General features: G+C 55.5%; 59 protein-coding genes (2 of these 59 cut by a window edge). 18 read left to right on the top strand and 41 right to left on the bottom strand.

Annotation, left to right across the window (positions count from 1 at the left end; genetic code table 11):
• Positions 1-2396: the 3' portion of an excinuclease ABC subunit UvrA gene (gene uvrA, locus EV681_RS12585; RefSeq protein WP_128393152.1), read on the top strand. It extends 460 nt beyond the left edge of the window; the window shows 2396 of its 2856 coding nt (coding positions 461-2856); its start codon lies off the left edge, out of view; it ends in the stop codon at positions 2394-2396.
• Between the two features lie 87 nt (positions 2397-2483).
• On the opposite strand, the gene EV681_RS12580 is transcribed toward uvrA, so the two are convergent.
• The 5 genes from EV681_RS12580 to EV681_RS12560 all read right to left on the bottom strand — a co-directional run bounded on the left by EV681_RS12580 (position 2484) and on the right by EV681_RS12560 (position 8015).
• Positions 2484-4115: an acyl-CoA synthetase gene (locus EV681_RS12580; RefSeq protein WP_130304178.1), complete on the bottom strand. Its 1632-nt coding sequence runs from the start codon at positions 4113-4115 to the stop codon at positions 2484-2486.
• A gap of 47 nt (positions 4116-4162) precedes the next feature.
• Positions 4163-5005: a response regulator transcription factor gene (locus EV681_RS12575; RefSeq protein WP_130304177.1), complete on the bottom strand. Its 843-nt coding sequence runs from the start codon at positions 5003-5005 to the stop codon at positions 4163-4165.
• 167 nt (positions 5006-5172) lie between these two features.
• Positions 5173-6303 carry a deoxyguanosinetriphosphate triphosphohydrolase gene (locus tag EV681_RS12570; protein ID WP_130304176.1) on the bottom strand — a complete coding sequence of 377 codons (1131 nt, stop codon included), beginning with the start codon at positions 6301-6303 and terminating at the stop codon, positions 5173-5175.
• Between the two features lie 3 nt (positions 6304-6306).
• Positions 6307-7440: a 3-dehydroquinate synthase gene (aroB, locus tag EV681_RS12565; RefSeq protein ID WP_128393156.1), complete on the bottom strand. Its 1134-nt coding sequence runs from the start codon at positions 7438-7440 to the stop codon at positions 6307-6309.
• A complete protein-coding gene (locus EV681_RS12560; RefSeq protein ID WP_128393157.1) occupies positions 7440-8015 on the bottom strand; it encodes a shikimate kinase in 576 nt (191 codons plus the stop codon). Before EV681_RS12560 ends, aroB begins: the two co-directional genes overlap by 1 nt.
• Before the next feature lie 208 nt (positions 8016-8223).
• Here EV681_RS12560 and EV681_RS12555 point away from each other — a divergent pair, with 208 nt between their 5' ends.
• Complete coding sequence (locus EV681_RS12555) at positions 8224-10677, top strand: penicillin-binding protein 1A (protein WP_128393158.1); 2454 nt, start codon at positions 8224-8226, stop codon at positions 10675-10677.
• Between the two features lie 394 nt (positions 10678-11071).
• Here the strand turns inward: EV681_RS12555 and cyaY are convergent, their stop codons facing one another.
• Entirely contained in the window at positions 11072-11401 is a 330-nt protein-coding gene (gene cyaY, locus EV681_RS12550) for an iron donor protein CyaY (protein ID WP_128393159.1), read from the bottom strand.
• 34 nt (positions 11402-11435) lie between these two features.
• On the opposite strand from cyaY, the gene lptM reads away from it, so the two are divergent.
• From lptM to EV681_RS12520, 6 genes are all read left to right on the top strand, one after another.
• Positions 11436-11696 (top strand): LPS translocon maturation chaperone LptM, encoded by a 261-nt coding sequence (gene lptM, locus EV681_RS22645; RefSeq protein WP_207227065.1) that lies wholly within the window; start codon positions 11436-11438, stop codon positions 11694-11696.
• Positions 11697-11956: 260 nt separating this feature from the next.
• Entirely contained in the window at positions 11957-13264 is a 1308-nt protein-coding gene (lysA, locus tag EV681_RS12540; RefSeq protein ID WP_130304175.1) for a diaminopimelate decarboxylase, read from the top strand.
• Positions 13265-13640: 376 nt separating this feature from the next.
• A complete protein-coding gene (locus EV681_RS12535; protein ID WP_207227064.1) occupies positions 13641-14558 on the top strand; it encodes a TauD/TfdA dioxygenase family protein in 918 nt (305 codons plus the stop codon).
• Positions 14559-14760: 202 nt separating this feature from the next.
• A complete protein-coding gene (locus EV681_RS12530; protein WP_130304174.1) occupies positions 14761-15795 on the top strand; it encodes an ABC transporter substrate-binding protein in 1035 nt (344 codons plus the stop codon).
• Positions 15796-15798: 3 nt separating this feature from the next.
• On the top strand, positions 15799-16761 hold the full coding sequence (locus tag EV681_RS12525; protein WP_130304173.1) for an ABC transporter ATP-binding protein: 963 nt from the start codon (positions 15799-15801) through the stop codon (positions 16759-16761).
• Positions 16748-17641 (top strand): ABC transporter permease, encoded by an 894-nt coding sequence (locus EV681_RS12520; RefSeq protein ID WP_207227063.1) that lies wholly within the window; start codon positions 16748-16750, stop codon positions 17639-17641. Before EV681_RS12525 ends, EV681_RS12520 begins: the two co-directional genes overlap by 14 nt.
• A 128-nt stretch (positions 17642-17769) precedes the next feature.
• Here EV681_RS12520 and ccsB read toward each other — a convergent pair whose 3' ends face one another.
• The 3 genes from ccsB to EV681_RS12505 form a co-directional block, all read right to left on the bottom strand.
• Positions 17770-19122 (bottom strand): c-type cytochrome biogenesis protein CcsB, encoded by a 1353-nt coding sequence (ccsB, locus tag EV681_RS12515; RefSeq protein ID WP_130304172.1) that lies wholly within the window; start codon positions 19120-19122, stop codon positions 17770-17772.
• Positions 19123-19130: 8 nt separating this feature from the next.
• Positions 19131-21239: a cytochrome c biogenesis protein ResB gene (locus tag EV681_RS12510; RefSeq protein WP_423191206.1), complete on the bottom strand. Its 2109-nt coding sequence runs from the start codon at positions 21237-21239 to the stop codon at positions 19131-19133.
• 129 nt (positions 21240-21368) lie between these two features.
• Positions 21369-22082, bottom strand: coding sequence for a c-type cytochrome (locus EV681_RS12505; RefSeq protein WP_128393164.1), 714 nt, complete (start codon positions 22080-22082; stop codon positions 21369-21371).
• A 172-nt stretch (positions 22083-22254) separates the two neighbouring features.
• On the opposite strand from EV681_RS12505, the gene yihA reads away from it, so the two are divergent.
• Both yihA and hemB read left to right on the top strand, forming a co-directional pair.
• A complete protein-coding gene (yihA, locus tag EV681_RS12500) occupies positions 22255-22878 on the top strand; it encodes a ribosome biogenesis GTP-binding protein YihA/YsxC (RefSeq protein WP_128393165.1) in 624 nt (207 codons plus the stop codon).
• A gap of 312 nt (positions 22879-23190) precedes the next feature.
• Positions 23191-24204 carry a porphobilinogen synthase gene (gene hemB, locus EV681_RS12495; protein WP_130304171.1) on the top strand — a complete coding sequence of 338 codons (1014 nt, stop codon included), beginning with the start codon at positions 23191-23193 and terminating at the stop codon, positions 24202-24204.
• A 134-nt stretch (positions 24205-24338) separates the two neighbouring features.
• Here hemB and galU read toward each other — a convergent pair whose 3' ends face one another.
• Complete coding sequence (gene galU / locus EV681_RS12490) at positions 24339-25187, bottom strand: UTP--glucose-1-phosphate uridylyltransferase GalU (protein WP_130304170.1); 849 nt, start codon at positions 25185-25187, stop codon at positions 24339-24341.
• Between the two features lie 54 nt (positions 25188-25241).
• A complete protein-coding gene (gene rfbC / locus EV681_RS12485) occupies positions 25242-25796 on the bottom strand; it encodes a dTDP-4-dehydrorhamnose 3,5-epimerase (RefSeq protein ID WP_130304169.1) in 555 nt (184 codons plus the stop codon).
• A gap of 144 nt (positions 25797-25940) precedes the next feature.
• Here rfbC and rfbB point away from each other — a divergent pair, with 144 nt between their 5' ends.
• The gene (gene rfbB, locus EV681_RS12480) at positions 25941-27026 is read left to right on the top strand and encodes a dTDP-glucose 4,6-dehydratase (protein WP_207227062.1); all 1086 of its coding nucleotides are present in this window, start codon (positions 25941-25943) and stop codon (positions 27024-27026) included.
• 142 nt (positions 27027-27168) lie between these two features.
• Here the strand turns inward: rfbB and EV681_RS12475 are convergent, their stop codons facing one another.
• Entirely contained in the window at positions 27169-27876 is a 708-nt protein-coding gene (locus tag EV681_RS12475; RefSeq protein WP_130304167.1) for a Crp/Fnr family transcriptional regulator, read from the bottom strand.
• A gap of 186 nt (positions 27877-28062) precedes the next feature.
• Here EV681_RS12475 and EV681_RS12470 point away from each other — a divergent pair, with 186 nt between their 5' ends.
• On the top strand, positions 28063-29688 hold the full coding sequence (locus EV681_RS12470; protein ID WP_130304166.1) for an acyl-CoA synthetase: 1626 nt from the start codon (positions 28063-28065) through the stop codon (positions 29686-29688).
• A gap of 209 nt (positions 29689-29897) precedes the next feature.
• On the top strand, positions 29898-30212 hold the full coding sequence (locus EV681_RS12465; RefSeq protein ID WP_128393172.1) for an antibiotic biosynthesis monooxygenase family protein: 315 nt from the start codon (positions 29898-29900) through the stop codon (positions 30210-30212).
• Positions 30213-30283: 71 nt separating this feature from the next.
• Here the strand turns inward: EV681_RS12465 and EV681_RS12460 are convergent, their stop codons facing one another.
• Positions 30284-30832 (bottom strand): MOSC domain-containing protein, encoded by a 549-nt coding sequence (locus EV681_RS12460; protein ID WP_130304607.1) that lies wholly within the window; start codon positions 30830-30832, stop codon positions 30284-30286.
• Between EV681_RS12460 and EV681_RS12455 the strand changes: the two genes are divergently transcribed.
• Complete coding sequence (locus tag EV681_RS12455) at positions 30831-31292, top strand: hypothetical protein (RefSeq protein ID WP_130304165.1); 462 nt, start codon at positions 30831-30833, stop codon at positions 31290-31292. The two genes, EV681_RS12460 and EV681_RS12455, sit on opposite strands and share 2 nt — an antisense overlap.
• Positions 31293-31665: 373 nt before the next feature.
• On the opposite strand, the gene dsbD is transcribed toward EV681_RS12455, so the two are convergent.
• The 4 genes from dsbD to EV681_RS12435 all read right to left on the bottom strand — a co-directional run bounded on the left by dsbD (position 31666) and on the right by EV681_RS12435 (position 35896).
• Positions 31666-33651: a protein-disulfide reductase DsbD gene (gene dsbD, locus EV681_RS12450; protein WP_242612239.1), complete on the bottom strand. Its 1986-nt coding sequence runs from the start codon at positions 33649-33651 to the stop codon at positions 31666-31668.
• A gap of 9 nt (positions 33652-33660) precedes the next feature.
• Positions 33661-33984, bottom strand: a complete 324-nt coding sequence (cutA, locus tag EV681_RS12445; protein ID WP_128393175.1) for a divalent-cation tolerance protein CutA — start codon at positions 33982-33984, stop codon at positions 33661-33663.
• Between the two features lie 25 nt (positions 33985-34009).
• On the bottom strand, positions 34010-35254 hold the full coding sequence (locus tag EV681_RS12440) for an MFS transporter (RefSeq protein ID WP_128393176.1): 1245 nt from the start codon (positions 35252-35254) through the stop codon (positions 34010-34012).
• A 231-nt stretch (positions 35255-35485) separates the two neighbouring features.
• On the bottom strand, positions 35486-35896 hold the full coding sequence (locus EV681_RS12435; protein WP_130304164.1) for a winged helix-turn-helix transcriptional regulator: 411 nt from the start codon (positions 35894-35896) through the stop codon (positions 35486-35488).
• A gap of 126 nt (positions 35897-36022) precedes the next feature.
• Between EV681_RS12435 and EV681_RS12430 the strand changes: the two genes are divergently transcribed.
• The gene (locus EV681_RS12430; protein WP_130304163.1) at positions 36023-36763 is read left to right on the top strand and encodes an SDR family oxidoreductase; all 741 of its coding nucleotides are present in this window, start codon (positions 36023-36025) and stop codon (positions 36761-36763) included.
• Positions 36764-36983: 220 nt separating this feature from the next.
• Here the strand turns inward: EV681_RS12430 and rplQ are convergent, their stop codons facing one another.
• The 18 genes from rplQ to rplN form a co-directional block, all read right to left on the bottom strand.
• Positions 36984-37373 carry a 50S ribosomal protein L17 gene (gene rplQ / locus EV681_RS12425; RefSeq protein ID WP_014752483.1) on the bottom strand — a complete coding sequence of 130 codons (390 nt, stop codon included), beginning with the start codon at positions 37371-37373 and terminating at the stop codon, positions 36984-36986.
• A gap of 252 nt (positions 37374-37625) precedes the next feature.
• Positions 37626-38609 (bottom strand): DNA-directed RNA polymerase subunit alpha, encoded by a 984-nt coding sequence (locus EV681_RS12420; protein WP_128393179.1) that lies wholly within the window; start codon positions 38607-38609, stop codon positions 37626-37628.
• 133 nt (positions 38610-38742) lie between these two features.
• Entirely contained in the window at positions 38743-39366 is a 624-nt protein-coding gene (rpsD, locus tag EV681_RS12415) for a 30S ribosomal protein S4 (RefSeq protein WP_014752485.1), read from the bottom strand.
• Positions 39367-39383: 17 nt separating this feature from the next.
• Entirely contained in the window at positions 39384-39782 is a 399-nt protein-coding gene (rpsK, locus tag EV681_RS12410) for a 30S ribosomal protein S11 (protein ID WP_014752486.1), read from the bottom strand.
• 12 nt (positions 39783-39794) lie between these two features.
• Positions 39795-40160 (bottom strand): 30S ribosomal protein S13, encoded by a 366-nt coding sequence (gene rpsM, locus EV681_RS12405; protein WP_128393180.1) that lies wholly within the window; start codon positions 40158-40160, stop codon positions 39795-39797.
• A gap of 31 nt (positions 40161-40191) precedes the next feature.
• Entirely contained in the window at positions 40192-40305 is a 114-nt protein-coding gene (gene rpmJ, locus EV681_RS12400) for a 50S ribosomal protein L36 (RefSeq protein WP_024004065.1), read from the bottom strand.
• Positions 40306-40330: 25 nt separating this feature from the next.
• The gene (infA, locus tag EV681_RS12395) at positions 40331-40549 is read right to left on the bottom strand and encodes a translation initiation factor IF-1 (protein ID WP_014752489.1); all 219 of its coding nucleotides are present in this window, start codon (positions 40547-40549) and stop codon (positions 40331-40333) included.
• 3 nt (positions 40550-40552) lie between these two features.
• Entirely contained in the window at positions 40553-41887 is a 1335-nt protein-coding gene (gene secY / locus EV681_RS12390) for a preprotein translocase subunit SecY (RefSeq protein WP_128393181.1), read from the bottom strand.
• A gap of 11 nt (positions 41888-41898) precedes the next feature.
• Positions 41899-42342 (bottom strand): 50S ribosomal protein L15, encoded by a 444-nt coding sequence (gene rplO / locus EV681_RS12385; RefSeq protein WP_128393182.1) that lies wholly within the window; start codon positions 42340-42342, stop codon positions 41899-41901.
• A gap of 23 nt (positions 42343-42365) precedes the next feature.
• A complete protein-coding gene (gene rpmD / locus EV681_RS12380; RefSeq protein WP_014752492.1) occupies positions 42366-42554 on the bottom strand; it encodes a 50S ribosomal protein L30 in 189 nt (62 codons plus the stop codon).
• 3 nt (positions 42555-42557) lie between these two features.
• The gene (rpsE, locus tag EV681_RS12375) at positions 42558-43079 is read right to left on the bottom strand and encodes a 30S ribosomal protein S5 (protein ID WP_014752493.1); all 522 of its coding nucleotides are present in this window, start codon (positions 43077-43079) and stop codon (positions 42558-42560) included.
• 15 nt (positions 43080-43094) lie between these two features.
• Positions 43095-43460: a 50S ribosomal protein L18 gene (gene rplR / locus EV681_RS12370; RefSeq protein WP_014752494.1), complete on the bottom strand. Its 366-nt coding sequence runs from the start codon at positions 43458-43460 to the stop codon at positions 43095-43097.
• Positions 43461-43481: 21 nt separating this feature from the next.
• Positions 43482-44015, bottom strand: a complete 534-nt coding sequence (rplF, locus tag EV681_RS12365; protein ID WP_128393183.1) for a 50S ribosomal protein L6 — start codon at positions 44013-44015, stop codon at positions 43482-43484.
• Between the two features lie 10 nt (positions 44016-44025).
• Positions 44026-44421: a 30S ribosomal protein S8 gene (gene rpsH / locus EV681_RS12360; RefSeq protein WP_128393184.1), complete on the bottom strand. Its 396-nt coding sequence runs from the start codon at positions 44419-44421 to the stop codon at positions 44026-44028.
• An 11-nt stretch (positions 44422-44432) separates the two neighbouring features.
• Complete coding sequence (gene rpsN, locus EV681_RS12355) at positions 44433-44738, bottom strand: 30S ribosomal protein S14 (RefSeq protein WP_014752496.1); 306 nt, start codon at positions 44736-44738, stop codon at positions 44433-44435.
• 11 nt (positions 44739-44749) lie between these two features.
• Positions 44750-45289: a 50S ribosomal protein L5 gene (gene rplE, locus EV681_RS12350; protein WP_128393185.1), complete on the bottom strand. Its 540-nt coding sequence runs from the start codon at positions 45287-45289 to the stop codon at positions 44750-44752.
• Positions 45290-45291: 2 nt separating this feature from the next.
• Positions 45292-45621 carry a 50S ribosomal protein L24 gene (rplX, locus tag EV681_RS12345; protein ID WP_128393186.1) on the bottom strand — a complete coding sequence of 110 codons (330 nt, stop codon included), beginning with the start codon at positions 45619-45621 and terminating at the stop codon, positions 45292-45294.
• Between the two features lie 11 nt (positions 45622-45632).
• The gene (gene rplN / locus EV681_RS12340; protein WP_014752499.1) at positions 45633-46001 is read right to left on the bottom strand and encodes a 50S ribosomal protein L14; all 369 of its coding nucleotides are present in this window, start codon (positions 45999-46001) and stop codon (positions 45633-45635) included.
• 794 nt (positions 46002-46795) lie between these two features.
• Here rplN and EV681_RS12335 point away from each other — a divergent pair.
• Positions 46796-47587, top strand: a complete 792-nt coding sequence (locus tag EV681_RS12335) for a MipA/OmpV family protein (protein WP_130304162.1) — start codon at positions 46796-46798, stop codon at positions 47585-47587.
• A gap of 38 nt (positions 47588-47625) precedes the next feature.
• On the opposite strand, the gene EV681_RS12330 is transcribed toward EV681_RS12335, so the two are convergent.
• Complete coding sequence (locus EV681_RS12330; RefSeq protein ID WP_128393188.1) at positions 47626-48219, bottom strand: TetR/AcrR family transcriptional regulator; 594 nt, start codon at positions 48217-48219, stop codon at positions 47626-47628.
• 386 nt (positions 48220-48605) lie between these two features.
• On the opposite strand from EV681_RS12330, the gene fhuE reads away from it, so the two are divergent.
• Positions 48606-50837, top strand: coding sequence for a ferric-rhodotorulic acid/ferric-coprogen receptor FhuE (fhuE, locus tag EV681_RS12325; RefSeq protein WP_242612238.1), 2232 nt, complete (start codon positions 48606-48608; stop codon positions 50835-50837).
• A gap of 30 nt (positions 50838-50867) precedes the next feature.
• Here the strand turns inward: fhuE and EV681_RS12320 are convergent, their stop codons facing one another.
• The 5 genes from EV681_RS12320 to EV681_RS12300 all read right to left on the bottom strand — a co-directional run bounded on the left by EV681_RS12320 (position 50868) and on the right by EV681_RS12300 (position 56634).
• A complete protein-coding gene (locus tag EV681_RS12320; protein ID WP_130304161.1) occupies positions 50868-51704 on the bottom strand; it encodes an ABC transporter permease in 837 nt (278 codons plus the stop codon).
• Positions 51705-52883, bottom strand: coding sequence for an ABC transporter permease (locus EV681_RS12315; RefSeq protein ID WP_242612237.1), 1179 nt, complete (start codon positions 52881-52883; stop codon positions 51705-51707).
• Positions 52883-53944: an ABC transporter substrate-binding protein gene (locus EV681_RS12310; protein ID WP_128393190.1), complete on the bottom strand. Its 1062-nt coding sequence runs from the start codon at positions 53942-53944 to the stop codon at positions 52883-52885. Before EV681_RS12310 ends, EV681_RS12315 begins: the two co-directional genes overlap by 1 nt.
• Positions 53945-53969: 25 nt before the next feature.
• On the bottom strand, positions 53970-55094 hold the full coding sequence (locus EV681_RS12305) for an ABC transporter ATP-binding protein (RefSeq protein WP_128393191.1): 1125 nt from the start codon (positions 55092-55094) through the stop codon (positions 53970-53972).
• 169 nt (positions 55095-55263) lie between these two features.
• The gene (locus EV681_RS12300) at positions 55264-56634 is read right to left on the bottom strand and encodes an aspartate aminotransferase family protein (RefSeq protein WP_130304160.1); all 1371 of its coding nucleotides are present in this window, start codon (positions 56632-56634) and stop codon (positions 55264-55266) included.
• Positions 56635-56946: 312 nt separating this feature from the next.
• Here EV681_RS12300 and EV681_RS12295 point away from each other — a divergent pair, with 312 nt between their 5' ends.
• Positions 56947-57267 carry the 5' portion of a gamma-glutamyltransferase family protein gene (locus tag EV681_RS12295; protein ID WP_128393193.1) on the top strand. It continues 1269 nt past the right edge of the window, so only the first 321 of its 1590 coding nucleotides appear in the window; it begins with the start codon at positions 56947-56949; the stop codon falls past the right edge of the window.

Below are 57267 nucleotides of genomic sequence, written 5' to 3'. Positions count from 1 at the left end.
TCGCGCGGGAACGCAAGGGCAGCTATGAAGACGATTTTGCCCAGTTGCAGGCCCAGGGCTTTGTACGGGTGCGCATCAATGGCCAGATGACCGAGCTGGAGCCGCGTCCGGTTCTGAACAAAAATGAAAAGCACTCGATCGATGTGGTCATTGACCGCCTGCGAGTGCGTGAAGAAAGCAAGCAGCGCCTGGCCGAAAGCATAGAAACCGCGCTCAAGCTGGCAGATGGTCGCGTGCTGGTGCTGGATATGGACAATGAACGCGAACAGCCGTTTTCCATTCGCTATGCCTGTCCGATCTGCAACCATGCCCTGGCAGAGCTGGAACCACGTCTGTTCAGCTTTAACAACCCGGTGGGCGCCTGTCCGACATGCGACGGCCTGGGGCATACCTGGTTCTTTGATCCGAAACGGGTCGTGGCCTTCCCTACTCTGAGTTTGTCCAGCGGCGCCATCAAGGGATGGGACAAGCGCAACGCGTTTACCCACTCGCTGCTGACCAGTCTGGCGGCGCATTACGAATTCGATATGGATGTGCCTTTTGAAGAGCTGCCGCCCGCGATCCAGAAGACGGTGCTGTATGGCTCGGGCAGCGAAGAAATTTCATTTGTGTACCTGAACGACAAGGGCCGCGGCTCGGTCAAAAAGCATGCGTTCGAAGGCATTATTCCCAATCTGGAGCGTCGCTGGAAGGAAACCGATTCCAATACCGTGCGCGAAGAACTGGGCAAGTACCGCAGCCTGCAAGTCTGCCCCGATTGCGGCGGCTCGCGCTTGCGCGAAGACGCCCGGCATGTGCTGATCGGCAATGAACCTCGTGGCGGTTCGCGAGTGGGCATGGCGATCTATGAAGTGGAAGCAATGGCGCTGTCCGAATGCCTGCACTGGTTTGAAAACCTGAACCTGACTGGATCCAAGCAGGAAATTGCCGACAGAATTGTGCGGGAAATCCGTGCCAGACTTGAGTTTCTGAATAATGTCGGGCTCAATTACCTGTCGCTGGACCGCAGCGCGGACACCATTTCCGGCGGCGAGGCGCAGCGTATCCGGCTGGCCAGCCAGATCGGATCAGGACTGACGGGCGTCATGTATGTACTGGACGAACCCTCTATCGGGCTGCACCAGCGCGATAATGACCGGCTGATCAAGACTCTTGCGCATTTGCGCGATTTGGGCAACAGCGTCATTGTGGTCGAACATGATGAAGACATGATCCGCTCTGCAGACTGGGTGGTGGACATGGGCCCGGGCGCGGGAGAGCACGGCGGCCAGATTATTGCCGAGGGCACCCCGGACCAGATTGCCAATGATCAAGCGTCGCTGACCGGGGCTTACTTGAGCGGGCGCATGCGCATCAAGGCGCATAACCCGCGCAAGCTGGATAAGGAGCAGGCATGGCTGAAAATACGTGGCTGCTCGGGCAACAATCTGAAAAACGTCGAACTGCAGGTGCCTGCAGGCAAACTGGTGTGCGTCACGGGTGTATCCGGTTCAGGTAAATCCACCCTGATCAACGACACGCTGGCAACGCTGATGGCGCACGAATTACATCGTGCCCAGACCGAGCCCGCCCCCTTTACGTCGGTAGAGGGGCTGGATCACTTTGACAAGATCATCAATGTGGATCAAAGTCCTATCGGTCGCACGCCGCGCAGCAATCCAGCCACGTATACCGGGCTGTTCACGCCAATCCGCGAGCTGTTTGCCGGTACGCCAGAATCGCGCACCCGCGGCTACGATCCCGGGCGATTTTCCTTTAACGTCAAGGGCGGCCGCTGCGAGAGTTGCCAGGGCGATGGCGTTATCAAGGTTGAAATGCATTTTCTGCCCGATATGTATGTCCCTTGCGATACCTGTCATGGCAAACGCTATAACCGCGAAACGCTGGAAATCCGCTATCGGGGCCGCACCATTAGCGATGTGCTGGATCTGACGGTGGAACAGGCGCTGGAATATTTCAGCGCGGTGCCGGTGATCAATCGCAAACTGCAGACCCTGATGGATGTGGGCTTAAGCTATATCCGGCTGGGCCAGTCTGCCACCACGCTCTCGGGCGGTGAAGCGCAGCGCATCAAGCTCTCGCTGGAACTATCCAAGCGCAGCACAGGCAAGACCATGTACATTCTGGATGAGCCCACGACCGGTCTGCACTTTGCCGATATCGCACTATTGCTCACCGTGATCAACCAACTGGTAGATTCGGGCAATACCGTTGTGGTCATTGAGCATAATCTGGATGTGATCAAGACCGCCGACTGGGTGATTGATATGGGTCCCGAAGGTGGCCAGGGTGGCGGACAGATCGTGGCAACAGGAACACCGGCCGATATTGCCGCCAGCCCGAAGAGCCATACGGGACGTTACCTGAAGCCGCTACTGGAAAGAGAAAAGGCCTGATCGATCGCTCCTGATCAATAGCTGGTCATGCCTGAGCAGCGCTATTGGCCACAGACCCGCTACGGCCCTGCGCAGCCATGCCTGTCGCTACCGGGCTGCCTCGGTGTAGTTGCGCAGCTCCTTGCGGATGATTTTTCCGGTTGTGGTCATGGGCAGCGCGTCGACAAAATAAACGCGGCGCGGGTACTCGTGCGCAGCCACGCGCGTTTTGACATGATCCTGGATTTCTTTCTTGATGGCCTCCGATGGCGCCACGCCTTCGTTCAGCACGACAAAAGCGGTGACCGCTTCGGTGCGCTCGTCATCGGGCAGCCCCACCACGGCAACCATGCTCACCAGCGGATGTCCAAGAATGCAATCTTCGATGGGGCCAGGGCCAATGCGATATCCCGCACTGGTGATCACGTCGTCATTGCGCCCGACAAAGCGGAAAAAACCCTCTTCATCCCGAACGCCCATATCTCCCGTTACCAGGAAGTCGCCGGCAAATTTTTCCCGGGTGGCTTCCGGGTTGTTCCAGTAGCCCAGAAACATAACCGGATCGGGACGTCTGACGCCGATATTACCCTCGGCACCGTCGGGCAGCACCTGTCCCTGGTCGTTGACAATCTGCACATCATGGCCTGGCGCGGCCTTGCCCATGCTGCCTATTTTAGGCTCGAACAGATCGGCGCAGGACGACACCAGCATGTTGCATTCGGTCTGCCCATAAAATTCGTTGATGGTAATGTCCAGATTGCGCTGCCCCCAATCGATCAGCTCCAGCCCCAGACTTTCACCCCCGCTTGCGATGGAGCGAAGCGCCAGCGGCCAGCGGTCACGCGGATTCTCCAGCCGGCGCAGCATTTTGAGTGCCGTTGGCGGCAAAAAGGTGTGGGTGACCTGGTGCCGCGACATGATATCGAACGCGGCTTCGGCAGTAAATTTGGAAAAACGGCAGGCCAGTACGGGAATGCCGTGATGCAATGACGGCATAAGGACATCAAACAGACCACCGATCCACGCCCAGTCGGCAGGCGTCCACATGACCTTGGCGTTTTCGGGAAAGAAATTGTGGGAAATTTCAACGCCGGGCAAATGCCCCGGTAGAATCCGGTGCGCATGCAGGGCCCCTTTGGGCTTGCCGGTTGTGCCCGAGGTATAAATGATGACCGCAGGGTCATCGGCCAGGGTGCGAACCGGCTCAAAGCTATCGGGCTGCTGTTGCAGCGATGGCCAGAACGCCAGCGTTGCCGGTGTATTTTGCGTGGCGTCGATATCCACGATGGTTTTCAGTTCAAGCAAGGGCGTTGCAATAGACCCCAGCTTGGCTACCCCTTCTGTATTGGTTACCAGGACCCGTGCGCCTGAATTGGACAGACGGTAGGCCAGCGCATCGGAACCGAACAGTGAAAAAAGGGGAATGGCAATGAGCCCCAACTTGTAGCAGGCAATATGCGCAATGGCTGTTTCAATGCCCTGGGCCAGCAAAATACCCACCCGATCGCCTCGCGCCACCCCAGCCTGTTGCAATACATGCGCGAACTGGTTGGAATAGGCTTTCAACTGGTCAAAGGTGTAGTACTGGATATCTGCAGGCGACTTCTCGTGAATGATGGCAAGACGACCGGTCCCGTCGGCCCATTTATCACAAACGTCAACGCCGATATTGTAGTGTTGCGGCACATTCCAGTGGGTAGCCGATACTGTTGCGGCATAGGTTGCATGGCGTGTAAGCAAGACAGGTCTCCTTTTCTTTTAATTGTATATCGGTTCACTGTCATCGCTTATACGTCATTGGTGTTTTTCATACTCTCGGAAACCCGTAATTGCTTTGTGGTCCGCCGGTACTCCGACGGCGTCATGCCCTGCATATTCAAAAATGCCGTGGCGAAATTGGCGGCGTTGGAAAACCCCACCTCTTCGGCAATGGTCAGTGTGCGCAACGACGTGGTAGCCAGCAGGTGCTTAGCAGTGCGCATACGTAAATCACGAATGTACTCAAAGGCGCTGCAACCGCAAACATTGCAGAAAGCGCGATTCAAGCGCTTTTTATTCATGGATACCAGCGCTGACAATTTGGGCAGACTCAGATCTTCCGACAGATTGTCCTGCGCATATTGCATGACGATGCGCACGGCGACTTCATCATCGCTGTCAATGGTGCCGGTATGCTGGTCCTGACCTGGGGACAAGAGCATAGACGCCCGCTGTTGCCGTACGCTGTGCAATCGTTGCGAGATATTGGCATGAATGCGGATTCGCGCCACCACTTCGTCATACGGATGGGCTTTGGATATGAAATCGGAAGCGCCATATTCCAGGGCCTGGATGCGTGATTGCGGATCATCCAGATCGCTGTAAAAGAGCACGGGAATATCTGTAGTGAGTGTGTTCGCCTTGAGCCGACGACATAGCGGAATACCTTCAAGCCGGGGCAGATGCAACTCCGAAACAATGACATCGGGCTGCAGCGTAATGGCTTTTTCGTATCCCTGCAGCCCGTCAAATGCAACTGTGATACGGAAGGCAGCACTTCGCATGGCGGCAAGCACGCCATGCAAACTCTGCATATTGCCATCGACAAACAGAGCATGGGGGCTGCGCAATGGTGGGGCCGGACTGTCCATAGGATTTCGCTTGACTATCTAAATTGAAAATGCGAAATCATTTTCCAACAAGATGCGAAGTTCCTATTTTGAAAAGACTCTTGATGCTTTTTGAAAAAAGAATGAATTGTGCTTTTATGAATAATTCTTAACGTCAGTCAATCCAGTTTGCCATGCAATACCTCGGCTTATACGACAAACAGACGCTTGTATTCTTTGATCGCGTAACGATCGGTCATCCCGGCAATATAGTCGGCAATGGCGCGCGCCTGCCTGCGCTCATCCTCGTGCCGGTAGTCTGCCGGCATCAGCCGCGGATCGTCCACAAAGGCCTTGAACAGCGATTGGACAATGGTGCTGGCCTTGTTGGCCATGCGCATCACCTTGTAGTGGCGATACAGATTATGCATCAGAAAGGATTTGAGCTCGTCGGCCTGCCTGCGCATGGTGTCGGAAAACTGCAGCAACGCCGGGGCTTCCGTCACATCTTCACGTGTCTGAATTTTATGAATGCGCAGATTGTCCCGGGTCGTGTGGGTCAGGTCGACGATCAGGGCGTTGATCATGCGCCGGATAATCTCGGCAATGAGCCGGCGCCCAGTGACATCAGGAAACAGACGGCTCACTTCATCATGGTAGGTGGCAAACAATTGCACCTGGCGCATTTGTTCAATTGTGATAAGACCCGAACGCAGGCCGTCATCAATATCATGATTGTTATAAGCGATTTCATCGGCAAGATTGGCCAGTTGCGCTTCCAGGCCCGGGCGCTTTCTGTCGATAAAGCGCTGCCCCACGTCGCCCAGCTGGCGCGCGTGTGACAGTGAACAATGCTTGAGAATTCCCTCGCGGGTTTCAAAGGTAAGGTTCAGGCCGTTGAACGAGGCATAGCGCTCCTCCAGCTCATCGACCACCCGCAGGCTTTGCAGATTGTGCTCGAAGCCACCAGCCCCCGGACGCAGGGTCTGCATGGATTCGTGAAGTGCATCCTGTCCGGCGTGGCCAAATGGCGTGTGACCCAGGTCATGGGCAAGCGAGATCGCTTCGGTCAGGTCTTCGTGCAGTTCCAGATTGCGGGCCACAGCCCGCGCAATTTGCGCCACTTCCAGGCTGTGAGTCAGCCGGGTGCGGAATAAATCACCTTCGTGATTAACAAAAACCTGTGTTTTATATTCGAGCCGGCGAAAGGCCCCGCTATGGATGATGCGGTCACGGTCGCGCTGGAAAGGGTCGCGCGCCGGGTCGGCATCTTCCTGATGCTGGCGCCCTCTGGAGAGGGCCGGATGGGTCGCGTAAGGCGCTAGCATGGTGACTGTCATGTTTTACGCCCGGGCGCCGGACAGATCAGCAAGCTGGGCCGCGCGGCGATCGATGGCAACATCGCCGACCGTGGCGCTGAGCGTTTCCTGCACCTGCTGCAATGGGGCGGCCTGCACCACTGCCTGACCAATGGCCGGCATGAGTACATAACGTATTTCGCCGCCTTCGGTTTTTTTATCGCCCTGCATCAGGTCAAGCCAGGTGCTCTCACCCAGATCCGGCGCAATATCCGGACAGCCGATGGCGCGCACCAGCGCACGCACCCTTGCGATGTCCGTTTCAGGCATACCCAGCACCTTACCCGAGAGCACGGCGGCCTGAACCAGCCCGCAAGCAACCGCCTCGCCATGCAGCCAGGTGCCAAAACCCAGGCCCGCCTCGATCGCATGACCGAAGGTGTGGCCCAGGTTAAGGATGGCGCGCAGACCGGTTTCCTTTTCATCTTCCGAGACGACCTGCGCCTTCAGTTCACAGCAGCGTGCAATGGCGTAGGCCAGCGCGTCTGCGTCAAGGGCCACCAGTTGCGCAACATTGCTTTCGCACCATTCAAAAAACGCACGATCCAGAATCAGGCCGTATTTAATGACTTCGGCCAGCCCGGCCGACACTTCACGGGCAGGCAGGGTGCGCAGGACATTGATGTCGATATCGACACTGACCGGCTGATAGAACGCGCCGATCATGTTTTTGCCCAGCGGGTGATTGACTGCCGTTTTGCCGCCTACCGAGGAATCGACCTGGGCCAGCAACGTGGTAGGAATCTGCATATAGCGGATGCCACGCATGTAGGTCGCTGCCGCAAACCCGGCCATGTCGCCGATGACGCCGCCGCCAAGCGCCAGAACGACGGCACGGCGATCCAGTTTTTCGGTCAGCATGCGATCGTAAATGGTATTGAGGGTATCGAGCGACTTGAAGGCTTCGCCATCGGGCACGATGATGGTGAGCACCGGTTTGTTCAGGCCGGCCAGTGCCTGGCGCAGCACCTCTCCGTACAGCCCGTCCACGACAGGGTTGCTGATGACGACCAGCCGCGTTGCATTGGCGGGGACCGATTCGGCAATGTGCTGCAGGCGCCCCGGCGCAATGTGAATGGGGTATTGTCCGGCAGATGTAGCGACGTTGACTGGGGCCATCAGATTCTTTCACCTCGTTGTTGGTAATCTTTCAATAGACGGTCAATAGCGTCGAGCACCGTATTGATGGAGCCATGGCTGGTTTCGACCGTGAAATCGGCCAGACTCTCGTAAATGGGTTCGCGCTGTTTTAACAGTTCCACGATACGCGCTTTGGGGTTGGCCGTCAGCAGCATGGGGCGGTTTTTATCCTTTGCGACTCTCCGAAAGAGTTCATCGCTGCCCGCCTTCAGATACAGCACGATACCGCGTGTGCGCAGCAGTTCCTGATTCTCGGGCGCCACGACGGCGCCGCCGCCGGTGGCCAGGACCACATCGCGACGCAAGGTGATATCCTGCAGCACCTGGGTTTCACGACGCCGAAAGCCGGCTTCGCCCTCAATATCGAAGATGGTTGGAATACTGACCCCGCAACGAGCTTCTAGCTCGTGATCAAGATCGAGAAACTCCCGACCCAGCGAGCGGGCCAGGCCTCGGCCGATGGTCGTTTTGCCGGCGCCCATCATGCCGATGAGGAAAATGGGCGCCTGACCGGTGTGGCGGACATGGGAATTGTCCTGTTCTGTATGCTGCATGTACGTAAAAAGGTTTTTCTCCCGGTTACGCCGGGGCGTGAAAATACAGACGTTCTGTGACCGTTGTCAAAGAAATGACACCATGTTTTCAAGGATTTGTCGTTTATTTGTTGCAACATAGCACATGTACACCACACAGCACAATTCAGTTACAGAAAGAGCCGAAAATTTCAGCTTTTCCCGCTAGAAGGTATTAAAATTGCCTGCGATGAGTACACGTAAACCCAACTCCCCTCGTAAAACTGTGCAGCGCCCGAGCGCAGGCTCGCGCATAGGCCGGTTCCTTTTTCAATCCGTCATCTTCTGCATTGGCCTTGGGCTTTGCGGTTTGTTGCTGGGTACCCTTGCCGTCGCGCTGACCTGGCCGAACCTGCCGGATCTGAAGGCGATGACCGATTATCGCCCTCGGGTACCGTTGCGCGTGTACACAGCAGACAAAGTCCTGCTGGCCGAATACGGCGAAGAACGGCGTAACGTCTTGCGCTTCAACGAAATTCCGGATGTCATGAAACAGGCCCTGCTGGCCGCAGAAGATGATAACTTCTACAGCCATGGCGGTGTCGACTGGTCGGGCGTAGGCCGTGCGGTGATTGCTAACGTGGTTTCCGGCGCAAAGGCGCAGGGCGCCAGCACCATTACCATGCAGGTTGCACGAAACTTCTACCTGTCCTCGGAAAAGTCCTTTATTCGCAAGTTCTATGAACTGATGCTCACCTACAAGATCGAGCAGAACCTGAGCAAGGACCAGATTCTTGAGCTGTATCTGAACCAGATCTACCTGGGGCATCGTTCTTACGGTTTTGCCGCCGCTTCCCGCACATATTACGGCAAGCCGCTGTCGGAAGTAACTGTTGCCGAAGCCGCCTTGCTGGCCGGCATTCCCAAGGCGCCTTCCCGCTTCAATCCACGCGCCAACATGAAACGTGCTGTCGCGCGTCAGCATTACGTGCTCGATCGCATGGAAAAGCTAGGATACATTACGCCCGAACAGCACCAGCAGGCCATGGCCCAGAAAATCGTCCTGCGTGACAATACGCAGGAAACACCGGAAACTAACGTTGCCCGTCATGGTCAGTACGTCGCCGAACTGGCCAGGCAGCTCATGTACAACGTGTACAAAGACAATGTGTACGGACGTGGCCTGAGCGTTTACACGACCATCCGCTCGGAAGACCAGGAAGTGGCCTATCATGCGGTGCGCGAAGGCATTATGTCGTATACGCGAAGAAAGCCCTATCCGGGACCCGCAGCCCAGGTTGACCTGCCCGACGGGATCGAGAACGATACGGAACGGTTTGATCTTGCCCTTGAAGAGATTCGCAATAAGCACCGCGACAGCGATGACCTGGTCACGGCCGTGGTGCTCTCGGCCAGCGCCAACAAAGTGGTTGCAGCGCGCACGCCCGAGCAGATCTACGAATTGAGCGGCAAGTCGTTGGGCTATGTAAAACGGGCCCTGGTCAAGAGCGGGCCGGTGTCCCGCCGGATCCAGCGTGGTTCAGTCATTTATCTGCAAAAAGTGGACAACGCCTGGACGATTATCAATATGCCAACGGTCGAAGGCGCGTTCATTTCCCTGAATCCGCAAAACGGCGCGATCGAATCGATGATCGGCGGGTTCGACTTCAACCGCGGCGATTTCAATCGTGTTACCCAGGCCTGGCGCCAGCCCGGTTCTACCTTCAAGCCCTTCGTGTATGCAGCAGGCCTTGAACGCGGTATTACGCCGGGCACCAATATTTCGGATCAGCCCTTTCATCTGAGTGCAGCCCAGACGCGCAGCAAGCCCTGGAGCCCGAAGAACTACGGTAATTCGTACACCTACAGCCAGACAATGCGCCAGGGTTTGTACAAATCCAAAAACATGGTCTCCATCCGCATTCTGCAAACGGTGGGCCCGGAGTTTGCCAGCGAGTTCATCTCCCGCTTTGGCTTTGATCCCGCACGTCAGCCGCCCAAAAGCGCATACCTGACCATGGCGTTGGGCGCCGGCAGCGTGACGCCGCTGCAAATGGCCAGCGCCTACTCGGTTTTTGCCAACGGCGGTTATCGCGTCAATCCTTACATTATTGATTCTGTGGTGGATATTGCCACAGGACGCGTCATCATGAAGGCCCAGCCAGCCGTGGCTGGCGATGAAACCAAGCGCGTACTGGATCCCCGTACGGCCTATGTAATGAATGAACTGCTGCGTGGCGTGGCTAAATCGGGCACCGCTGCCAGAACTCAGGCCACGCTCAAACGCAATGACATTGCGGGTAAGACCGGCACCACCAACCAGTCATTCGATGCCTGGTTTGCCGGATTCACCCCCAAGCTGGTAGGCATTTCCTGGCTGGGCTTCGATCAGCCCAAATCACTGGGTGACAAGGAAACCGGGGGCGGTGCGGCTATGCCGATCTGGCTCACATACATGCAAACAGCCCTCAAAAAAGTACCTGTGACCGCGCCAGGCCCGATGCCTGAAGGGCTGGCCAAGGTGGGTGACAACTATTATTTCTCTGAATTCCCACTGGGCAAGGCATTGGCCAACATCGGTGTGTCGGGCAGCGGCGCTCGGGACCCGAATGCTGCCAAACCGGCCGGCTCTCAATCGGGTGACGCCATCGGCAAAGCCCTAGAGTCGTTCAATCCCATGGGCGGCCCGCCTATACGGTTTTAAACGGCCTTAAGACGGTCTCCGGCTGCACTGGACGGATCTGAGGATCTGAAGGAGCGAGCCCACGGTTTGACCAGAAATATGAAAAGGACTCATGCACATCCCATGCATGAGTCCTTTTTATTTCCATTTTTACTTCGGCATGGCCGGACACGATTCAAAGCGCTGCAAACCCGGCGCAATAGCTCGGATCCAGGGCAACACGGCTCAAAATACGATTCAGGGGACGCGTGCCCCACGCCTGGCCCACGCATCTGACTGGAAATGGCAAGAGCTTCGTATGGCGCCTGGTGCGGTGCGCCACTGGGTGCGGCACATGGCACACAGGCCGGATACCACCACGATTGTTATCGCGGCGACATCCGGCCTGCATTATAGCGGTTTTGCCGCGCAGCCCTCAGAGGGTAATGGTGAGCGCGCGACTGGTAATGTCGGAAAAAATGCTGCTCAGGTTATCCTGCAGCGTCGTTCCTGACCGGGTGTCTACCCAGTTGGTGTTATCGAACTTGTAATGAAATCCACCGGAAGGCGCAGCTACCCACATTTCCTGGAGCGGCGCCTGACTGTTGACCACCACGTGGGTTTTCTGATTGAATACGATAGTGAGTACCTGACCGCTGCGGCTGGCATCCAGATCAATATCCAGCGTTTCAAACCAGTCGTCGACCTGTTCATGGATCTTGTCAAGGAGGGCATCTGCGCGTGCAAGAAATTCTGATTCAGTCATAATATGGTTCTGTAAAAAATTTAAAGGGTGTGCCGTGTCTGCGCCAAGTATAAAACGCCTTGTAGCCATTATTGTAACCCTCCTTGTCGGGAGTGTGGGTTTAACGGCTTGCGGCTATAAAGCGCCACTGTATCTTCCCACAGCCGAGCAAAAGCAGAAGTTGCAAGAGCGCGAAGAACGCATCAAGGCGCGCAAGGCGAAGGCCGAAGCAGAGAAAAAGGCCAAGCAACAAGCCGCCAGTGATGCCGCCGCCAGGCAGCCCGCTAGCGGCACCAGCACAACTGCCGCACCGTGATGGCCCATTGCTGGCGCGCCGCAAAGCGCTTGCGTTGTGATCCTTGGCGGCGTGACCTGCCTCAGCCTGATCCTTATTGCAGCATGGGACAGGTCACAACAGCCAGCTCAATGAAAGCGGGCAAGCGCCCGGCCAGCAGCGCCTGACACCGTGATGTCATTTCTACTTTCATAACTATGGCATTATCTGTGCTTACCCCATTTTTCTGTCATCTTCGTATGGCATCACCCTTTTAATTGTTTCATTAACTACTGTTTATCATGTCTGAACTGAATGCCCCGGCGGGTGCACCCTTTTTTCATTACGACGGCTCGCAACTCATGGCAGAGTCTGTCTCTGTGTCCGAGCTGGCAGCACGCTACGGCACACCACTGTACGTTTATTCCCGCGCGGCGCTCAAAGCGGCCTGGGAGTCTTACGCACAGCCGCTGGTCAATCGCAACGCACTGGTCTGTTTCGGCATGAAAGCCAACTCCAACCTGGCCGTATTGCAGCAATTTGCGCAATGGGGCAGCGGTTTCGATATCGTTTCCGGCGGCGAACTGGCCCGCGCCCTCAAAGCAGGCGCCCGGCCCGACACCATTGTTTTTTCAGGTGTAGGCAAGCAGGATTGGGAAATAAAAGCCGCGCTGCAAGCGGGTGTCAAATGCTTCAATGTGGAGTCTACCGACGAGCTGGAACGCATTTCCCTGATTGCAAGCCAGCTTGAATGCACCGCGCCGGTCTCCCTGCGCGTGAACCCGGACGTGGACGCCAAGACCCACCCTTATATCTCCACCGGCCTGAAAGACAACAAGTTTGGAATTGCAATTGAAATAGCAGCGCAGGTATACCAGCGCGCAGCCGTACTGCCTGGCATCCGGATCGTCGGCGTCGATTGTCATATCGGCTCGCAGATCACACAGATCGAGCCCTATCTGGATGCGCTGGAGCGCCTGCTGAATCTGCTCGATACCCTGGCTGGTCTGGACATCAGACTGGAACACCTGGATATTGGCGGCGGCCTTGGCATCCGCTATCAGGACGAAACCCCCATTGCCCCGGCCTTGCTGCTGGACAAGGTGTTCGCGAGGCTTGAAGACCGAGGTTATGGGTATCTACAATTGATCATGGAGCCCGGACGTTCGCTGGTTGGTAATGCCGGCATCCTGGTGACCCGGGTACAGTACCTGAAACATCACGAAAGCAAGAATTTTGCCATCGTGGATGCTGCCATGAACGATCTGCTGCGTCCCACCCTGTACGATGCCTGGCATGGCGTGTTGCCTGTTGCCCGCCCGTCGGACACGAGCGAGGCGAACGACACGACACAAGCCCGCGTATACGACATTGTTGGTCCAATCTGTGAAAGCGGCGACTGGCTGGCGCGCGACCGCCAGTTGCTGTTGCAGCAAAATGACTTGCTGGCGATCGAATCGGCCGGCGCTTATGGCTTTGTCATGTCAGGCCAGTACAACACGCGGCCACGCTGCGCAGAAGTGATGGTCGACGCTGATCAGAGCTATCTGATCCGCCCCCGCGAAACCGTCGAAGAGCTGTTCGCTTCGGAGCAGATGCTGCCTGATTGATACCGCCAGATACGGGCTATTGCCCGGTGAATAATGCAAAGCGAGTGCCACAGTTCGGCATTCGCTTTTTTCATTATGGCAGGTGAAAGAAGGCCCTCGGTAAAGGACCATGGCGCGCCTGGCGCGAACGCAGCCCAACTGCTGGACTGTCTGTGGCCCAGCCCCCACTCATGCAGCGCGATCACGCCTGTCAAACAGGATAAGAGTGCCATCGGCAAGGACAGGGGGCGAGGCGCCAGGCGTCTGCGCCGCGCTATATTGATTCGGGTTACGTTCTTATATCCGAATATATAAATAAGTATTATCTATTTTACGTATAAGCATTCCTTATATAGAGTGGTCATATCTGATCCCCTATTTCCGACTTTGGTCATCTATGTCTGCCGTCTACGCCTCAATCCCCTCATCCCCAACGCCCGTTGGCCAGTCCGCGTCGTCTGAATCGTCTTTCGTGATCCGCCCTCTGGCCGCGCCACTTGGCGCAGAGGTGCTGAATCTGAACCTTGATCAACCGCTGCCCGACGAGGCATTCGCACGCATCAGACAAGCCTTTTCCGATCACCATGTGCTGGTGTTTCGCAAACAGGACATTACGCCGACGCAGCATGTGCAATTTAGTCGTCGCTTTGGACCGCTGCAGATCCATGTATTGAGGCAGTTCCAACTGCCTGGCCATGAGGAAATCCTGCAAATATCCAATATCCGGGAAAACGGCAAGCCGATCGGCCTGGGCGATGCCGGTGCTTTCTGGCATTCCGATCTGTCTTACAAGGCGGTGCCCAGCCTGGGTTCGCTGCTGCATGCCCGCGAGCTGCCCGACACCGGCGGCGATACCCATTTTGCAAATATGCATCTGGCCTGGGAAACCCTGCCTGCATCGCTGCAGAAGGTATTGCTGCCTCTTAAGGCAGAGCATAGCTACGTCAAGCGCTACGCAGAACAGCGCGCCAAGGCGCCATGGCGCCCGGCACTGACGCAGGCGCAGCTGGATGAAGTGCGGCCGGTGGTGCATCCGGTGGTCACAACCCATCCTGAAAATGGTCGCAAGACCCTGTTCGTAAACGAACACTTTACCTCGCGTATCGTCGGTCTGCCGCAGGACGAGAGCGAGGATATTCTGCAGCAACTGTTTGCGCATAGTGTCCGCCCCGAATTCATTTACACCCATCAATGGCAGAAAGACGATATGGTTTTCTGGGATAACCGGTCGGTCATCCATCTGGCCGGCGGCACCCCCGACGATCAACGGCGCCGTCTGAACCGGACCACAGTGGAAGGGGCCGTGCCAGTTTGATCACAAATGTGTTGATCCCCGGCGCAGCCTGTTTGGCCGGGCCCGGCCCATGCGCCTGAACTGGCCGCGGCATCGCTGCGGGACAGTCTGAATCGCCGGTGCAACACTGCCCGTACCTTGTTCTGATTCTGCCCATCGACATGCCGCATGCCCGGCGGCCAATAACAATATTTCAATCGTCACCTTAGCCAGAGAGCCCATCATGATTACCAATCCTGCCAAACGCCCGCTTCGTTTTCTGTCAATACGTACCGCAGCGCTTCTACTATCGGCCTGCGCGCTTGTCAGCACCACGGCGCATGCTGAAGGCCAGTTGCGCATCGCTGAACAGCATGGCATCGTGTATCTGTTGCTGCAGGTTGTGCAGGATCAGAAACTGATCGAAAAACACGGCAAAACTGCAGGCCTTGAGATCAAGCCTCAATGGGTCAAACTGTCTGGGGGCGCCGCAATTAACGATGCCCTGCTATCTGGCTCGATCGATATCGCAGGCGCCGGTGTCGGCCCACTACTGACGATCTGGGATAAAACGCGCGGCAAATACAATGTCAAAGGCGTCGCCTCTTTGGGCAACTTCCCCTATTATCTGATCAGCAATAATCCAGACGTTAAAACCATTGCCGACTTCGGCGATAAGGATCGCATTGCGTTGCCGGCAACAACCGTATCGGTCCAGGCACGCATCTTGCAACTGGCCGCGTCCAAACAATGGGGCAAGGAAGCGTTCAAACAGCTGGATCGGCTGACGGTAACGTTGCCCCATCCCGAAGCGACCGCCAGCATCATCAAGGGCGGTACGGAAATCAACGCTCATTTTGCCACGCCCCCCTATCAGGAGCAGGAACTCAAAGGCAACAAGAACGCACATATCGTTTTGAAATCCTATGACGTGCTGGGCGGACCGTCGACCTCAACGGTGCTGTATGCCACAGAAAAGTTTCGCCAGGACAACCCCAAGACCTATGGCGCCTTTGTCGAGTCGTTAAAAGAAGCCGCGGCGTTTATCAAGGCCGATCCTGAAGGCGCGGCCGATGCGTATATTCGAACGGCTAAAAGCAATATCGATCGCAACCTGCTGATTGAAATCATCAAAAATCCCGATATCCAGGTCAAGCTGGCGCCGGAAAATACCTTCCCGCTGGCTCAGTTCATGGGCGATGTCGGCGCCATCAAGAATCGCCCGGCGTCCTATCAGGATTACTTTTTTGACGACGAACACAACCACAATGGCAGTTGAAATATGGCCCATGCACTGAAAAACACCGCATTGCGACTGGCTGCCGCGTCTGAGCAAACGCTGTCAAAACCCCAGAGCGCTGGCCACAGCGCGTCCATCCATCCGGCAGACCAGGACGCTTTGCAGCATGATCATGCTTCGCGGCAAGTCAGCCTGCCAGAGGCCCTGTTCCGTGCAGAGCGGGTAAGCCTGCAGTACGAGACAGGCAATGCCATCGTACAGGCCACGCGCGAGGTCAGTTTCTCCATCTACAAAGGCGACCGGTTCATTTTGCTGGGCCCGTCCGGCTGCGGCAAATCCAGTCTGCTCAAAGCGGCGGCCGGATTTATCAAGCCCAAATCGGGCGCCTTTACCCTGAATGGCCAAGCCATTTCCGGGCCAGGGCCCGACCGTGTGGTGGTGTTTCAGGAATTTGATCAGCTCGCCCCGTGGAAGACGGTGCTGCAAAATGTCGTTTTTGCCCTGCGCGCGTCGCGTACGCTGGATAAGGTACAGGCAAGGGAACGCGCCGAGCATTATTTGCACCGGGTCGGGCTGGGTAGCTTCCTGCATGCCTACCCGCATACGCTCTCGGGGGGCATGAAGCAGCGCGTTGCGATTGCGCGTGCATTGGCGATGGAACCGGCCGTGCTGCTGATGGACGAGCCGTTTGCCGCGCTGGATGCGCTCACCCGGCGCAAAATGCAGGAAGAATTATTGCAATTGTGGGACGAAACCCGGGTCACATTGATGTTCGTGACCCATTCCATAGAAGAAGCCCTGGTGGTCGGCAACCGGATTTTGCTGCTGTCGCCGCATCCGGGCCGAGTGCGTGCAGAGATCAACAGCCATCAATTCAGTATGGATAGTGCGGGCAGCGAGCAGTTTCAGGCGGCAACCAGCCGTATTCACCGCCTTCTGTTCGAGCAGCTGCCTGCGGCCGAATCGGATTCCACCCTTGCCGAGCGTTCCCATGAACCAGCCTAGCATGCGCATTGAACCGCCCTACCGACCAGAGTTCGAGTATCCACTGTCGGCACTGGCGCCGACGGCACAGGCCGAGTCGGTTCGCGAACCCCTGAGCCTGGCACATCGCCTGCTCAATCATGACGGCATACGTAAAATCCTGATCCTGGCAGTGCTGGCGGTGATCTGGGAAATAGTCGGTCGCTGGCAGGACAATGAGCTGCTTCTGCCGACATTTACCGCCACCATTGGCGCCATGTGGGCTGATCTGGTCAATGGCGAGTTGCCGGCCCGCATGGCGATCTCGCTGTCGGTGCTGCTGCAAGGCTATGCATTGGGTGTGATACTGGCCTTTTTTCTGACCACGTTTGCCATTTCCACCCGCCTTGGCCGGGATGTCCTGTCCACCCTTACATCCATGTTCAACCCATTACCGGCCATTGCCTTGCTGCCGCTGGCGCTCATGTGGTTCGGGCTGGGCACAACCAGCTTGTTGTTTGTACTGGTCCATTCAGTTATGTGGCCGCTGGCCCTCAACACCTTCGCCGGGTTTCAGAGCGTGCCGCAAACGCTGCGCATGGCAGGACAGAACTACGGGCTGCGCGGACTCAGGTTTGTCTGGCAGATCCTGATTCCGGCCGCGCTGCCGTCCATCGTGTCCGGCCTGAAGGTTGGCTGGGCCTTTGCCTGGCGTACGCTGATCGCGGCAGAAATGGTCTTTGGCGCATCATCCGGCCAGGGCGGCCTGGGCTGGTATGTGTTCCAGCACCGGAATGAACTGGAAACCGCGCAAGTGTTTGCCGGACTGGTCATGGTTGTGATCCTGGGCCTGGTGGTTGAAAACCTGGTCTTTACGACCCTGGAGAAAATGACGGTGCGCCGCTGGGGCACGCAGCAGTAACCTGCGCAAGCGCCCGCCGGCGCGGCGCATAGAAATGAATTGATGATTTTCCCTGTTGGGATACCCGGTTGCCGTATAACTGGGTATCCCTTTTTTTTGGCTGGTCGGCGCTGGCCGCCAGCAGCGGCTTACAGCTCTCCGTAAGAGTGCAGGCCCGACAGGAAGATATTGACGCCCAGGAAGGCAAAGCTGGTAATAACCAGACCAACCAGCGCCCAGTAGGCCGCAAAGGTGCCGCGCATGCCTTTCATCAGGCGCAGGTGCAGCCAGGCCGCATAATTGAGCCAGACGATGAAGGCCCAGGTTTCTTTCGGGTCCCATTGCCAATATGTTCCCCAGGCATCGGCAGCCCAGAATGCACCCAGGATGGTGGCCACAGTGAAAAAAGCAAAGCCGATGGAGATGGACCGGTACATGATATCGTCCAGCACTTCCAGCGGCGGCAATTTAGCGGCAATAACGCGACGCCCAAGCAAAATGGCAGCAACGATGGCCAGACTACCCAGAAAGTAGACAAACCAGAAGCCCATATTGTCTTTGTCACGGAAAATGAACAGCTCCGACACCATGGCGCCACCCACAACCAGCAGCGGAATCATGGGTTTCCAACTGGTGGTGGCACCATGCTGCTTGACCAGATAGGCAAAACCGACCATCGCGGACAGTGCAAAGGAACCATATCCAATGAAATTGGCCGGCACGTGCAGTTTCATCCACCAACTGCGCAAGGCGTTATTCAATGGCGTAATCACTGCCGCGTCACGCTCGAATGTGTACCAGAGCAGGAAAATGACCGCAGACGAGATGACCAGCAACACAAAGCCGCCCAGGGCGCGCGTGTTGTAGCGTCTCTCGTAATACAGGTAGAACAGGGCCGTGATCAGGCAGAACAGCACAAAGACTTCGTACAGGTTGCTGACAGGAATGTGCCCCATGTCGGGCGCGATCAGATGGCCCTCGCGCCAGCGCACCAGCAGGCCGGTAAAGCCGGCAAAAACGCCGGTCCAGGTCAAGGCTGATCCCATCCAGGCGCCGGTCGTACTGACAAATCCGATCCAGTAGCACACGGTGGCCATGAAAAACAGTGCGCACATCCACAAAATGGCCGATTGTGAAGAGAGCAGGTATTTGAGCAGGAAATTGCTTTCCGCATGTGCCAATTGGCCGTCATACAGCCATATGGCCAGACCGGCAGCCAGGGCACAGGCGATCATCAGCTTGCGCGCGGGCCGCCACAACCAGCCAATCCAGGTGGCCGCAAATGTCATGCCGACCAGAATGGCTTTCTCGTAGTAATCCATCGAGTCGGGGTACTGAATGATGGCGTAGATGGCCCCTGCCAGCAACACCAGCAGGAATAATATGTCGGAAAAGTCCGGTTTGCCGCGCAGCACGCGGCTGTCACCGGACTCGGTAATATTCTTTTCCCAATCGACCAGCTGGTCGGCGGCTCCTGATGCGGTCACAACGGTATTTGACATATTTGCCCCTAGGCTTTTTCGTTGCCGGTAAAGTAATGGCGGAAGCGCTCGAATTCACGATTGAAGTCGAGGGTGCGTTTTTGCGAGGTCATGGCTGCCATCATACGGCTATCCTGATCGTCCTGACCGGGCTTGACCCAGATCCAGATTCGGCGATCACGGATGTAGAACATGGAAAACACACCCAGTATCAGCAGGATTGATCCCCCATAGACCATTAGTTTACCCGGGGAACGCGTAGCCTGCAAAACAGTGGCCTGAATGTGCTGAAAGGTTTTCAACTGAAGAAACATGGGCGCCGGGTAGTTTGCCAGGTCAGAGACTGCGCGCAAGGAGAGGTCAAACCAGCGCGCCTGTGCCTGGGCATCTGGCCCCTCGAAAACGATGGGTGCAAGGCCTGCCTGTTCACGTGCCAGGTTGCGCAGCTCAATGGCACTGAATAACAGATACTCGCGCAGAATTTTCTTCATGGGTTCGCGCAACTGGGCAGGGACCCTGTCGCTTTCAGGCACACCCTCGCCTTCAACATATTTGTCGATACCGGTAAAGCCATCAGCCGCAAAGACACTGAGCGCGCGCTCGGCCAGCTGGATGATGACCGCTTTATCGATACGGCCATCCTGATTCTTTTCTGCATATGCCGTCGCCGCTTTCAGGCGCATCGTTTTGTCACTGAATGCTGCGCGCATGGCCAGAAATTCGTTGACAGTACTTTTACCATCGGCAGGAATTCGGACATAACGGAACATCGAGTCGCCGGGCAACTGCATGCCTATGAGGAAAACCGGTGAGTCTTCAAGCATGACCGGCAACATGTAGTTATTGAACTTGATGGACTGGTTGCGATCATCGGTCAGCGTATAGGACACGCTGGGACCAATGTTGCGCAATTTCTTTTCATTCCTGCCGGCAGCGCTGCCGGTCACCGCCAGAATGTCTTCCTGGAACGTTTTGGGCTGGGCCGCGCCCGGATTCGGAGCGGACAGATCTTCGACGTTGATGGGTTTGAAATCATCAAAGATCACACTGTAGTTTTTGCTCTGGCCATTGAGCGTTGTGGTCACGCGCGTCTGCTCGCCGACAACGCCCGACAATTCAAACGGCGCGCTGTGGTTGCCCGCCAGTGGATAGCCGGTCACGGAAACCTTCGAGCCGCCGTCATGAAAGCTTGACTGATACAGCGTAATGCCGTGCATCTGGAACGGATGATTGACTTCGATGGTTTCATTGGAGACCTGGCCGGTTTCCTTGTCTGTAATCGTCACTTCGCTGGCAAAGCGCTTGGGCATGCCATTGGTTTCGTAGTACTCGATGATAAATTTATTGAGCTTGATATCGAAGGGCAGCATTTGCAAATACTGCCCGCCGCTGAGCGCCAGAATCCCGGTGTTGGACGAATTGCCCTCGGCGATGGAGACATTGCCGCGAAAACTGGGGTTGCCCGGCGAAAAACGTGCCGCCTCGGGCACATCGGAAACGAAGCGGGCGGTGTCGGGAATGGGTTGCTTGCTGCCCAGCCAGATTTGCAGACGGTTGGGCAGCTCGCTGTCGAGCAGCCCGCCGATACAGACGATCACAATGGCCGAATGCGCAAAAATATAGCCCAGCCGATTGGCACTGCCCTTTTTGGCCGCCAGCAGCGTGCCGCTGGCGTCGGTTTTTTCCTTGACCGCATACCCTTCTTTTTTCAGCCACTTGCGGACCCGCGCGAGTGAGGCAGCCGAGGTAAGACCGGTTTGAATATCGATGCGGTGCGGAAAGGCACGCAAGCTGCCTTCGCGGATGTACTCGCGAAACGAACGCATGTCCTTGAGCATTTTGGGCGCATTGCGAATCAGACAGATGCTGGTGGAGACCACCAGGAAAGTCATGATGAGCAGAAACCACCACGTGTTGTAGACTTGCGCCACGCCGAATTTGCTGAAAACCGCATACCAGTACATGCCGAACTGGTCGGTGTAAGTCAGGTCAGGCTGATTTTGCTGCAAAACCGTGCCAATAATGCTGGCCACGCAGATAAACATGAGCAGGCTCACAGCAAAACGCATGGAGCCAAGCAATTCAACGAGCTGGGCGCCCCAGGCTCTGGTAGTTGGTCTAGATACTGAGTTTGTCATAAGAAAAAGGGGCACACGATGCGCGTTACCCCTTCTTTGACCCGTTGTTACGGAAAAGTTCCATAACGCGGGTCAGAAATTGTTGGTCGCGGCCAATTGCCAGGCTGCCGCTGACCGTAAGGCTGTTGATCAGCGAATGCCGGCTGCGTAATCAGCAACGGCCTGGATGTCTGCCTTGTTCATGCGGTTGGCAATTTTACCCATCATGTTTTCTGCACCGCCCTGCGTGCGATAGCCGTCAGCAAAGGCATGCAACTGGGCTTCCAGATATTCCGGATGCTGACCGGACAGACGTGGGAAGGCCGATGGGATACCCTGGCCGGTCGCGCCGTGGCACGATGCACAGGCAGGAACGCTACGCTCGGGGATACCGGCACGCCAGATCTGGCGACCACGTTCGACCACTTTCCGGTTCTCGCCCTGCTTGGCCTTGGCAGGCTGGGTCAGTTGCTGTTTGCTCAGGAAGACTGACAGATTCTGCATGTCTTCCTTGGTCATTTGTGCCACGATAGGTGCCATGGCCGTAGGTTTGCCGTCTGGTGTGCCGCGGATAACCTTGTCGGCGGGTGCTTTGAAGTGTTCAAGCTGAAGCGTGAGGTATTCATGAGGCATGCCGGCCAGATTCGGGTACATGGCAACGCCACTGTTGCCGTTGGCGCCATGACAGGCGACACAGGCAAGAATGCCGCGAGCAGTATCACCCTTTGTATAGAGGGCCGCGCCTTTCTCGGCGTCAGGAACAGCGGATGCAGCAGCGGCCTCTGCGCCGAAAGCTGCCGTACCGAAGGCCATACTAGCCAGAACGCTGCCGGCTACAAGAATGTTTGTTAAAACTCGCTTCATGAATATCCTCTGTGATCCCATGGATCTGGGGCGCACTTTAGCAGCCACGGCCCGTATTTTAAAAGACAAATGCGTATAAACACGGAAGTATAAACCTCAAACATGAATTTAGGCATTTTTTGGCCTAGCAATTATACAATAGAGGACGAATCTTTTTTTGCCGGAACCCTTTGTGTCAATATTACATCGCGCCTCGTTTTACACTTCAGCCGCCCGGCTCGACCAGTTGCCGCCGCCAGGGGCGCCTGAAGTCTGTTTTGTGGGCCGCTCCAACGCCGGCAAATCCTCAGCTATCAATGTGCTGGCCAACCAGAGAAAGCTGGCGTTTTCAAGCAAAACACCAGGACGCACCCGGCTGATCAACCTGTTTGGCATTCCCGATCCGCTGGATCCGGAGCAGCCGCTTGGCTTTCTGACCGACTTGCCCGGTTACGGGTATGCTTCTGTCGCCCGCGACGCCCGCGAAGAATGGGCTGAAGTGCTGGGCGCCTATCTGCGCCAGCGCACCTCGCTGGCTGGCGTCGTGCTGCTGATTGACATCCGCCGTGGCGTGACCGATCTGGACAGACGCCTGGCCAACTGGATCGCGCCTACCGGCAAACCCGTGCTGGCGCTGTTGACCAAGGCAGACAAACTGCCCTACGGACAACGCATCAAGGCGGTCTTTGCCGTAAAAAAGGAGCTGGCCGATATCGGCGCCCTGAATGCGGTGCCGTTTTCCGCCACGCAACGCATCGGGCTGGAAGAGGCCGACCACAGCATCGTCAACTGGATTTCTCCGCAGGTCGTCCCCTGATTGCCAGGCTTTCCGTAAACAGGCAGCCAACCGGGCTGAACTTTTCGGACGTCGGACACTCTGATGACACATCTGACGTCAGCGGATTTGTAGCCGGACGTCTGTTTCAGGGCATCCACTTGCCACGCGATGGGCGCAAGCACCGGGCCACCAAGCGGCCTGTGCCGACGACTGGCTTGGCCTGTGTGCCACCACCCCTTGTCTGCCTGCTTACCCTGGACCTGCACAAACCTGTGGATGATTTCTAATCACCTTTTTTGCTTCACCTTTTTATTGCACCCCTGCGGTGCCGACTGCAATACGGATAACACCATGACTTCAATTATCACTGCCGATTTTCCCGCATCCCGCCCCCGTCGCAACCGTCGCGACGACTTTTCGCGCCGGCTGGTTCAGGAAAATGTCCTGACCGTCAATGATCTGATTTACCCGGTATTCATCAAGGAAGGCACCGGCGTGACCGAGGCGGTGGCGTCCATGCCAGGTGTAAACCGATACAGCCCCGATACGCTGCTGGCAGTGGCCGAGACCTGTGTTTCGCTGGGCATTCCGGTAATGGCGTTGTTCCCCTCTATCGACCCGGCACTGAAAACGCCCGACGGCATTGCTGCCACGTATGAAGACGGCCTGATTCCACGCACCATTGCCATGCTCAAGAAAGCATTCCCCGAGCTGGGTATTTTGTGCGATGTGGCGCTGGATCCGTACACCAGCCACGGGCAGGATGGCGTGCTGGATGAAAACGGTTACGTACTGAATGACGAGACCACCGACATCCTGGTGCAGCAGGCATTGACCCAGGCTCGGGCCGGCGCCGACTATGTCGCGCCCAGCGATATGATGGACGGCCGTATCGGTGCCATCCGGCAGGCCCTGGAAAAGGAAAAGCTGATCTACACTCGCATCATGGCCTATTCAGCCAAGTACGCCAGCGCCTTCTACGGGCCGTTTCGCGATGCGGTGGGCTCGGCCACCAATCTGGGCAAATCCAACAAAATGACTTACCAAATGGATCCGGCCAATCGAAACGAAGCGCTGCGGGAAATTGCAGCGGATATCCGCGAGGGCGCCGATATGGTGATGGTCAAGCCTGGCATGCCCTATCTGGACATCGTGCGGGAAATCAAGGATAACTTCCGCGTGCCCACCTACGCCTATCAGGTTAGCGGCGAATACGCCATGATCAAGGCGGCCGCGCAAAACGGCTGGCTGGACCACGACAAAGTCATGATGGAATCGCTGATGTGTTTCAAGCGCGCTGGCGCCGACGGCATCCTGACGTACTTCTCAATTGACGCGGCACGTATTCTGACCGGCCGTCAGTAAACGTCAGTAAACCACTTGCCGCCTGCCATCGGGCGCATACGCGCCCGAGATGTGCGATCCGTGGCCGGTTCATTGACAGACAATCACGGGAAACGGGATTTCCTGCCCGCCGCGATTGCCTTGCCAGCAATGAATTACAGCTTGAAGCCGTGATATTTCTGGCCCAGCGCTACCGTGGCGGCAAAAAACCCAGCCTTGCTGCCGCAATCGTAGCGCGTGCCTTCGTAGGCAAACCCAAATACATTACGGCTTTTGAGCAAGGCAGCAATGCCGTCAGTAAGCTGGATCTCGCCACCGGCGCCTTTGCCGATGTGACGCAGGTATTCAAAAATTTCCGGTTCCAGAATATAGCGACCCACCACGGCCTTGTCTGAAGGAGCATCGGCCGGTGCAGGTTTTTCAACGATCTGGTTCACCTGGATCGTATTGGATGAGACCGATTTGCCCGCGATAATCCCGTATTTATTGGCGTCTTCGCGAGCGATGGTCTGAATGCCAAGCACGCTGCCGTTATTGGCATGTGCGGCCTGAATCAACTGCTGGGTAACCGGCACGTTCGAATCGATCAGGTCATCAGCCAGCAACACTGCGAATGGCTCATTGCCCACCACCGGTTCGGCGCACAGCACGGCGTGCCCCAGGCCCAGCGGAGCCGACTGGCGGATGTAAATACAATTGACATTGGATGGAATGACCTGCCGCACCTGCGCCAGCATTTCCTGCTTGCCCTTCTCTTCCAGCTCGGATTCCAGCTCGGATTCCAGCTCGGGCATGGAGTCAAAATGATCCTCGATCGCGCGCTTATGCCGCCCGGTAATGAAAATCAGATCGGTAATGCCTGCCTTGACGGCCTCTTCCACTGCGTATTGGATAAGTGGCTTATCCACAATGGGCAGCATCTCTTTAGGCATGGCCTTGGTCGCCGGCAAAAAGCGGGTGCCCAGGCCTGCGACGGGAAATACAGCTTTACGGATCGGATTCATTTAAACCTCGTTGATATATCGAATAACATCATTTTATGATAAAACCCTTTGTGCTCAGGGGTATAAGTCCTGCAGACCGGCAAACACAGGAAAACGGCAATCCCTGTCAGACAGTATCATATGTTCGCGCGGCACCTGCCAGTTAATGTTCAGTTGCGGGTCATCAAAGGCCAGGCCACGCTCGTAATCTGGCGCATAGGCCGCATCGGTTTTGTAGGTAAATATCGCCTGTTCGCTGAGCACGGCAAAACCGTGCGCAAACCCTGCCGGGATAAACAGCGATTGCTTGCGCACCGCATCCAGTTCAATTTGCAGGGACTGTCCAAAGGTCGCGCTGCTCTTGCGCAAATCCACAATGACATCGAGTACGCGCCCGGCCACCACACGCACCAGCTTGTTCTGGGCATAGGGCGGCAACTGGTAATGCAGGCCCCGCACCACGCCATAAGACGACTGTGATTCGTTGTCCTGGATAAAGCGCAGCGCGCGGCCCAAGGCTTCATCGAGCACCTGCTGCCGGTAGGCCTCCAGAAAATAGCCGCGTTCGTCGCGATGCACTTTGGGAGTAAACAGCAGGACATCGGGAATAACCAGGCGTTCTGTTTTCATGCGTATCAGGCAAAGCCCCAATGGTTGGCATCAGCGCAGATTATAACGGATCGGTCATCACCATCGCCCTGGACAGACTTCGCTGTTTACACCCGTCCTGTTATCATGAGCCATTGCAACTTTCACATGACGGTCCCGAACGCGATGGCATCTTTGCTTGTTACCGGTGGCGCCGGATTTATCGGCGCCAACTTTGTTCATTACTGGCTCAGACAGCATCCAGACGATACGCTGGTGGTGCTGGATGCGCTGACCTACGCGGGCAACCGCAGCAGCCTTGCCGGGCTTGAATGCCACGCCAACTTCACATTTGTACACGGCAATATCTGCAATACGGACAAAGTAATCGCATTGCTGCAACAACACCGCGTCGATACCATCGTACATTTTGCGGCCGAAAGCCATGTGGATCGATCCATCCAGGGGCCCGACACATTTATCCAGACCAATATCACCGGCACCCACAGCCTGCTCAAAGCGGCACGCCAGGTATGGATAGAGGTGCCAGCGCTGCACAAAAAAGCCGCCCTGCCACACCGCTTTCATCACGTCAGTACCGACGAAGTTTTCGGCAGCCTGGCGGCCGACCAGCCTGCGTTCACCGAAGACACGCCCTATGCACCGAATTCACCGTACTCGGCCAGCAAGGCCGCCGCTGACCATCTGGTGCGGGCCTACCACCAGACTTACGGCCTGGCCACCACCCTCAGCCGATGTTCGAACAATTACGGGCCCTATCACTACCCCGAAAAGCTTATCCCACTGACGCTGACGAACATCCTGCACAATAGGCCCATTCCGGTTTTTGGTGATGGCCTGCAGGTCCGTGACTGGCTTTACGTACTGGATCACGTGCGCGCGATCGAGGCGATCCTGACGCAAGACCAGACGGGCGACACCTGGAATGTCGGCGCTCGTTGCGAGCTGACCAACTTGCAGCTCATCCACAAATTATGTCAGATCATGGACCACGCCTTTGCGACGCGACCGCCGTTGCGGCAGCAGTTTGCACAGGCAACGGCAGCGCGGGCGGGCAATAGCGCATCGCTGATCCGCTACGTGCAGGACCGCCCTGGACATGACCGGCGCTACGCCATGGATCCGACAAAAATTGAACAGCAACTGGGCTTTGTAGCAAGCGAGCCGTTTGACGCCGGCATCGCCAAAACGGTTGACTGGTTCCTGGACAATGAACCGTGGTGGCGCTCGGCCGCATCACAATTGGCATAAATTTGCAGGAGTCGATCTCACCGTTTTGATCTGCACAAATCAGTTACCCGGCGCAAACATGCGCCGTTCTGTACGACACGGTGAGCGCCTTTTGACAATCAATAAAGATTACCCGGCCGTCACGCGCCCGCAGCGATACGAATCACACCGGAGCCAGGCCGTATAAACGCAATTGCTCCAAATCCAGAATCCGAATTTTGCTGTAAGCCTGAATTAATATTTTATGCTGCTGCAAGGTCTGCAAAGCGCGGTTAACGCGCTGGCGTGACAACCCCGTCAAATAGCCCAATTCTTCCTGTGATATATCTAATGCCAAATCGGTTGAAGGATACAGTTTTGGATTGAACAATTGCGCCAGTGATTGCGCCACGCGCGCATCTGCGCGCAGCAGACGCTGGTTCTGGATCGAGGCGATGAACTCGCCCATGCGCTCGTTCAACTGGCCAATCACAAAATGCGAAAATGACAGGCTGCTTGACAACAACGTTTCGAAGGTTTCCGCCGGCACGTACAACACCAGTGACGGCTGGATGGCCACCACATCATATTTACGCCGCTCGCGTTTGATGACACTGCCTTCACCAAACCAGCCTCCCGGCGGGACGCCGGAAAAAGTACAGCTTTTGCCGGACTCGTCGTAGATGGCAAGCTTGAGCAGCCCGTTGTGTACGCCAAACCAGTGATCGGACGGCTCGCCCCGGCGCGCCAGCCATGCGTCATGCGGGACAGATTCGGCTCTGGAGGTGGCAATAACCAGCCGCCGATGATCCTTGTCCAGTGCCTGAAACCAGGAATAAAAACTGAACAATTCGAGCAATTTCTTCTCATTATGGATAGCAGTATCATTCATGATATATCCTGAACATATCTAGCGAAGATATGACGCATATGCTTAACTGTCACCCAGGTGACAGATTCCTTGTTTAATCAGCTTCTACACTAAACCAGATTAATCTGATGCGCGCTATAGGTTATCACCAATGTTCAAACCTCTTATCTGAAAGAACAAGGCGCGCGCTTTTCAGGAGACAGAATAATGAGCAGTATCTTTGACCATGGCCTGGGTCGCAATGATGCCAATTACGAGGCGCTGACGCCCATCGATTTCATCGCGCGCGCAGCCCAGGTGTATCCAGACCGGCTGGCGATCGTACACGGCGACGTGCGCAGGAACTGGGGCCAGACTTATGAGCGCGTACAACGGCTTGCCAGCGCACTCGCACATGCTGGTGTGCAGCGCGGCGACACCGTTGCCGTCATGTTGCCCAATATTCCCGCCATGATCGAAGCGCATTTTGGTGTGCCCATGACAGGGGCGGTACTGAACACATTGAATACACGCCTGGATGAATCAAGCATTCTTTTCATGCTGGAACATGGCGAGGCTAAAATTCTGATCATCGACACCGAATACCGGACCGTCGCAGAAAATGCCCTGGCCAGGTTTCCGAGCCTGCAGGTGATCTTCGTGCACGATCTGGAGAGCACATCAGGAACCATCGCCGGCGCTGTAGACTACGAAGATTTCCTGGCAGCAGCCAGCCCAGTTTACAACTGGCTGCCGCCAGCTGATGAGTGGGATGCCATTGCGTTAAATTATACGTCCGGCACGACAGGCGATCCCAAGGGAGTGGTCTATCACCATCGCGGTGCTTATATGAACGCCATCAGCAATATTCTTGAATGGGACATGCCCAAACACCCGGTCTACCTGTGGACGCTGCCCTTGTTTCACTGCAATGGCTGGTGTTTTGCATGGACAGTGGCGGCGCGCGCCGGGGTCAACGTCTGCCTGCGCAAATTCGACCCCGAAACGGTGTTCGATTTGATCCGCCAGGAGGGAGTCACCCACTATTGCGGCGCACCAATAGTACAAAGTGCGCTGGCCAATGCCCCGGTACAAATGCGCGAAGGCATTGATCACAAGGTCCACACCATGGTGGCCGGCGCATCGCCCGCTCCGGCGGTGATTGCAAAAATGCGAGAGATGGGTTTCGATCTGACCCATGCCTATGGTCTGACCGAGGTCTACGGACCTGCGGCAGTGTGTGCGTACCAGCAGGCGTGGGACGAACTGGACGACGATAGCCGGGCAACGCATATGGCACGACAAGGTGTGCGATATCACTTGCAGGCAGGGCTATCTGTGCGTAATCCGGACACCATGGAGCCGGTAGCGCCTGACGCGGCCCAGATTGGCGAAATCATGTTCCGCGGCAACATCTGTATGAAGGGCTACCTGAAAAATGAAAGCGCTACCCGTGAAGCGTTTCGCGACGGCTGGTTTCACACGGGCGACCTGGGTGTACTCACAGCCGATGGATACGTGCGCATCAAAGATCGCAGCAAGGATATTATTATATCGGGCGGCGAGAATATATCCAGCATTGAAGTTGAAGACGCGCTATACCGTCACCCGGCAGTGGCTGCTGCAGCGGTGGTCGCGATGCCCGACCCCAAGTGGGGAGAAACACCCTGCGCGTACGTAGAACTCAAGCCCGATGTCAATGTCACAGAGCAGGAAATAATCAATCATTGCCGCTTGCTGCTGGCCGGTTTCAAAGTGCCAAAAGTGATCCGTTTTGGACCACTGCCAAAGACGTCTACCGGAAAGATTCAAAAATTTGAACTGCGCAAGAAGGTGGAATCGGTCGGCAATTAAGCGCTATGGGCACCCAGGTAGAAGTCGATGTGCCAGTTAGCCCGCGCAAAAGCGCAGACGCTATCGACCCGGCCTCGCGTGCCTGTGGCAATGGCCCTGTCAGCCATGCTGCTTCAACTGCCATGGCTGGAACACGCAGCCAGCCTCTCGCAGCGGTTCCGGAATGATAGAATTCGTGCACGAACTTCACGGGCATCGCCAATACAACAATGTATTCATCTACCTTTATTTTCGCAAAGAAACAGTTTGACGACGAGTTTTACAGCCTGGACAAAACCATTGCTGAAATAGCACGCAATATAGATGGTTATTTAGGTGAGGAGACTTGGGAGAATCCTGCTACCGGCCTGGTGTCCAACGTGTATTACTGGGCGTCGCTGCAGGCGCTGGAAAAACTCATTCATGATCCCGTACATCGCCAGGCAAAAGCCGCCCAGGCCAAATGGCTAAACGGGTATAAAGTCGTGATTGCCCAGGTAAAAGACATTTACGGTGACGAGCGCCTGGGCATCATTTCCGGCTAAGCAAAACCGACAGTAGGCCTACCGACCAAGCTGCTTTTCAAAGGCAAGCGACACTGGAAAACGCTGTGTTCCTACACCCGCTCCAGCGGCAGGTAGGGAGGCATGGGATACTGAACATGAATCGGGTCTCCTGCGCGAACCGTTCCCCCCGCTATCACAATCGTCATAATACCGGCTTTGCGGATCAAATCCCTATTGGGCTGACGCAGCAACACCGCCTTGAGCAGACCCATCTGGAACCGGTCTATTTGCGCGCAAGGATTACGAAGGCCCGTTACCTGCAAAAGGGCATCGTCTCCAATCCTGAGCAAGGTGTCCCTGGGTAAAGACAGCAGATCAACGCCCTCAGTGGTGATGTTTTCGCCCAGGTCAGCAGGCCCCACATTAAAGCCTTTGCCTTGGAGCTCCTCAAAGAGTTCGGCGTGCATCAGATGAACTTGTCGCAAGTTCGGCTGCGTCGGATCTACAGCGACCCTGGAGCGATGCTTGACGGTTACGCCTGCATGCGCATCGCCCTGGACGCCAAGGCCAGCCACAATGCATATTTCTGATGTGGGGATTTTGGAAAAGCGATGTGTATCGTCTTTGGCCACGGACAGCACGCGTCCGCAAGTTGACATGGTCATTGAAATTTCCGCGATGATTTTTTTATTATATGGCGCTGGTATTTCAACTCTGTGTACAGCAACATATGCGCGGACAACAACCCGGGCAATCCCTGAGCCGTCAGCCCTGCGCCGCAACTATCTGGCCCATTGTCGCGGATTTGTATTACTATATCGGGAATGGTTTTTCATAGTCAGGGGAAATGAGATGAAAGTGCTGATCACGTATGACCGCCGTCTACTGGGTACCCGATTTACCAAGTTAAAACAGCTCATAGATGAACATTTCCCCAGCCGCTGGCATTGCTACGATTCGAGCTATATCGTGGCGACCAATCTGGGGGTCACACAGGTACGCGAGCTTTTGCTGCCTGCCCTTGATACCAACGACAGTCTCCTGGTGATCGAACTGGGAAATAAATGGGCTGGCATCGGTCTTTCGGAAAAGAACCGCAGCTGGCTCGATCTGGACTGAATCCTCTCCTCTTGCTGCATCCACATCCGGCGTGTTGTCACACCCGGATAGCAATATCATTAGCGTCTTCTCCCGCAACCGGTCACTTGCCAGGGCATGACTGTCGCTTACTGAAAGAAACGGCAGGGCCATCGCTGCAACCGGCGATAGCAGACTTCAGGCTTTGACGGCAAGCGCCGCTGCGCGCGGCCCGCCAATCTGTCGGGGAAGATCACTGTCAAAGACTGTGTTCATTATCGGAACAGACCCATGCGGGTCGCATCCCCTTTATTTCCCTCTGACATCCCACGCTCAACCGGCCGGCAGTCCCGTTTGGGCCATGACCTTTTGCCCACACAGCCTGGTCAACAAAAGGATGACCACCGCTGCATCGTTAGCGCTGCGCCAGCTGCAATTTTTCCAGAAATTTGTCCGCCTTCTGGAAACCGACCACACGGTTGTCCTTCATTTCCTGGCCATTGCGGTCAAAGAAGATAATGCCCGGCGGGCCGAACAGGCGAAAGCGCTTGAGCAGTTCGCGATCCTGTTCATTGTTGCCGGTTACATCGGCCTGCAATACAAGTATGGCGCTCATGGCACTGGCCACCCGGCTATCGGAAAAGGTGAATTTTTCCATTTCGTGACAGGAAATGCACCAATCGGCGTAAAAGTCCAACATGACAGGTTTACCGGCCGCCGCAATGCGTGCCTCGAGCTCTGCCAGCGACCGCACCCTTTCGAACTGCACTTTGGCAACGCTCGATTGCGCGGCTCCGTTTACCTGTGCGATCCCTTTGAGGGGCGCGAGCGGATCCCGGCTGCCAGTTGCCAGGCCCACCAGCAACAGCAATGCCCACGCGGCAGCCAGCAGGCCAAGCGCACGCAATATAAGCCGCAACGGGCCGGCGCTGGCGACAGGACCGGTGTCACTGCGGAAGGCGCCCAGCAGCACCGCCAGACACATACTCAGAAACGCCCAGCCCAGCATTTGAGCCCACAGGGGCAAAACGGGCATCAGCATCCACAGCGCCGTTGCCAGAAGCAACAAGCCGCAGAAATACTTGATCGCTTCCATCCAGGGGCCCGCCTTGGGCATGAGCGCACCGGAAGTGGCGCCAAGGATCAGCAGCGAGAAGCCCTGCCCCCAGGCCAGCACAAACAGCGCCAGGCCACCCAGCACCAGGTTGCCGGTCTGGGAGATGAACAGCAGAATACCGGCTAGCGGCGCGGCCACGCAGGGGCCACAAATAAGCGCCGACAGCATGCCCATGCCGAAAGCGCCACCATAGCGCCCGCCGGGCATCCGCGATACTTTGCTGTTCAGTGAGGTTTGCAGCGATACCGGCACCTGTATGGTAAAAGCGCCGAACATGCCAATGGCAAGAATAATGAGCACCACCGCGAACGCCGAGAGCACCCAGGGGTTCTGGATCCAGGCTGCCAGCACGGAACCGACAGAGGCGGCCGCAATGCCCAGCAACGTGTACACAATGGCCGTGCCCAGCACGTACATGAGCGTGAGCGCAAAACCGCGCCCTTTGGATGGGACACCCCCGCGCGCCTTCTGGTCTCCCACAATAACCGACAACAAGATAGGCAGCATGGGCAAGACGCAGGGCGTAAACGAAAGCACCACGCCCAGCGCGAAACAGATCAGCAGTATGCGCGCCAGGCCCGCCTCTGACAGCCATTGGGCAATAGTGGTATCGCCGGCATCAAACAGCGAGGCATTACCGGAATCTGCAGAAACCGCCGTAGAGGCAGGGCCAGAGGCCTGCTGCCCGGCCTGATCTGCGCTTTGCTCCGAGCCAGACGCGTTATTGTCTACCAGTGGCGTGCTGACTGCACCAGCCGGCGCACTCCCTTTTTTGACGCCAGGCGTGCCGCCGGTAATACTCATGCCGCCGCCGGGCGCGGGCTCCAGGACGATATCATAGGTGATCGGGGGATAGCACAGGCCGGCATCGGCGCACCCCTGCCCTACCACCTGCACAGTGCGGGGCGTTGTCTGCTTGAGCAGTGGCAGACGAATACTTACCTGGTTATGATAGACCTCCATGTTTTTGTCGAAGGTCGGGTCGTACTTTACCTCCCCCTTGGGAAGCACCGGTGCGCCCAGCAGGGCCGCGACCTGGGATTTGTCCGCATCATCTTTAATATGAAATTCGAAGCGCTCACGATACATATAGTATTTGGGCGCGATGCGATAATCTATGCGCAACTCGGATGGCGTCTGCATTTGCGCAGAAAAGACAAAGGCCTGCTCCGGATCAAGAAACTCTTCTTCCGCATGAACAGCAGGGGCTGCCAGCAGCAACAGCATGGCCATAAGCCCCAACAGCCACATAATGCGGCCCTTCAAATCCGACGACGTGAACACGCGACCTCTCTATACCGATGTTTGCGCCCGCACCCAGTCCAGATACGGCACATGCCCGCCAATGACGGGCAAAATAATAATTTCAGGAACGTCGTAGGGGTGCAACTGCACAATTCGCTCCTGGCAGCGCAGACTGGCCCGGCTGGAGGTCTTGATGGTAAGGGTGATTTCCTCGGTCCCTTCGACGTTCTCTTCCCATAAATAAATAGACAGACCGGCAGGGCTTAAGTTCACACAGGCAGCCAGATGCTCTTCTACCAGCAGATGCGCGATGCGTTTTGCCAGCAGCGTATCGGGAACGGTGGTGTACATGACCACGCAGTCAGTTGTCATTGGAAACACTCCTGAGTAGGTGAAATTACTCCAGTTCCATCCCCTTGCGTTCAGGAATCAGGAACAGGGTCGCGATAATGTCCAGTATATAAAGGGACGCCAGCAACGCCAGGGCCACTTCAAAGGAATACGCTGCCGCCAGCGCACCGACCACCACCGGTCCGAAACCGCCGATGGCCCGGCCGATATTGAACAGCACATTTTGCGCGGTGGCTCTGGCTGCCCGGGGATATAGCTCCGAAATCAGCGCCCCGTACCCGCCAATCATACCATTGACAAAAACGCCCATCAGCGCCCCACCCCACAATAGCGCGGTGGGGGTCGTGAGCTGGGAATAGACGTAAACCATGACAACGGCGCCGACCTGATAGAGCAGAAAACTGGGGCGACGGCCAATGCGATCTGCCAGTTGCCCGAACAGCCAGATGCCCAGGCTCATGCCCAGCACGGTCATGGCCGTCCAACTGGCTGATTTGGTGAGCGAATAGCCGAACTGGGTGGACAGGTACGAAGGCATCCAGATCATCAGGCCGTAATAACCGAAGTTTTGCACCGAGCACAGGATAATCACCCCGATGCTGCGTCTTACGGTTTCCGCATCGGCTACCAACAATCGTAGTGGCGCAAACGTAAATGACTTCGCTACCGGGGCGGATTTGACAAAGTGTTCGGGCTCACCAATGTAGGAGCGCACAAAAAACGAAACAATGGCCGGCAACACGCCAACGGCGAACATGCCGCGCCAGCCGATAATGGGCAGCAATAGCGGCGTCAGCAGCGCTGCAGCCAGTACACCGGCCTGCCAGCCGAGGCCGACATACGAAGACACCCGGGCACGCTGCGAAGGACGACAGGCTTCAGTGGCCAGCGCCATACCAATGCCAAATTCACCACCCAGCCCCAGCCCGGCGATAGTGCGATACACCAGCAGGTCCCAATAGCCCTGCGCCAGGGCGCACATTCCCGTGAAGATCGCAAACAGGAGGATAGTCCAGGTCAGCACCCGGACCCGGCCGTAGATATCGCTAAGCAGGCCAAAGCCGACGCCACCGATCACCGCGCCCACCAGGGTCCAGGTTACCAGCGAGCCCGCTTCGGTGCTGGTCAGGCCCAGGCCCGCACTGACGGCCGACAAAATAAAGCCCAGGATCAACAGATCAAATCCGTCCAGGGCATAACCGATTGATGAAGCCCAGATGGCTTTTCTTGCATTTTTTTGGTAGTCACGTTCTGCGGGCGCAGCAAGACCTGACACAGACGAAGCACGCATTGTTCGTTCCTGTTGGGGGGAAAAGAAGGGGGGAATTTTTGCAGGCCTTATTGTAGCGCGGGTGCGACTGTCATGAATCTGAAAAAATGCAGCCGTAATAAAAAGTGCCCAATGCGGCATCAGCAAAGGGCTGCCCCCACTGCGGCATATCTATGCGAATTCCGCCCGGAACCATGGCGTGCATGGCCGGTAGCCGATTGCGCTCTGTTGCACGCACGGCAAAGATATCAACTAAGCCCGGTCGCCTTGGGCAGCAGCCACTAGGGCATGCTGTTGGTCCGGCGTGGCTGCATGCACCTGTCCTGACACGGGAAAATATTGTTCGGCCCAGTGCGCGAGCGCCTCTATGGGCTCTCGCAAGGTCCGACCAAAATCGGTCACAAGGTACTCTACACGCGGCGGAACTTCTGCATACACCTGCCGCGTGACCATGCCCAGCGCTTCGAAGTGTCGCAGGTGCCGACTGAGCTCCTTTTGCGAGATGGGTCGCAATGTCCGCTGCAAGGTGTTAAAGCGCACTGGTCCGTCAGCCAATATCAAGCGATAAATCACCGGAGTTGCCCATTTGCCGGCAAGTATTTCGCCAAACCGTGCGACCGGACATAGATTGCTACGAGCGGGAACGGAAACATTTTTTTTCATCTGTGCCAAGCCTGATAGTGACGCAAGCGTATTATTTTTGTCCATTAGTAACCTTTTGGTACCTACTATCTATAGTATACCCAGCCAATTACACTGGCCACTGGCAATTGAAACCGGAACGTGAAAATGAACAGATTAACGAACAAACGGATTTTGATCACAGGCGGCACTTCAGGTATCGGGCTGGCCGCCGCGCGCCACGCCCTGCGGGAAGGCGCCAGTGTGATGGTCACCGGCCGTCGCCAGCATACGCTGGATCAGGTGGCCGAAGAATCGAACGGGGCTATTCTGACTGTGCAGTCGGACATATCAGACATCAATGCCCTATCAGTTGTCAGCGAGCGCATCGCCCACCACTGGGGAAGCCTGGACGCCGCTTTTCTGTGTGCTGCCGATGTCACGCACATGCCGCTATCCCGGTGGCAGCAACAAGACTATGACCGGCTTATGGACACCAACCTCAAAGGACCATTCTTTTTATTGCAGACCCTCGTTCCCTTGTTGGAAAATCCGAGCTCTGTGGTGCTTTGCGGATCGGTGTCCGCCCATATTGGATTTCCGGACAGCTCAGCTTATGCGGCAAGCAAGGCGGCCCTGCTTTCGCTGGCGCGCACCCTGTCTCGTGAATTTATCGAGCAGGGCATACGCGTGAACAGTGTCTCGCCGGGGCCGACCGAGACACCTGCCGTGGAACAGCTCAAAGCCGGCAACCCGAACTTCATGCAGCATTTGACGTCCATCGTGCCTGCAGGGCGCATCGGAACACCTGCGGAAATAGCCAATGCCGTTATTTTTCTGCTATCGGATGAATCGCAATATATGCGAGGCAGTGAAATTATCGTCGATGGAGGTGTCGTCGGCCTTTAAACGGTAAAACGGACAGATACGAAACGTTGCCTCCAAACGGCAAAGCGCGATCAGAGGCCGTTGATATAAATGATGTCTGAGTCACAGGCTGTATAAAAGCAAAAGGCACCTGCCTAAACAGGTGCCTTTTGCCGCCAGAGCAGTATATCCGCACTGGCAAAGAAATACTGCGACGCCCGCCGGTGCATACACACCGGCTGTCGACTATCGGATGTCAGCCTTACTCGGCGTCAACCACTTCGTCGGCAACTTCAGGACGGTCAACCAGTTCCATGAATGCCATTGGTGCGTTATCGCCTTGACGGAAGCCCATTTTCAGAACGCGGGTGTAACCACCGTTACGCTCTTTATAGCGAGGACCGATTTCGGCAAACAGTTTAACCACAGCATCGCGGTCGCGCAGACGGGCGAATGCCAGGCGTTTGTTAGCCAGGGTCGGCTCTTTGGCCAGGGTGATAAGGGGCTCGATGACACGGCGCAGCTCTTTGGCTTTTGGCAATGTTGTTTTGATCGCTTCGTGCTGAATCAGAGATACAGACATGTTGCGAAACATCGCCAGGCGATGGCTGCTGGTACGGTTCAGCTTACGTAGACCACTACGGTGACGCATAATAATTTCCTTTGAATCTAAGTTAAAGACAGCTTATGCCGTCTGTTTGACCGGTTCTTCTATCCTGTTATGACGGCTGTCATAACTGGCGGTCCGGTTGGTATAGGAACAGAATCAGGAGATCATATATGAAATACCCGAAACTATCCGGTTCTTTTGGCCCCTTGCGGGAACCTGCAATTTTACAGCAAATATGAGCCAGGGCTCATGCTGGCGGCAGGCTTTGAGGCCTGCTGCCAACACTATTGAACCTTAAGGACGCTCAAGACCCAGTGGCGGCCAGCTTTCCAGCTTCATGCCCAGGGTCAGGCCACGTGCAGCCAGTACTTCCTTGATTTCATTCAAAGATTTACGGCCCAGGTTCGGTGTTTTGAGCAGCTCGTTTTCAGTACGCTGGATCAGATCACCAATGTAATAGATGTTTTCTGCTTTGAGGCAGTTGGCCGAACGAACGGTCAGTTCGAGATCGTCAACAGGACGCAGCAGGACCGGATCAATTTGCGGTACGCCGCGGACCGGTGTTTCGAATGTATCGCTGGCGCCTTCCAGGGCTGCAAATACGGAAATCTGGTCCATCAGGATACGGGCAGACTGACGCACGGCTTCTTCAGGAGAAATCACGCCGTTTGTTTCAATATCCAGAATCAGCTTGTCCAGGTCGGTACGCTGTTCAACACGGGCGCTTTCGACAGCATAGCTGACGCGGCGCACGGGGCTGAAAGAGGCGTCCATCTGGATACGGCCGATGGTGTGCGAACGCTCGTCGGTCAGTGCGCGCATATTGCCAGCTACATAACCACGACCCTGCTCGATCTTGATTTGCATTTCGAGCTTGCCGTTGTCTGTCAGCGTCGCAATCACGTGATTCGGATTGATAATTTCTACGTCGTGAGGCAGATCGATATCGCTGGCCAATACCGGGCCGGAGCCTGATTTGCGCAGCGTAACGGTCACTTCTTCACGATTGTTCAGTTTGAATACAATGCCCTTCAGGTTCAGAACGATGTCAACGACATCTTCACGCACGCCTGTCAGCGTAGAGTACTCATGAACCACACCTGTAATCTGCACTTCTGTAGGCGCAAAACCTGTCATGGAAGACAGCAAAATGCGACGCAGCGCGTTACCCAGCGTGTGGCCATAACCACGTTCAAACGGTTCCATAACCACTTTAGCGTGGTTCTCGGTAACCGGTGTGACTTCAATGGAACGGGGTTTCAAAAAACCTTGAGACATAACTCTGTGTCCTTTTCAATACCCTCGGCTCGTTACACCGATAAGGCTGATGGATAAGATAAATACTACTTGGATAAAATCTGAAACTGCAAAAAACAGGAAACCGTATTGGTTCCCTGTTTTTCTTGATGCATTAACGTGAGTACAGCTCGACGATCATGGATTCGTTGATATCACGAGCGACATCAGCGCGATCCGGCGCCTGTTTGAAGGTACCAGTCAGTTTGCTGGTGTCTACTTCAACCCACTGTGGCAGACCGTTGCCGGATGCCAGATCCATAGACTCTTTGATACGAGCCTGTGTTTTGGACTTTTCACGAACAGAAACAACATCACCGCTGCTGACCAGCATTGATGGAATGTCTGCTTTGTGACCGTTCAGCTCGATTGCACCATGGGCAACCAGTTGACGGGCTTCTGCACGTGTTGAACCGTAACCCATACGGTATACAACGTTGTCCAGACGTGATTCGAGCAACTGAATCAGGGTCTCGCCAGTGTTGCCACGGCGACGCTCAGCTTCAGCGAAGTATTTACGGAATTGCTTTTCAAGCACACCGTACATACGTTTCAGTTTTTGCTTTTCACGCAGTTGCAGGCCGTAGTCGGACGTACGGGCACCAGAGGTGCGGCCGTGCTGACCGGGTTTGGAGTCAAGCTTGCATTTGGAGTCGAGTGAACGACGTGCGCTCTTCAGGAACAGATCAATGCCTTCGCGACGCGAAAGTTTGCATTTTGGTCCAGTATATCGTGCCATTATTTTCCCTTGCTAAATTAAATACGACGGCGTTTAGGAGGGCGGCAACCGTTATGCGGGACTGGCGTGATGTCTGAGATACTGGAAATTTTGATACCCAGTGCATTCAATGCACGCACTGAAGATTCACGACCAGGACCAGGGCCCTTGATACGTACTTCCAGTGTTTTGATACCATATTCCAATGCTACACGGCCCGCTGACTCGGCTGCAACCTGCGCTGCAAAAGGCGTCGATTTACGTGAGCCTTTAAAGCCCGCGCCACCCGACGTCGCCCATGACAAGGCATTGCCTTGACGGTCAGTAATTGTGATGATTGTGTTGTTGAAAGATGCATGAACGTGTGCAATACCGTCCGATACAACCTTTCTAATTTTTTTGCGTGCGCGTGCAGCGCCGCCAGAAGCTTTCGCCATAATCTACCCCGATTATTTCTTCAGTGATTGTGCTGAACGACGTGGGCCCTTGCGTGTACGTGCGTTTGTACGTGTGCGCTGACCGCGAACGGGCAGACCACGTTTATGACGCAGACCACGGTAGGTACCCAGGTCAATCAGACGTTTAATCGAAAGTTGTACTTCACGACGCAAATCACCCTCGACTGTGAACTGACCAATCTGTTCACGGATTTTCTCGAGTTCTGCATCTGTCAGATCTTTCACTTTCTTGTCAAAGGCCACACCGGCTGTTTCGCAAATTTTGCGAGAGCGAGTGCGTCCGATGCCAAAAATAGCGGTCAGACCGATTTCAGCATGCTGATGCGGCGGAATGTTAATGCCAGCTATACGGGCCATGTCTGTTCCTCGTTAAATCGATGCGCCAGGATTAACCCTGACGCTGCTTGTGACGTGGATCTGTACAAATTACTCGTACAACTCCGTGTCGTTTAATGATCTTGCAATGACGGCAGATCTTTTTTACCGATGCCATTACCTTCATGGTTGACTCCTAGTTTTGTTTCCGCTTATTTAGAGCGGAAGACGATTCTTGCACGTGAAAGGTCATAGGGCGTGAGTTCCACGGTTACCTTGTCACCCGGAAGAATCCGAATATAGTGCATTCGCATCTTGCCGGAAATGTGGCCAAGAACCACATGTCCGTTTTCGAGCTTTACACGAAATGTTGCGTTCGGGAGGTTCTCGACAACCTCACCCTGCATTTGTATGACGTCATCCTTGGCCATGATCTATCTCATAGGTAAGCTCGAACCCTTAAAACTTGTCTTCTTGAGCAGCGAATCATACTGGTGGGACATCATATAGGCCTGTACCTGCGCCATGAAATCCATTGTTACCACCACGATAATCAACAGCGAGGTGCCGCCAAAATAAAACGGTACATTCTGCCACTGCATCCGGAGAAACTCGGGAACCAGGCACACCAGAGTGATGTAAATGGCACCGATCAGTGTCAGGCGCATCAAAATTTTGTCGATATATTTTGATGTCTGCAGCCCCGGACGAATACCCGGAACAAATGCGCCGCTTTTCTTCAGATTGTCTGCAGTTTCCCGGCTGTTAAATACCAGCGCGGTATAGAAAAAGCAGAAGAACACAACCAAAGCGGTGAATACTGTCACATACAGGGGTTGACCAGGCTGCAGCGCCGCTGCAGTGTCGCTTAACCAGCGCATGTTACTTGACTGCGAAAACCAGCTGGCAATGGTCGCCGGAAACAGGATGATGGACGAAGCGAAGATGGGAGGAATCACACCTGCCATATTCAGCTTCAGGGGCAGATGCGAACTCTGACCGCCATAAACCTTGTTGCCGACTTGACGCTTGGCGTAGTTCACCGTAATCCGGCGTTGACCACGCTCAACAAACACCACCAATGCAGTAATCGCAACCACCAGGACCAGAATAAACAGTGCGGACACCGTTCCGATCTGATTCTGACTGACCAGCTCGAACATGCTTGCCAGAGCGGTTGGCAGGCCGGCCACAATACCTGCAAAAATCAGGATTGAAATACCATTGCCAAGACCGCGCTCGGTAATTTGCTCTCCAAGCCACATCACGAACATGGTTCCGGTTACCAGGGTGACCACTGTCGTAAAGACAAACATGGGCCCCGGTGCATTGACCAGATCCGGCTGAGCCTGCAGCGTGGCAGCAATACCAAAGGATTGCACCAGCGCGAGCAACACCGTGCCGTAGCGTGTGTATTGGGTTATCTTGCGACGACCAGCCTCGCCTTCTTTCTTGATTGCCTCAAGAGAAGGCACGACGGAGCTGACCAGCTGCATGATAATCGATGCCGAAATATACGGCATGATACCCAGAGCAAATACCGAGAAGCGCGACAGCGCGCCGCCCGAGAACATGTTAAAGAGGCCCAGAATCCCGCCCGATTGCGAATTGAACAGCTGGCGCATGGCATCGGGATTAATACCCGGCACCGGAATATGCGTACCCAGCCGATACACGATCAGCGCGAGAATCAGGAACACAAGACGCTGCCTGAGGTCGCCGTATTTCTTACCGCTACCTGCTTTTCCTGCTGCCTGTGCTTTAGCCACTTTGACCCCTTTTACTCAGCGAATGAACCACCAGCGGCTTCGATCGCTGCGCGGGCACCGGCTGTTGCTGTCAGCCCTTTGAGGGATACTTTACGGGAAAGATCACCAGACTTGATGACTTTCACATAACGTACTTGCTGACCAATAAAACCTTGCTGCTTGAGCACCTGAACATCGATTTCGTCGCCAGTTACCTTCTGCAGTTCAGACAAACGTACTTCTGCGTACAGGTGCTGACCCAAAGGTGTAAAGCCACGTTTTGGCAAACGACGTTGCAGGGGCATCTGACCACCCTCGAAGCCGACTTTATGAAAGCCGCCTGAGCGTGATTTCTGACCTTTGTGTCCACGACCGGCTGTTTTACCGAAGCCTGAACCAATGCCGCGACCAACACGGCGCCGGGCATGCTTGCTGCCTTCAGCGGGGGACAATGAGTTGAGTTGCATTTCGGACATCTCTATTCCTTTACGATAAGGCTTCAGGCTTCCGAAACGGACACGAGATAATCGACTGTGCGAATCATCCCGCGAACTTCCGGTGTATCCACCAGCACACGGCTGCTGTTTACTTTACCCAAACCCAACCCGCGAACTGTATCGCGGTGACTTTGTTTGGTGCCGATAACGGACCGAACAAGCGTGACTTTAATTTGCTTCTTCTGTGCCATCATTTACCCCAGAATCTCTTCGACCGATTTGCCGCGCTTGGCTGCCACCTCGGAAGGTGTCAGGCAGGCGTTCAGACCGTTCAATGTTGCGCGTACCAGGTTGTACGGATTGCTTGAGCCCAGGCTCTTGGCAACCACGTTGCGTACACCCATCACTTCGAAGATGGCGCGCATTGGACCGCCGGCGATCACTCCGGTACCTTCGGCAGCCGGTGAAATCAAAACGGTAGATGCGCCATGTTTACCCACGACGGTATGATGCAGGGTACCCTCTTTCAGAGCTATACGAACCATGCCACGACGGGCCTGTTCCATTGCTTTCTGAACTGCGACGGGCACCTCACGTGCTTTACCTTTACCCATACCGATGCGGCCATCGCCATCACCGACTACTGTCAGGGCTGCGAAGCTCATTGTGCGACCACCTTTAACTACCTTGGTCACACGGTTGACCGCAATCATCTTCTCGCGAAAACCGTCATCGCGTTCTTGCTCAGGGGCGTTCTTGCCTTGTGCTTTTGCCATTTGACAATTCCTCGATTAGATCTTGAGGCCGGCTTCACGCGCGGCTTCGGCCAGCGCCTTGACGCGGCCATGGTAACGGAAACCGGCACGGTCGAATGCTACAGACTCGATACCCGCTGCCTTGGCTTTCTCGGCAACCCGTTTTCCAACGATGACGGCTGCCTCAACGTTGCCACCATTTTTCTTGCCTTCGGCCAGTTCCTTGCGGACTTCTGGCTCGAGCGTAGAAGCGGTTAACAACACCTTGTCGCCTTCCGGCGAAATAACGTTTGCGTAAATGTGAAGATTCGAACGGTGAACTGCCAGACGGTATGTACCGAGCTCTGCAATTTTCCGGCGAGTCGCCACTGCACGACGCAAACGGGATAATTTTTTGTCCATGATATATCCTTGCCTGCGCTATTATTTCTTCTTGGTTTCTTTGATGATGACGCGTTCGTCAGCATAACGAACACCTTTGCCTTTGTAGGGCTCTGGTGGACGATAGGCGCGGACTTTCGCGGCAACCTGGCCAACAGCCTGTTTGTCGAAGCTCTTCAGAACGATTTCGGTCTGAGTGGGGCATTCGGCTTTCACGCTTTTTGGCAGCGGGTGCACGATGTCATGCGAGAAACCAAGTTGAAGCTTGAGTGAATCTCCCTGAACCTGGGCACGGTAACCCACGCCAACCAGATTCAGACGACGTTCGAAACCCTTGCTGACGCCGGTAACCATATTGTTTACCAGGGCGCGCAGAGTGCCGGACATTTCTTTTGCATGGCGTGAATCATCAGCCACGGTAAAAGAGATTTTGCCGTCGTCCAGCTTGAGAGCGACTTCGCCGCCCAATTGCTGGTTCAGTTCACCCAAAGGGCCTTTAACATGAATGTTGCTGTCCGTGATGCTAACTTCAACACCTTTAGGGACTTCAACAGGATATTTTGCTATACGTGACATATTCTTCTCCTTATGCCACGTAACACAGAACTTCGCCGCCCACGCCTTCATGACGGGCCTTGCGGTCTGTCATGACGCCACGTGAAGTGGAGACGATGGCTACGCCCAGACCGTTCATCACCTGAGGGATGGCAGCACGGCCTTTGTAGATGCGCAGTCCAGGACGTGATACGCGGTCAATGCGTTCGATCACGGGACGTCCCGCGTAGTATTTCAGTGAAATTTCAAGCTCGGGCTTGGCTTTTTCACCTTTGATTTCAAAGCTCTCGATATAACCTTCTTCTTTCAGCACGGTGGCAATAGCCACTTTCAGCTTAGAGGAGGGCATCGATACCGAGACTTTCTCGACTTGCTGCGCGTTACGGATACGCGTCAGCATATCGGCGATTGGATCGCTCATGCTCATAATTTATTCTCCTACCAGCTAGCCTTGGTCATACCGGGCACTTCTCCGCGCATTGCCATCTCGCGCAGTTTGTGACGGGTCAAACCAAATTTGCTGAACACGCCACGTGGGCGTCCGGTGATAACGCAACGGTTACGCATACGAGTTGGGTTTGCATTACGCGGTAATTGCTGTAATTTCAAACGTGCGTCGTAGCGCTCTTCGTCGGATTTCGATGTGTCGTTAATGATCGCTGTCAGTGCTGCACGTTTGGCTGCGAATTTCTCAACCAGTTTGGCGCGTTTGATATCGCGATTGATGAGTGAAAGTTTTGCCACGTCATCGCCCCTTAGTTACGAAACGGGAAGCTGAAGGCTGTTAGCAGCGCTTTGGCTTCTTCGTCTGTCTTAGCTGTCGTTGTGATACTGATATTCAGGCCACGCAGTGCGTCGATTTTGTCGTATTCAATTTCAGGGAAAATGATTTGCTCTTTCACCCCAACGTTGTAGTTACCACGACCATCGAACGCGCGACCGGAGATACCACGGAAGTCGCGCACACGAGGCAATGCGATCGTAACCAGACGATCCAGAAACTCGTACATACGCTGACCGCGCAATGTCACCATGCAGCCGATAGGATAGTTTTCACGGATTTTAAAACCGGCAATCGCCTTTTTGGTTTTAGTCACCACGGGTTTCTGACCGGCAATTTTTGTCAGGTCTGAAACAGCGTGTTCGATCACTTTTTTGTCAGCAACGGCTTCAGAAACGCCCATGTTCAGTGTGATCTTGGTAATGCGAGGCACTTCCATGTCACTTTCGTAACCGAACTGTTTCTTCATTTCGCCAGCAATCTTGCTGTTGTATAAGTCTTGCAAACGAGCCATGATTACGCCCCTTTCGCTTTCGCGCCAACGACTTCGCCGTTAGAACGGTAAATACGGACGTTACGTCCATCGACTTCTTTGACGCCTACACGATCGCCCTTGCCCGTTGCAGGATTGAACAATGCCACGTTAGAAACGTGAATAGGCATTGTTTTATCAATGATGCCGCCGGGATTGTTGCTCATCGGATTAGGTTTAGTGTGTTTTTTGACAACGTTCACGCCTTCAACCAGGACGTAATTAGCGTCAACACGGGCCAATACGACACCGCGGCGCTTTTTATCACGACCGGTAAGGACGATAACCTCGTCACCTTTACGAATGTTTTCCATCTATCTGCCCCTTACAGCACTTCAGGTGCCAGTGACACGATTTTCATGAAGCGCTCGGTACGCAGTTCACGCGTAACAGGCCCGAAAATACGTGTACCGATAGGTTCAAGTTTGGCGTTCAGCAGTACAGCTGCGTTTCCACCAAAACGAATCAGCGAACCGTCTTTACGACGAACGCCCTTGGCGGTACGTACAACGACCGCGTTATAGATTTCGCCTTTTTTGACGCGTCCGCGCGGAGCTGCATCCTTGACAGTCACTTTAATGATGTCACCGATGGCTGCGTAACGGCGCTTTGAGCCGCCCAACACCTTGATGCACATAATACGGCGCGCACCGGTGTTATCAGCCACGTCTAGCGTGCTTTGCATTTGGATCATGATTATTCCTGTTCCAACTTAGTTACATACACTGCCGGTCTCCCGACAGCCCGTTTGCCATTTCTGGTATTTCGACCCACTTCGTTTTCGATTTACCTGTGATAAACACCAGGGTAAATCAAGCACGTCAGGCAGGCCAGCAAGCACCAGATGCTATTCATATAACCAGTTTTGGTCCCGTCAGGCCGCGCCCGTTAGTTTGCGTGCGCCACCCTGGGTTGAAATCTGTTTAAATAGTTTCCTCGCCCGTAAACGAACGAAGTCCTCTAATATATCCTATCTGCATACCAGATGCAAGTGCAAAACACCTTAAAAAGACCAATTACTACTTGAAAAACAACAACTTTTTTGGCAGAAGGGCCTGCGAGCGCGGCAAAAAGGAATGTGACAGGTTTAATCGACCATAGCGTCAACGAAAACCGGCGCGCCATCATTGACGACGGCCCGCCCAGGCTCGCCTGCCCTTTTGTAGGGTTACCTCGATAGCGTTCCTCTGTAGCGTTCCTCTGTAGGATCTTCAATGTACTGCCTTCGCGCAGCCGTCCAAGTGTCGCCGCCAATCGGCCGCCATCAGATCACCACCACCTCCCGACCTCTGAAGCCAACGGCGATCTATATATAGATACAGCGCATTTCCCGCAACATAGCAGACTCCCTCCAGCCCCGGCCAATGCGCCGTCCGGCATCTTTTTCATTCAAAAATAAGATACATTGACGTACTTTGACAAGCCCAGGGATTGTCTTTAAGATTCTTTCACGAACCTTAAACCGAAGTTCCTTCCTCTGGAGCCAGCATGAAGCATGCCGTTTCAACCCCTCGATCTGCACAAGCCCTTTTACCCCCGACTATCCCGTCCCGACTCCTATTGGCTCTATTGAGCCTGACAGCCGCGGCCGCTCACGCCGCAGATGGCGATCATCTGAAACTCGGCCTGGGCGCAGCCATAGCCCCGCGCTATGAAGGCGCCGATGAATATCGGCTGCAGCCCTTTCCCGTGGTGGACGCCCAGTACGGGCGTTTTTTTGCCCGCTCGGGCGATGGTCTGGGCTTGAATATCTGGCAGTCTGCGCAACTGACTATCGGAGCTGGCGTGAACATGATGGAGGGATATAGCAAAAGCGACGCGCCTGAGGGCATCGGCAAGCTGTCCAATGCCCTGGGCGCACGTATTTTTGTATCAACGAGCGCCTGGGGAGCGATCTTCACGGTGTCGGCAACGCAGGCAATCAGCAAAAGCGAGCGCGGACTCATTGCGAATGCACGCGTCTCTTATCCGTATTCAATATCGGAACGATTTAAAGTCATCCCCAGTGTGTCGCTCAATTGGGCCAACGCCAAGTATATGGACAGTTATTTCGGCATCAATGCGCAGCAGGCGGCTCGCTCCGGCTTGTCCGAATACCGGCCGTCTGCCGGATTCAAGGATGTTTCCCTGCGGCTTGGCTTCAGTTATGACCTGACCAAGACATGGAGCATCACCGGCGCTGCCGGTGTCAGCCGGCTCATGGGGAACGCGGCTGACAGCCCGCTGGTCCGGCGCAAATCGCAGGCAGTGGGCGCCCTTGGTGTTGCCTATCGCTTCTAGTGACCGGGCAATGCAGGCCAATGGCCTCGAGCTCAGGCTCAGGGGCGTCGCACCAGCGGAAGAAAAATTGAATCGACCCAGGCGGCGCACAATTGTTCGGACGGCGCGACCCGGTGCATCATGACATGGTGGCGCAACAGATCCCGGACAACAGTCTTGACGGGCGGAATCAACTTGTCCGGATCGATTTCGTCGCGTGCCACAGCACGGTCCAGAATCACACTCAGATTATCCGTCCTGCCCGCACTCAGCGCCCGCCTGACCTCTTCCGGCGTCGCAAAGGCCTTGCGAAACATGTCGTTCGACAGCAAGGCATTAATCGTTGCGAAGATGGGCGCAAATTGGCCAAGACGCTGCAAATACTCCAGCAGCTCAGCGCGCACATCGCCCTGATCGCGTACTTGCGGCGGATGCCTGGAAAGCTGGTATTCAATGGCCGCCAGCACCAGGGCTGCTTTACTGTTCCAGCGCCGCGCAAGCACCGAGCGACTGGTGTGGGCTGCGCTGGCAACCATTTCCATGGTCAGAGACGTGTACCCATGCTCAACCAGCCTGTCCCAGGCTACCTCAATAATAGCCTGCTCAAGCCTGGCACCACGCCGCCGTGTTTTTACAGATTTCGCTATGGCCATATTTTCTGGGGTACCCGTCGAAGTCGGATTAGCATTTTGTTATCACTATTTAAGAGAATATCACGTATCTTATTATGGCATTGGATGCCTACATGCAATAGTGCCATGAGCGGTGAAATCAAACCGATTTTTGCGTAAATCAATTCATTTTCCTCAGACAACTTCCGTAATTCGCTGCTGGAAACCGGCTTGCCTTGTCACACGCTCTAGTCAATGCCTACCCAGCCGTAGACATCATTAAAACAACATTTTCATGCAATTTTCTCCCGTGGCTAAACGGTTTATGAGCATAATTTCAACCTCACAGTTGAAATGCGAATCATTTACATTACAATTCAACGTCTCGTAATCATTTGAAATACTAAAACAATCCAGGAGAATATGTCATGCGCCAGCATTTGGGTCCTTGCCCGGTTACTCGTCAGCGCGATAACGCTTTACCCATCTCGCGTCTGACTCAATTGGTGCTAGGCACGCTGACGATGACAATGTATAGCGCTTCATTTGCACAGGTTCCGGCAAGCGCGTCCGACAACAGCGACGCTGCAGCGCCAGTCACCACGCTGCAGGCTATTGCCGCCCGCGCCGCAGAAGATGTAACTACCGAAGGCACGCGCTCATACACGCCTCGTGCAACCCGCGCCAGTACCGGTTTGTCGCTGTCTCTGCGCGAGACACCGCAGTCCGTGACCGTGGTTACCCGCCAGCGCATTGAGGACCAGACTATGCAGTCTGTAAAAGATGTACTGGCAAGTACGCCCGGTATCTCAGTCCAGAATTACGACACCGAGCGCTACAGTTTCAATTCACGCGGCTTTTCCATCGATACCTACTTGTATGACGGCATTCCGACTGCCGTGACAGGCGGCACTGGATGGGCGGCTGGCGAATCGGCCATTGATCCAATCATTTATGACCGTATTGAGGTGGTGCGAGGCGCTACGGGGTTGATGACCGGAGCCGGCAACCCCTCTGCGGCCGTCAATTTCGTACGCAAGCGCGCGACCAGCAGGCAGTTTGCGGCCGACCTTTCCCTGGGCGCCGGTTCCCACGATACTTACCGGGCATCCGCAGATTTGCAGACGCCCTTGACGGCAGACGGCCGCGTCCGTGGCCGCATCGTGGGCGCGCACCAGCAGGGTCACTCCTATCTGGACCGCTACAGCACACGCAAATCGATTTTCTACGGGACCATCGAAGCGGATCTGACCGATAGCACGGTGCTGCGCCTGGGCTATCACTACCAGGACAATGCGCCCAAAGCAAGTGCATGGGGTGGTTTCCCCCTATGGTATGCGGACGGCAGCCGTACAGACTGGGATCGCGGACTGAATATCGGCACGGACTGGAGTAAATGGGCCAGCACAACGCAGGGCGCATTTTTGAATCTTGAGCATGAGTTCGACAATGGCTGGCGGGTGGATGCGCTGCTCAATTACAGCAAAAACGAATCCGATGAAAAGCTGTTGTTCACCAGCGGCTGGCCCGACCGGGAGACCGGGCTGGGAATGGCTGCCAGCCCGGCTCGTTATTACGGCGACCGCACGCAAAAGAGCGCAGATATCAAAGTGTCCGGGCCTATCGAGCTGTTCGGGCGCCAGCATGAGCTTGTTTTCGGCGCCAGTCACAGCCGACAAAAAGAGCTGTTTCACGGGCGCTCGCCCATGAATGTCGCCCCCATAGGCAACTTCCTTGAGTGGGACGGGTCGTATGCGCAGCCGCAATGGGCAGAGGAATCGGTCTCGCTGGATGGCAGGACCCGGCAGACCGGGCTCTACGCCGCTGCCCGTGTGAACCTGACTGACTCGCTCAAGGTGATCCTGGGTGGTCGCTATAGCGAATGGAAGACGGACCAAAAGGGAACGTCTCCGTACAAATTCAGCAAATCCGCCTTTACGCCATACGCAGGTATTCTTTATGATCTGAATGACAATCTGACTGCCTACGTGAGCTATACCAGCATTTTCAATCCCCAGGACTACCAGGATCGGGATGGACGCTGGCTGGATCCGCTGGAAGGCGAAGCCTATGAAGTGGGCATCAAAGGCAGTTTTCTGGAGGGGCGACTGAATGCAAGCGCAGCGCTGTTTCAGATTGACCAGGACAACCTGGCTCAGACCGACGTGGGCTACCTGATTCCTGGCACAGTGAACCAAGCCTATTATGCAGCAAAAGGAACGCGCAGCCGGGGCTACGACCTGGAAATTTCGGGCGAGCCACTGGAGGGATGGAACCTGGCTGCCGGCCTTACCCACTGGACTGCGCATGATGCAGAGCGAAACGCAATCCAGACCAATCAGCCAAGAACATTATTCAAATTGTTTACGACCTATCGGTTATCTGGCATGCTCCACGGCCTGACCGTAGGCGGCGGCGTCAATTGGCAAAGCAAGCTGTATGCGAAGGCCAATGGCCCTGACGGCCAGGAACGGGTCTCGCAGGGATCCTATGCCCTGGTCGATTTAATGGCCCGCTATCAGGTCAATGATCGGGTGTCGGTGCAGTTGAATCTGAACAATATTTTGAACAAAAAATATTATCAGCAAGTTGGCTTCTACAGTCAGGGCGCGTGGGGCGAAGGGCGCAACTTTATGGCAACGCTAAATTACAAATACTAAAAATATCAAGCGCTCGGCTGCAATGTCGTTTTATGCCTGGGGCATCGCCATGCGCAGCTTTTCTGCCCGGCGCCGCAGCCATTCCAGCGTCAGCAGCATGGCGACCGAAAACAGAATCAGCAATGTCGCTGCGGCAGCGATCGTCGGATTCAGATTCTCGCGGATCCCGCTGAACATGACGCGCGGCAAGGTGTACTGGTCAGGGCCCGCAATGAACAGCGTCATGACCACTTCATCGAAAGAGGTGCCAAAAGCGAACAGCGCCCCCGAGATCACGCCAGGCGCAATCAGCGGCAGCGTGACCCGACGGAACACATACAAGGGAGGGGCACCCAGGCTGGCCGCCGCCCTTGCAAGATTGGTATCGTAACCCTCGAGCGTGGCCATCACGGTGATCAGCACAAAGGGCGCACCCAGCACCGCATGCATGACCACCAGCAAGCCCAGATTATTGGCCAGGCCCATTGGTGCGAAAAACAGATAGGCAGCTACACCCAGGATGACAACCGGCACGACCATGGGAGAAATCAGCAACGCCAGCAATAGCCCCTTGCCCGGAAAACGCGCCCGGTACAGCGCCAGCGCGGCCGCCGTTCCCAATACCGTGGCAATCACCGTCGCCAGCGGCGCGACAATCAGCGTATTTTTCAGGCCAAGCATCCATTCAGGCGACTGGAAAAAATTCTCATACCAGCGCAGGGAAAAACCACTGAGCGGATACACCAGAAAGGAACTGTCGTTGAAGGACAACGGGACAATGACCAGCACCGGCACAATCAGAAACAGCAACACCAGGATGGCCAGCAGCCAGTGCAGTACGCGCCAGATGCGCTCGGACGGCGTGCGAATGGTATTTTCCTGCGCCATTTAGGCCACCCCCAGGCGGGTCGAGCCGCTTAACCGGCTGTAGACCGCATACAGTATCAATGTCGCCAGCAGCAGCATGGCCGCCAACGCCCCGGCCAGGCCCCAATTGATGGTGCCGTTGGTATAGAAGGCAATAAAGTAGCTGATCATCTGATCTTTCGGTCCGCCCAGCAGTGCGGGTGTAATGTAATAGCCAATTGCCGTAATGAAGACCAGCAGACAGCCTGCGCCAATGCCGGGCAGCGTCTGCGGAAAGTACACCGCCCAGAAACTGCGCAAGGGATGGCAGCCGAGAGACACGGCCGCACGCATATAGGTAGGAGAAATGCCTTTCATCACACTATATAAAGGCAGGATCATGAACGGAAGCATGATGTGTACCATGGCAATATAGACGCCCAGACGGTTGAACACCAATTGCATCGGCGCATCGATGAGCCCGATCTGTATCAGTAGGCGATTGATCAGGCCGCCATTTTGCAATAGCACGATCCATGCCGCCGTACGCACCAACAACGAGGTCCAGAACGGCAGCAACACCAGAATCATCAACAGGTTGCTGGTGCGCGCCGGCAAGCGCGCCAGCAGATAGGCCAGCGGATAAGCCAGCACCAGCGCCACCAGCGTGACCACGGCAGCCATCCAGAACGTGCGCAAATAAATGGCCTTGAAAATGCCCTGGTCCGGCGGTGCCGCCTGGATGCTGCCATCGGGAGCCTGTCTGAGATCCAGGGCGGTCAGCAGATAGTATGGCGTTTGCGCGCGGGCATTGTTTTTCAATATGCCCCAATAATCCTGATCCGACCAACGCGGGTCAATCTCTTCAAACGCTTTCTGGAAACTGGGCGGATCTATCTTGAAAGGCAGCCTGCGTGCTGTTTTGGCAATCAGCGTGCGAAACCCCGCCTGCTCGAAATTGAGCCGCTGCATCAGCGGGCCCATGGCCTGCTCGGCCCGCGCCCGGGCCAGATCATCGGCCAGGGCACGGTACATATCTTCATCTACCGGCGTACCCGGCTCCCACTTGTTAAGTGCTTTGACGGTGGCCGGCAGGACCGTGACCACCTCGGGATTGGCCACGCTTTTGCCCAGAAACGAAGCGATCGGCGCCACAAAGGTCAGCAGCAGAAACAGCAGCAGCGGCATAACCAGCCAGAGCGCCTTGCGTGGCCCAGCCATTATTTGGCAACCCAGGCGTTATAACGCTGCTCCAGAGAAACACCGTTATCGATCCAGAAGTTCACATCCAGTGCAATGGCATTCTTTTCATTATCCGGGGCAGTCGGCATATCGGCCAGGTATTTCTTGTCGATCAGCCCGATTGCGTTTTTATTGACGGCGCCATAAGCGATATTTTCAGCATACACTTTCTGTGTTTCAGGCTTGCTGGCAAAGGCGATAAATTTCATTGTCTCTGCCTTGTTGGCGCCGCCTTTGGGAATCGCCCAATAGTCCAGGTCGTAGACGCTGCCATCCCAGACCACTTTTAGATTTTTACCTTCGCGGGTCGCCTGCGAGATCCTGCCGTTATAGGCAGAGGTCATGACTACATCGCCGGACACCAGATACTGTGCAGGCTGCGCACCGGATTCCCACCACTGGATATTGGGCTTGAGCTGATCGAGCTTGGCAAAGGCGCGATCCACGCCTTCCGGCGTCGCCAGCACTTTGTACACTTCTTTGGGCGGTACGCCATCGGCCATCAGGGCAATTTCAAGTGTGTACTTGGCGCCCTTGCGCAAGCCCCGCTTGCCGGGATATTTTTTCACGTCCCAGAAGTCGGCCCAGCTTTTGGGGGCATTGTCCTTGAATTTGTCGGCATTGTAGGACAGTGCGACCGACCACACAAACATGCCCACGCCGCAGTCCTTGTCGGTCGCCGCCTCGATAAAATCGGCCTTGTTGCCGATCACACCCCAGTCGATGGGTTCGAACAGCCCCTCTTCGCAACCGCGCACCAGCTCGGGGCTTTCCACTTCCACCGCATCCCAGCTGACGCTGTTGGTATCTACCATGGCCTTGATCTTGGCTTGCTCTCCGTTGTATTCAGCAGCCGTTATCTTGGTGCCCGTCGCCTTTTCATACGGTCCGTAATAGGCTTTTTCCTGCGCGGTTTTATTATCCCCGCCAAAGGAGACCAGTGTCAGGCTATCGGCCGCATACACGCCGCTCATGCCCAACCCCAGACAGGCCATGGCCGCCGTGCGCAACACTGCAGCTTTGATTGTTGTCTTTTTCATTTTGTCCGCTCCACATAAAAGGTTGTTATACCGCTGCCGTCTTCTCGATGGGATCCAGAAGCCGCACAAACTCGTGATTCCAGCCCAGATCAACTGTATCGCCTACCGTTATTTTCTGCCGCACCTGTGACACCGGCTGTTTCACCACAAAATCAGGATCGCCGTTGATCACCAGTCGAACACGAACGTGATCTCCCAGATAAATGACTTCCCGTACCTTGCCCTGACAACGCACATCGGTGGAATTTTCCGCCGGATTGAGCGCAATTCGTTCGGGACGAATGGAGACTGAAACACGGTCACCGACCTTCATTCCCAATTGTTGCGTGCCCTGCAGTTGCATGCCGCTATCGAGGTTGACCGTGGCCTGGCGCACGCCGGCCTGCGTAATGGTGCCATGGGTGCGATTGTTCTCGCCGATAAAACCGGCGACAAAGGCGGTGTCAGGCGTTTCGTATATATCCTGGGGAGAGCCAATTTGCTGGACCATGCCGTCATGGAAAACGGCAACGCGATCCGACATGGTCAACGCCTCGTCCTGATCATGCGTCACATAAACGACCGTGACACCCAGTTCGCCATGCAGCCGTTTGATTTCCAGTTGCATGTGTTCGCGCAACTGTTTGTCCAGCGCCCCCAGCGGTTCGTCCATCAGCACCAGCTCTGGCTCAAAGACCAGTGCCCGGGCCAGCGCCACACGTTGCTGCTGCCCGCCAGACAATTGCGCGGGATAACGCTTTTCCATCCCATCGAGCTGCACCATGGCCAACGCCGTTTTGACTTTCTTTTGCTGCGCGTCGGCATCAAATTTGCGCACTTTGAGGGGAAAGGCCACATTTTCCTGAACCGTCATATGCGGAAACAGGGCGTAATTCTGAAAGACCATGCCGATATTACGTTTGTGAGGCGGCAGGTTATCTATTTGCTCGCCGGCCAGTTCAATGGTGCCGGAGGTCGGCGTCTCGAAACCGGCCAGCATCATGAGCGTGGTGGTTTTACCCGATCCTGAAGGACCCAGCAGCGTCAGAAACTCGCCTTGCCGGATATCCAGGTTCAGGTGCCTGACAACCTGGTTTTTGCCATCGTAACTCTTGCGCACGTTCTTAAAACGCACCAGAGGATTGTTGTTATTCGCAATTGCTGCAGACATAAGCCTTGCTTCTCCCAGTATCACTCATGCAGCGACAGGTCCCGCCTACGACGACCCCGCCACCAACCGGCGCATATCATTGTATTGCACATGGCAAACACATCTGAAATATTTCAAATGTGTTTGCCTGGCTGCGCCCCGTCAGGTTTGCAGCCCGGGTGGATCAGGTTCAGGACCTGAGCGACTGCTGGGTGGCATCCAGCGCCTGCGTGACCGCGTCGACCAGGGTATCCACCTGCTCGGCAGTAATAATCAACGGCGGGCAAAACGCCAGGGTATCGCCGATATTGCGCGTAATCACACCCAGTTCCTGCAGCTTGCGGCCAACGGCGGTGCCCAGTTGCCCGGGACTGGCCAATGCCGTTTTGGCCGCTTTGTCCGTCACCAGCTCTACGCCCGCGATCAGCCCCACTCCGCGCACCTCGCCCACCAGCGGATGATCACTCAGGCCGGCAAGCCGTTGCTGCAGATGCGCACCTGTCACAGATGCATTTTGTACAAGATTTCTCTCGCGAATGATATTCACGTTTTCCTGGCCCACGGCAACCGCGACCGGATGGCCGCCGGCTGTAAAACCATGCCCCAGCACGCCAAGCTTGTTGCTTTCGTCTGCAATCGGATCAAACATGCGGCTGTTGAGCAATATGGCTGACAGCGGCTGATACGAAGAGGAAATCTGTTTGGACAGCACCATCACATCAGGTTTGATGTCATAGGTTTCACTGGCAAACATTTTGCCGGTGCGTCCGAACCCGCAAATGACCTCGTCGGCCACCAGCAGCACGTCATATTTGTTCAGCACGGCCTGGATTTTTTCCCAATAGGTTTTCGGCGGCACAATGACCCCGCCCGCGCCCATGACCGGTTCGGCAAAGAAGGCAGCGATGGTATCGGGACCTTCTTTCTGGATCAGCGCCTCCAGGTCTGCCGCCATGCGGGTGGCAAATTCCTCTTCGGTTTCGCCGTCCCGCCCTTCGCGCCAGTAGTGAGGACATGTCGTATGCAATACGCGTTCAATGGGCAGGTCAAAGCCTTTGTGATTGCCCGGCAGGCCGGTCAGGCTGGCCGATGCGATGGTGACACCGTGGTAGCCCTTATGACGGGCGATGAGTTTTTTCTTGTTCGGCTGGCCCAATGCATTGGAGCGATACCACAGAAGTTTCATGACCGTATCGTTGGCTTCTGAGCCGGAATTGGTAAAGAACACCTTGCTCATCGGCACCGGCGCCAGGTCAATCAGGGTTTTGGCAAAACGGACAGCGGCTTCATGCGTTTTGTGCGTAAACAAATGATAGAACGGCAGCGTCTGCATCTGGCGCATGGCGGCATCTACCAGTCGCTGCTCACTGAAACCGACCGCAACGCTCCACAAGCCAGCCATGGCTTCGATGTATTTTTTGCCGTTTTCATCTTCCACATAAATGCCATCACCGCGGGTGATAACCAATGGCCCCTGTGACGCATGCGTGATCGCATTGGTGTAGGGATGCATGTGAAAGGCGATGTCGTCACTGCCCTGCTGTGAAATTGAATTGCTCATTGTGTCTCCAATATCGGTTGCGTCTGGTTCATAGTTATTATCCATGCTATCTGCCCGCTTGGCGAGCGCGCCGGCTTTTGTCCGGGAAATCACCAAAGGAATTGTCGCAGAGCAGGCACAGGCTAGCGCCTGAGCGCGTGCGAGTGGGCCGGCAAAGTAGCCAGGCCGCTCACGCAAATGCGGGGGCCCGCTGCGTCCTGCCGGTTGTGCATTGATAATAAGCTATGATTATCATGTTCATTATGAAATAACACAAATGGCATCGCTTTTGAGCGCTGCTTCCCTCCATTCAACAGAAGTGAAATATTTCCCATGTCCGATTTAAACTGGTCCTTCCCTTACCGTTCACAGAAAATGCCCGTTTTTGCTCGCAATGTTGTCAGCACTTCGCAACCGCTGGCCGCGCAGGCCGGGCTGTCCATGCTTTACCGCGGCGGCAACGCGGTCGACAGCGCGCTGGCTACCGCGATCGCCCTGACAGTGGTGGAACCGGTCATGAACGGTATTGGCGGCGATCTGTTCGTGCAGATCTGGCATGAAGGCAAACTGTACGGACTGAGCGCGTGTGGCCGCTCTCCCGAAAAATGGACGTATGACCTGTTCAAGGACCAGCCGACGATGCCCGGCAAGGGG

The sequence above is a fragment of the Advenella incenata genome, from assembly GCF_004217095.1.
GTDB lineage: Bacteria > Pseudomonadota > Gammaproteobacteria > Burkholderiales > Burkholderiaceae_B > Advenella > Advenella incenata.
The sequence above is the reverse complement of the archived record's forward strand: the minus strand, read 5'-3'. Positions and strand labels throughout refer to the sequence as shown.

Bases quoted from the DNA above. Each gene is read 5' to 3' on its own strand.
- EV681_RS12510 (WP_423191206.1), bottom strand. From the start codon at position 21,239: ATGACAAACTCAGTATCTAGACCAACTACCAGAGCCTGGGGCGCCCAG.
- rfbC (WP_130304169.1), bottom strand. From the start codon at position 25,796: ATGAAAACAGAACGCCTGGTTATTCCCGATGTCCTGCTGTTTACTCCC.
- EV681_RS12560 (WP_128393157.1), bottom strand. From the start codon at position 8,015: ATGCAGCATACAGAACAGGACAATTCCCATGTCCGCCACACCGGTCAG.
- rplQ (WP_014752483.1), bottom strand. From the start codon at position 37,373: ATGCGTCACCGTAGTGGTCTACGTAAGCTGAACCGTACCAGCAGCCAT.
- rplF (WP_128393183.1), bottom strand. From the start codon at position 44,015: ATGTCACGTATAGCAAAATATCCTGTTGAAGTCCCTAAAGGTGTTGAA.
- EV681_RS12320 (WP_130304161.1), bottom strand. From the start codon at position 51,704: ATGGCGCAGGAAAATACCATTCGCACGCCGTCCGAGCGCATCTGGCGC.
- hemB (WP_130304171.1), top strand. From the start codon at position 23,191: ATGACTTCAATTATCACTGCCGATTTTCCCGCATCCCGCCCCCGTCGC.
- EV681_RS12505 (WP_128393164.1), bottom strand. From the start codon at position 22,082: ATGAAGCGAGTTTTAACAAACATTCTTGTAGCCGGCAGCGTTCTGGCT.
- cutA (WP_128393175.1), bottom strand. From the start codon at position 33,984: ATGACAACTGACTGCGTGGTCATGTACACCACCGTTCCCGATACGCTG.
- EV681_RS12300 (WP_130304160.1), bottom strand. From the start codon at position 56,634: ATGAGCAATTCAATTTCACAGCAGGGCAGTGACGACATCGCCTTTCAC.
- rpsM (WP_128393180.1), bottom strand. From the start codon at position 40,160: ATGGCCCGTATAGCTGGCATTAACATTCCGCCGCATCAGCATGCTGAA.
- EV681_RS12335 (WP_130304162.1), top strand. From the start codon at position 46,796: ATGAAGCATGCCGTTTCAACCCCTCGATCTGCACAAGCCCTTTTACCC.
- rplR (WP_014752494.1), bottom strand. From the start codon at position 43,460: ATGGACAAAAAATTATCCCGTTTGCGTCGTGCAGTGGCGACTCGCCGG.
- fhuE (WP_242612238.1), top strand. From the start codon at position 48,606: ATGCGCCAGCATTTGGGTCCTTGCCCGGTTACTCGTCAGCGCGATAAC.
- rplX (WP_128393186.1), bottom strand. From the start codon at position 45,621: ATGGAAAACATTCGTAAAGGTGACGAGGTTATCGTCCTTACCGGTCGT.
- infA (WP_014752489.1), bottom strand. From the start codon at position 40,549: ATGGCCAAGGATGACGTCATACAAATGCAGGGTGAGGTTGTCGAGAAC.
- EV681_RS12575 (WP_130304177.1), bottom strand. From the start codon at position 5,005: ATGGACAGTCCGGCCCCACCATTGCGCAGCCCCCATGCTCTGTTTGTC.
- rpmJ (WP_024004065.1), bottom strand. From the start codon at position 40,305: ATGAAGGTAATGGCATCGGTAAAAAAGATCTGCCGTCATTGCAAGATC.
- EV681_RS12570 (WP_130304176.1), bottom strand. From the start codon at position 6,303: ATGACAGTCACCATGCTAGCGCCTTACGCGACCCATCCGGCCCTCTCC.
- EV681_RS12465 (WP_128393172.1), top strand. From the start codon at position 29,898: ATGTATTCATCTACCTTTATTTTCGCAAAGAAACAGTTTGACGACGAG.
- rplN (WP_014752499.1), bottom strand. From the start codon at position 46,001: ATGATCCAAATGCAAAGCACGCTAGACGTGGCTGATAACACCGGTGCG.
- EV681_RS12555 (WP_128393158.1), top strand. From the start codon at position 8,224: ATGAGTACACGTAAACCCAACTCCCCTCGTAAAACTGTGCAGCGCCCG.
- EV681_RS12310 (WP_128393190.1), bottom strand. From the start codon at position 53,944: ATGAAAAAGACAACAATCAAAGCTGCAGTGTTGCGCACGGCGGCCATG.
- cyaY (WP_128393159.1), bottom strand. From the start codon at position 11,401: ATGACTGAATCAGAATTTCTTGCACGCGCAGATGCCCTCCTTGACAAG.
- EV681_RS12455 (WP_130304165.1), top strand. From the start codon at position 30,831: ATGGTCATTGAAATTTCCGCGATGATTTTTTTATTATATGGCGCTGGT.
- EV681_RS12305 (WP_128393191.1), bottom strand. From the start codon at position 55,094: ATGTCTGCAGCAATTGCGAATAACAACAATCCTCTGGTGCGTTTTAAG.
- lysA (WP_130304175.1), top strand. From the start codon at position 11,957: ATGTCTGAACTGAATGCCCCGGCGGGTGCACCCTTTTTTCATTACGAC.
- EV681_RS12460 (WP_130304607.1), bottom strand. From the start codon at position 30,832: ATGTCAACTTGCGGACGCGTGCTGTCCGTGGCCAAAGACGATACACAT.
- EV681_RS12430 (WP_130304163.1), top strand. From the start codon at position 36,023: ATGAACAGATTAACGAACAAACGGATTTTGATCACAGGCGGCACTTCA.
- rplO (WP_128393182.1), bottom strand. From the start codon at position 42,342: ATGTCCGAAATGCAACTCAACTCATTGTCCCCCGCTGAAGGCAGCAAG.
- EV681_RS12530 (WP_130304174.1), top strand. From the start codon at position 14,761: ATGATTACCAATCCTGCCAAACGCCCGCTTCGTTTTCTGTCAATACGT.
- rpsE (WP_014752493.1), bottom strand. From the start codon at position 43,079: ATGGCAAAAGCACAAGGCAAGAACGCCCCTGAGCAAGAACGCGATGAC.
- EV681_RS12535 (WP_207227064.1), top strand. From the start codon at position 13,641: ATGTCTGCCGTCTACGCCTCAATCCCCTCATCCCCAACGCCCGTTGGC.
- rplE (WP_128393185.1), bottom strand. From the start codon at position 45,289: ATGGCTCGTTTGCAAGACTTATACAACAGCAAGATTGCTGGCGAAATG.
- galU (WP_130304170.1), bottom strand. From the start codon at position 25,187: ATGAATCCGATCCGTAAAGCTGTATTTCCCGTCGCAGGCCTGGGCACC.
- EV681_RS12330 (WP_128393188.1), bottom strand. From the start codon at position 48,219: ATGGCCATAGCGAAATCTGTAAAAACACGGCGGCGTGGTGCCAGGCTT.
- EV681_RS12520 (WP_207227063.1), top strand. From the start codon at position 16,748: ATGAACCAGCCTAGCATGCGCATTGAACCGCCCTACCGACCAGAGTTC.
- EV681_RS12470 (WP_130304166.1), top strand. From the start codon at position 28,063: ATGAGCAGTATCTTTGACCATGGCCTGGGTCGCAATGATGCCAATTAC.
- EV681_RS12475 (WP_130304167.1), bottom strand. From the start codon at position 27,876: ATGAATGATACTGCTATCCATAATGAGAAGAAATTGCTCGAATTGTTC.
- rpsH (WP_128393184.1), bottom strand. From the start codon at position 44,421: ATGAGCATGAGCGATCCAATCGCCGATATGCTGACGCGTATCCGTAAC.
- EV681_RS12420 (WP_128393179.1), bottom strand. From the start codon at position 38,609: ATGTCTCAAGGTTTTTTGAAACCCCGTTCCATTGAAGTCACACCGGTT.
- rpsK (WP_014752486.1), bottom strand. From the start codon at position 39,782: ATGGCGAAAGCTTCTGGCGGCGCTGCACGCGCACGCAAAAAAATTAGA.
- EV681_RS12440 (WP_128393176.1), bottom strand. From the start codon at position 35,254: ATGCGTGCTTCGTCTGTGTCAGGTCTTGCTGCGCCCGCAGAACGTGAC.
- aroB (WP_128393156.1), bottom strand. From the start codon at position 7,440: ATGGCCCCAGTCAACGTCGCTACATCTGCCGGACAATACCCCATTCAC.
- rpmD (WP_014752492.1), bottom strand. From the start codon at position 42,554: ATGGCACAGAAGAAGCAAATTAAAGTCACGCTTGTTCGGTCCGTTATC.
- rpsD (WP_014752485.1), bottom strand. From the start codon at position 39,366: ATGGCACGATATACTGGACCAAAATGCAAACTTTCGCGTCGCGAAGGC.
- EV681_RS12435 (WP_130304164.1), bottom strand. From the start codon at position 35,896: ATGAAAAAAAATGTTTCCGTTCCCGCTCGTAGCAATCTATGTCCGGTC.
- EV681_RS12525 (WP_130304173.1), top strand. From the start codon at position 15,799: ATGGCCCATGCACTGAAAAACACCGCATTGCGACTGGCTGCCGCGTCT.
- ccsB (WP_130304172.1), bottom strand. From the start codon at position 19,122: ATGTCAAATACCGTTGTGACCGCATCAGGAGCCGCCGACCAGCTGGTC.
- rfbB (WP_207227062.1), top strand. From the start codon at position 25,941: ATGGCATCTTTGCTTGTTACCGGTGGCGCCGGATTTATCGGCGCCAAC.
- EV681_RS12315 (WP_242612237.1), bottom strand. From the start codon at position 52,883: ATGGCTGGGCCACGCAAGGCGCTCTGGCTGGTTATGCCGCTGCTGCTG.